Source organism: Streptomyces sp. NPDC003077 (genome assembly GCF_040611095.1).
Taxonomy (GTDB): Bacteria; Actinomycetota; Actinomycetes; order Streptomycetales; family Streptomycetaceae; genus Streptomyces.
This window is the reverse complement of the sequence record NZ_JBEXNM010000078.1, coordinates 1-40,603: the sequence shown is the minus strand read 5'-3', so window position 1 is coordinate 40,603 and position 40,603 is coordinate 1. Positions and strand designations below refer to the sequence as shown.

General features: G+C 72.2%; 35 protein-coding genes, 1 tRNA gene and 1 riboswitch. Of the genes, 20 read left to right on the top strand and 16 right to left on the bottom strand.

Annotated features, from left to right (window positions below):
- Positions 1-136: 136 nt before the first annotated feature.
- Entirely contained in the window at positions 137-868 is a 732-nt protein-coding gene (locus ABZX96_RS33070; protein WP_355551555.1) for a Tellurium resistance, read from the top strand.
- A gap of 132 nt (positions 869-1,000) precedes the next feature.
- Here ABZX96_RS33070 and ABZX96_RS33065 read toward each other — a convergent pair whose 3' ends face one another.
- A complete protein-coding gene (locus tag ABZX96_RS33065; protein ID WP_355551552.1) occupies positions 1,001-2,143 on the bottom strand; it encodes a TerD family protein in 1,143 nt (380 codons plus the stop codon).
- Positions 2,144-2,563: 420 nt separating this feature from the next.
- Between ABZX96_RS33065 and ABZX96_RS33060 the strand changes: the two genes are divergently transcribed.
- The 4 genes from ABZX96_RS33060 to ABZX96_RS33045 all read left to right on the top strand — a co-directional run bounded on the left by ABZX96_RS33060 (position 2,564) and on the right by ABZX96_RS33045 (position 8,400).
- On the top strand, positions 2,564-3,736 hold the full coding sequence (locus tag ABZX96_RS33060) for an HpcH/HpaI aldolase/citrate lyase family protein (RefSeq protein ID WP_355551549.1): 1,173 nt from the start codon (positions 2,564-2,566) through the stop codon (positions 3,734-3,736).
- Between the two features lie 122 nt (positions 3,737-3,858).
- Entirely contained in the window at positions 3,859-6,534 is a 2,676-nt protein-coding gene (locus ABZX96_RS33055; RefSeq protein WP_355551570.1) for a phosphoribosyltransferase, read from the top strand.
- A gap of 116 nt (positions 6,535-6,650) precedes the next feature.
- Complete coding sequence (locus tag ABZX96_RS33050; protein ID WP_355551546.1) at positions 6,651-7,490, top strand: HAD family hydrolase; 840 nt, start codon at positions 6,651-6,653, stop codon at positions 7,488-7,490.
- 250 nt (positions 7,491-7,740) lie between these two features.
- The gene (locus tag ABZX96_RS33045; RefSeq protein ID WP_355551567.1) at positions 7,741-8,400 is read left to right on the top strand and encodes an O-methyltransferase; all 660 of its coding nucleotides are present in this window, start codon (positions 7,741-7,743) and stop codon (positions 8,398-8,400) included.
- Positions 8,401-8,491: 91 nt separating this feature from the next.
- Here the strand turns inward: ABZX96_RS33045 and ABZX96_RS33040 are convergent, their stop codons facing one another.
- Together ABZX96_RS33040 and ABZX96_RS33035 are read right to left on the bottom strand one after the other, a co-directional pair.
- Positions 8,492-8,707: a zinc ribbon domain-containing protein gene (locus ABZX96_RS33040; protein WP_355551542.1), complete on the bottom strand. Its 216-nt coding sequence runs from the start codon at positions 8,705-8,707 to the stop codon at positions 8,492-8,494.
- Positions 8,708-8,823: 116 nt separating this feature from the next.
- Positions 8,824-9,444: a bifunctional 4-hydroxy-2-oxoglutarate aldolase/2-dehydro-3-deoxy-phosphogluconate aldolase gene (locus ABZX96_RS33035; RefSeq protein WP_355551539.1), complete on the bottom strand. Its 621-nt coding sequence runs from the start codon at positions 9,442-9,444 to the stop codon at positions 8,824-8,826.
- 397 nt (positions 9,445-9,841) lie between these two features.
- Here ABZX96_RS33035 and ABZX96_RS33030 point away from each other — a divergent pair, with 397 nt between their 5' ends.
- The 3 genes from ABZX96_RS33030 to ABZX96_RS33020 all read left to right on the top strand — a co-directional run bounded on the left by ABZX96_RS33030 (position 9,842) and on the right by ABZX96_RS33020 (position 13,022).
- Positions 9,842-10,444, top strand: coding sequence for a sigma-70 family RNA polymerase sigma factor (locus ABZX96_RS33030; RefSeq protein ID WP_355551536.1), 603 nt, complete (start codon positions 9,842-9,844; stop codon positions 10,442-10,444).
- Positions 10,417-11,601 (top strand): CU044_5270 family protein, encoded by a 1,185-nt coding sequence (locus ABZX96_RS33025; protein ID WP_355551533.1) that lies wholly within the window; start codon positions 10,417-10,419, stop codon positions 11,599-11,601. The genes ABZX96_RS33030 and ABZX96_RS33025 overlap by 28 nt, the downstream gene beginning before the upstream one ends.
- A gap of 173 nt (positions 11,602-11,774) precedes the next feature.
- Entirely contained in the window at positions 11,775-13,022 is a 1,248-nt protein-coding gene (locus ABZX96_RS33020) for a hypothetical protein (protein ID WP_355551530.1), read from the top strand.
- A 163-nt stretch (positions 13,023-13,185) separates the two neighbouring features.
- On the opposite strand, the gene dgoD is transcribed toward ABZX96_RS33020, so the two are convergent.
- Positions 13,186-14,334, bottom strand: a complete 1,149-nt coding sequence (gene dgoD, locus ABZX96_RS33015; RefSeq protein ID WP_355551527.1) for a galactonate dehydratase — start codon at positions 14,332-14,334, stop codon at positions 13,186-13,188.
- Between the two features lie 177 nt (positions 14,335-14,511).
- Here dgoD and ABZX96_RS33010 point away from each other — a divergent pair, with 177 nt between their 5' ends.
- Positions 14,512-14,997 (top strand): FxLYD domain-containing protein, encoded by a 486-nt coding sequence (locus tag ABZX96_RS33010; protein WP_355551524.1) that lies wholly within the window; start codon positions 14,512-14,514, stop codon positions 14,995-14,997.
- 407 nt (positions 14,998-15,404) lie between these two features.
- Here ABZX96_RS33010 and ABZX96_RS33005 read toward each other — a convergent pair whose 3' ends face one another.
- Complete coding sequence (locus ABZX96_RS33005; protein WP_355551564.1) at positions 15,405-16,709, bottom strand: hypothetical protein; 1,305 nt, start codon at positions 16,707-16,709, stop codon at positions 15,405-15,407.
- Positions 16,710-17,154: 445 nt separating this feature from the next.
- Between ABZX96_RS33005 and ABZX96_RS33000 the strand changes: the two genes are divergently transcribed.
- A tRNA-Val gene (locus ABZX96_RS33000) sits at positions 17,155-17,226 on the top strand.
- 704 nt (positions 17,227-17,930) lie between these two features.
- Positions 17,931-18,761, top strand: a complete 831-nt coding sequence (locus ABZX96_RS32995) for a DUF4365 domain-containing protein (RefSeq protein WP_355551522.1) — start codon at positions 17,931-17,933, stop codon at positions 18,759-18,761.
- A 609-nt stretch (positions 18,762-19,370) separates the two neighbouring features.
- On the opposite strand, the gene ABZX96_RS32990 is transcribed toward ABZX96_RS32995, so the two are convergent.
- The 3 genes from ABZX96_RS32990 to ABZX96_RS32980 all read right to left on the bottom strand — a co-directional run bounded on the left by ABZX96_RS32990 (position 19,371) and on the right by ABZX96_RS32980 (position 20,800).
- Complete coding sequence (locus ABZX96_RS32990) at positions 19,371-19,928, bottom strand: plasmid pRiA4b ORF-3 family protein (RefSeq protein ID WP_355551561.1); 558 nt, start codon at positions 19,926-19,928, stop codon at positions 19,371-19,373.
- A gap of 144 nt (positions 19,929-20,072) precedes the next feature.
- Positions 20,073-20,303, bottom strand: a complete 231-nt coding sequence (locus tag ABZX96_RS32985) for a helix-turn-helix transcriptional regulator (RefSeq protein WP_355551519.1) — start codon at positions 20,301-20,303, stop codon at positions 20,073-20,075.
- The gene (locus ABZX96_RS32980) at positions 20,303-20,800 is read right to left on the bottom strand and encodes a DUF2975 domain-containing protein (RefSeq protein ID WP_355551517.1); all 498 of its coding nucleotides are present in this window, start codon (positions 20,798-20,800) and stop codon (positions 20,303-20,305) included. Before ABZX96_RS32980 ends, ABZX96_RS32985 begins: the two co-directional genes overlap by 1 nt.
- Before the next feature lie 381 nt (positions 20,801-21,181).
- Here ABZX96_RS32980 and ABZX96_RS32975 point away from each other — a divergent pair, with 381 nt between their 5' ends.
- From ABZX96_RS32975 to ABZX96_RS32965, 3 genes are all read left to right on the top strand, one after another.
- Positions 21,182-22,321: an MFS transporter gene (locus tag ABZX96_RS32975; protein ID WP_355551558.1), complete on the top strand. Its 1,140-nt coding sequence runs from the start codon at positions 21,182-21,184 to the stop codon at positions 22,319-22,321.
- Between the two features lie 216 nt (positions 22,322-22,537).
- On the top strand, positions 22,538-23,428 hold the full coding sequence (locus ABZX96_RS32970; RefSeq protein WP_355551514.1) for an NAD(P)-binding domain-containing protein: 891 nt from the start codon (positions 22,538-22,540) through the stop codon (positions 23,426-23,428).
- A gap of 182 nt (positions 23,429-23,610) precedes the next feature.
- Entirely contained in the window at positions 23,611-24,234 is a 624-nt protein-coding gene (locus tag ABZX96_RS32965; RefSeq protein WP_355551511.1) for a class I SAM-dependent methyltransferase, read from the top strand.
- Positions 24,235-24,250: 16 nt separating this feature from the next.
- Here the strand turns inward: ABZX96_RS32965 and ABZX96_RS32960 are convergent, their stop codons facing one another.
- Positions 24,251-24,706 (bottom strand): helix-turn-helix domain-containing protein, encoded by a 456-nt coding sequence (locus ABZX96_RS32960; RefSeq protein WP_355551508.1) that lies wholly within the window; start codon positions 24,704-24,706, stop codon positions 24,251-24,253.
- A 158-nt stretch (positions 24,707-24,864) separates the two neighbouring features.
- Between ABZX96_RS32960 and ABZX96_RS32955 the strand changes: the two genes are divergently transcribed.
- Positions 24,865-26,448 carry an MFS transporter gene (locus tag ABZX96_RS32955; protein ID WP_355551505.1) on the top strand — a complete coding sequence of 528 codons (1,584 nt, stop codon included), beginning with the start codon at positions 24,865-24,867 and terminating at the stop codon, positions 26,446-26,448.
- Between the two features lie 176 nt (positions 26,449-26,624).
- Positions 26,625-27,344: a LysE family transporter gene (locus tag ABZX96_RS32950; protein ID WP_355551502.1), complete on the top strand. Its 720-nt coding sequence runs from the start codon at positions 26,625-26,627 to the stop codon at positions 27,342-27,344.
- Positions 27,345-27,548: 204 nt separating this feature from the next.
- Here the strand turns inward: ABZX96_RS32950 and ABZX96_RS32945 are convergent, their stop codons facing one another.
- A complete protein-coding gene (locus ABZX96_RS32945; RefSeq protein WP_355551500.1) occupies positions 27,549-28,670 on the bottom strand; it encodes a HoxN/HupN/NixA family nickel/cobalt transporter in 1,122 nt (373 codons plus the stop codon).
- A gap of 54 nt (positions 28,671-28,724) precedes the next feature.
- A riboswitch (cobalamin riboswitch) is annotated at positions 28,725-28,983 on the bottom strand.
- A gap of 154 nt (positions 28,984-29,137) precedes the next feature.
- Between ABZX96_RS32945 and ABZX96_RS32940 the strand changes: the two genes are divergently transcribed.
- Entirely contained in the window at positions 29,138-29,548 is a 411-nt protein-coding gene (locus tag ABZX96_RS32940) for a hypothetical protein (protein ID WP_355551498.1), read from the top strand.
- A gap of 94 nt (positions 29,549-29,642) precedes the next feature.
- Here ABZX96_RS32940 and ABZX96_RS32935 read toward each other — a convergent pair whose 3' ends face one another.
- Positions 29,643-30,740, bottom strand: coding sequence for an alpha/beta hydrolase (locus tag ABZX96_RS32935; protein WP_355551495.1), 1,098 nt, complete (start codon positions 30,738-30,740; stop codon positions 29,643-29,645).
- 257 nt (positions 30,741-30,997) lie between these two features.
- Complete coding sequence (locus ABZX96_RS32930; RefSeq protein WP_355551493.1) at positions 30,998-32,332, bottom strand: glycosyltransferase family 87 protein; 1,335 nt, start codon at positions 32,330-32,332, stop codon at positions 30,998-31,000.
- Between the two features lie 532 nt (positions 32,333-32,864).
- On the opposite strand from ABZX96_RS32930, the gene ABZX96_RS32925 reads away from it, so the two are divergent.
- A complete protein-coding gene (locus tag ABZX96_RS32925; protein WP_355551491.1) occupies positions 32,865-34,499 on the top strand; it encodes a glycosyltransferase family 39 protein in 1,635 nt (544 codons plus the stop codon).
- Between the two features lie 210 nt (positions 34,500-34,709).
- Here the strand turns inward: ABZX96_RS32925 and ABZX96_RS32920 are convergent, their stop codons facing one another.
- Both ABZX96_RS32920 and ABZX96_RS32915 read right to left on the bottom strand, forming a co-directional pair.
- Positions 34,710-35,396: a nucleoside/nucleotide kinase family protein gene (locus ABZX96_RS32920; RefSeq protein WP_355551489.1), complete on the bottom strand. Its 687-nt coding sequence runs from the start codon at positions 35,394-35,396 to the stop codon at positions 34,710-34,712.
- A gap of 5 nt (positions 35,397-35,401) precedes the next feature.
- The gene (locus tag ABZX96_RS32915; protein WP_355551486.1) at positions 35,402-36,787 is read right to left on the bottom strand and encodes a class I SAM-dependent methyltransferase; all 1,386 of its coding nucleotides are present in this window, start codon (positions 36,785-36,787) and stop codon (positions 35,402-35,404) included.
- A 302-nt stretch (positions 36,788-37,089) separates the two neighbouring features.
- Here ABZX96_RS32915 and ABZX96_RS32910 point away from each other — a divergent pair, with 302 nt between their 5' ends.
- Entirely contained in the window at positions 37,090-38,166 is a 1,077-nt protein-coding gene (locus ABZX96_RS32910) for a universal stress protein (RefSeq protein ID WP_355551483.1), read from the top strand.
- A 263-nt stretch (positions 38,167-38,429) separates the two neighbouring features.
- On the opposite strand, the gene ABZX96_RS32905 is transcribed toward ABZX96_RS32910, so the two are convergent.
- Positions 38,430-39,086 (bottom strand): VTT domain-containing protein, encoded by a 657-nt coding sequence (locus ABZX96_RS32905; protein WP_355551481.1) that lies wholly within the window; start codon positions 39,084-39,086, stop codon positions 38,430-38,432.
- A 601-nt stretch (positions 39,087-39,687) separates the two neighbouring features.
- On the bottom strand, positions 39,688-39,864 hold the full coding sequence (locus tag ABZX96_RS32900; protein ID WP_355551479.1) for a hypothetical protein: 177 nt from the start codon (positions 39,862-39,864) through the stop codon (positions 39,688-39,690).
- Between ABZX96_RS32900 and ABZX96_RS32895 the strand changes: the two genes are divergently transcribed.
- On the top strand, positions 39,857-40,345 hold the full coding sequence (locus tag ABZX96_RS32895) for a superoxide dismutase family protein (RefSeq protein WP_355551476.1): 489 nt from the start codon (positions 39,857-39,859) through the stop codon (positions 40,343-40,345). The genes ABZX96_RS32900 and ABZX96_RS32895 overlap by 8 nt on opposite strands.
- Positions 40,346-40,603: the final 258 nt, after the last annotated feature.

Sequence of the window (40,603 nt, the reverse complement as noted above, 5' to 3'; positions counted from 1 at the left end):
TCTCCTTCCCGCGCTGTTCCCCTCCGGGGGTGGGGCGGGCGGTCGCTTGTTCTTACTTCGTGGGGGGGGGGCTTGGGTGTTCACCCCCCCCGGCCCCCCCCCGCTGTACAGGGGCCGAACCAAAGGGGTGGGGCAAGTGTCGTTCCTGGGGAACTGGTGGCGAGGCGGCGCGCCGAAGTACGACAGCGGTGGCACCTCGCACGTCGTCGAGCTGACCAAGCGGAACCCGGTCGTGTCGCTGACCAAGCAGGGCGCGGCCACCGGGCACCTGCGGGTCAACCTCCACTGGCGGATGCGGACGCCCGACATCCCGGGCTCCCCGCAGCGCGGCGGCCTGCTGCGCAATCCCGGCAAGCTCTTCAAGCCCGAGCTGGTGCAGGCACAGGGCCCGGCGGTGGTCCAGATCGACCTGGACCTGGCGTGCCTGTACGAGCTCAAGGACGGCACCAAGGGCGTGGTGCAGCCGCTCGGCAACTTCCTCGGCAACATCAACGCCGCCCCGTACGTGAAACTGAGCGGTGACGACCGTTTCGGCTCACCCTCGGGCGAGACGCTCTACATCAACATGGACCACCGCGACGAGATCAAGCGTCTGCTGATCTTCGTCTACATCTACGACGGCACTCCCGCCTTCGACCGGACGCACGCCATCGTCTCGCTCCACCCGACCACCGGCCCGCGCGTGGAGATCAGCCTGGACGAACGGGCGCCGGAAGCCCGCTCCTGCGCGGTGTTCATGCTGGAGAACAACAAGGGCGACCTGACCGTGCGCCGTGAGGTCAAGTACGTCTACGGCTTCCAGGCGGAGCTGGACCGGCTGTACGGGTGGGGGCTGCAGTGGGGGCGGGGGACGAAGTCGAAGGCGTGAGGGGGACACGCGCGTGTTTTTCGGGCGCGCCCGGTCGTCTGGGGCGCGCCCGGTCATTTGGGCATGCCTGATCGGCGGTTGATCAGCGCCAGGGGTTGACCAGCGACGGGGACGGCCGGCGCCGGCGGTCGGTCAGCGGCGTTGGAACTGCGGGCCCTGGGGCGGTAGGACGAAGTTCGGGTCCGGGACGACCGGGGGTTGCGGGTAGCCCTGGGGCGGCGCGGGATAGCCCGTCTGGGGCGGCGCGTACGTCGGGTGCGCCTGCTGCGGGTAGCCGTACGACGGCTGCGGCGGCGGGCCCGGGTAGCCGTAGGCGGGCTGGTGGGCGGCCGGGGGCTGGGATGGCGGCGGGGGGACGTTCGCCGGGTAGCCGTAGCCGCCCGTGGGCTGCTGCGCGGGGGGAGCGGGCGGGGCCAGCGGGAAGGAGCCCGTGGCGGAGGCGTCCGGGCCCGGTCCGGGCGTCTGCTGGGTGGCCGGCTCGGGCTGCCGGGGCGCGGGCGCGGCGGGCGCGGCGCCCGTGGTGGCCCCGGCCGCGACCATGGGTTCGGTGGTGGGCAGGTGCTCGGTCGACACGTGCGGGGCGGGGGGCGTGCCGGTGACGGGGGCGCTGGTGCCGGGCGTGCCGGTGGTCGCGGGGGCCGGGGAAGCGGCCGGTGCGGCGGGCTGCGGGGTGGCCGGTTGCGGGGCGTTGGGCGCCGGGGTGGCATCGGGTGCCGGGGTGGCCTCCGCGGGGGCTTCCTCCTCCACCGAGACGCCGAACTCGGTGGCCAGGCCCACCAGACCGCTGCTGTAGCCCTGCCCCAGTGCGCGGAACTTCCAGCTCTCCCCGCGCCGGTACAGCTCGCCGCAGATCAGCGCCGTCTCCTCGCCGGTGTCCGGCACCACCTGGAAGAGGGCCAGCGGCTCGCCCTCCCGCGTGGCGTCGTACAGCAGCACCCGCAGGTCCGGGACCTGCCCGAACGTGCCGCGGTCCGCCGAGGCGGTGATCAGCACCCGGTCCACGGACGGGTCCAGCGCGGACAGGTCCGCCTCGACGGTGTCGGCCAGACCGTCCGTCAGCCGGGTCTTGGCCAGGTGCCGGATCAGGCCGCTGGGGTGCCGGGGCTGGTTGTAGAAAACGAAGTCGTCGTCGGAGCGCACGCGTCCGTCGGGGCCCAGGACGAGGGCCGAGGCATCGACGTCGGGCACGTCGGCACCGGGCGACCAGCGCAGAACGGCCCGAACCGCCGTGGCGTCGAGGGGTACGTTCGACCCTTTCAGCATCGCGTGCGTCATATCGCCATCCTGCCTCGCCGGGGGCGGCAGGGACAACGCGGGGTCCGGCGTGGCGGAGCCGCAGGACGGCGGGGCGGCGGTGAGCGGGTGACGGGCCGGTGGCGTGGGATCGAGGGGTGACGGCGAGGAGTGACGACTCGTCGGCGAGGGCTCGGCGGGACGGCGGCGAGGGCTGAATGCGACGCGGCGAGGGCTGCATACGACGGCTGAATGCGACGCGGCGGGGGCTGGGCGGGACGGCGGAGGGCTGGGGCGCGGGCGCGCGGGAGTCGTTGCCGTCCGGTCGTGAATTCGTTCGGGTGGGAACTTTTGGGCGGGGTCCGCGCGTACGATTACCGGCCGGATCCGGATACCGGCCGGTTCCAGAAGCGAGACGCGGCAGGCGGACACCCCGGTCCCCGGCCGCGCACGGGGAGTTTTATGCGGCACTTTGGGCATCTTGCGCCCGACATCCGGAAGACGCTGTTCCACCAGGAGCCCATCGAGTTCACCGCTGATTCCCCGGCCCGCACGCTGTCGGTGGCCCTCGGTGCCACCCTCTACAGCCCCGCCACCCGCCCGCGCCTGGCCGCCGACGTGCTCAAGCAGGCCGCCCGCGGGGTGGTGTCCATGGTGCTGTGCCTGGAGGACTCCATCGCGGACGCGGACGTGGTGGCCGGCGAGCACAACCTCGTCCGGCAGCTCACCGAACTCGCCGAGGCGGCCGACGGCGGGGCGGTCCTGCCGCTGCTGTTCGTCCGGGTCCGGGAGCCCGCGCAGATACCGGACCTGGTGCGCCGGCTGGGCCCGGCGGCGCGGCTGCTGTCCGGGTTCGTGCTGCCGAAGTTCACCGAGGAACGCGGGATGCCGTTCCTGGAAGCGCTGGCCGGCGCGGAGTCGGAGTGCGGGCGGCGGCTGTTCGCGATGCCGGTGCTCGAATCGCCCGAGCTGCTGCACCTGGAGAGCCGTACGGAGACGCTGCACGGCATCGCGCGGGCCGTCGAGAAGTACCGGGAACGGGTGCTCGCGCTGCGGCTCGGCGTCACCGACTTCTGTTCCGCCTACGGGCTGCGCCGCGCCCCGGACATGACGGCGTACGACGTCGGGATCGTGGCCTCCGTCATCGCCGACGTGGTGAACGTCCTGGGCCGCGCGGACGGCACCGGCTTCACCGTCACCGGCCCGGTCTGGGAGTACTTCCGCGTCCAGGAGCGGATGTTCAAGCCGCAGCTGAGGCGCAGCCCCTTCCTGGGCCGCGCCGAGGAACTGCGGACCTCGCTCATCGAGCACGCCATGGACGGCCTCCTCCGGGAAATCGCCCTGGACCGGGCCAACGGCCTCCAGGGCAAGACCTGCATCCACCCCTCGCACGTCGTGCCGGTGCACGCGCTGTCCGTCGTCAGCCACGAGGAGTTCAGCGACGCCGTGGACATCCTGCGGCCGGAGCGGAACGACGGCGGCGTACTGCGTTCCGCGTACACGAACAAGATGAACGAGGTGAAACCCCACCGCGCCTGGGCCGAACGCACCCTGCTGCGGGCCGAGGTCTTCGGCGTGGCGCGGGAAGGCGTCGGGTTCGTGGAGTTGCTGACGGCTGGGGTGCCGCCGGTGTGACCGGGGCGCGGGGCACCGGGATGACGCGCGAGGGCTGAGGACCGGCCGTGGGTGCCGCAGTGAGGGACGAGGCGAGTGGCGCCGCGTAGTTGTAAGGAACAGGGAGAAGAGGAAAACCAGTGGTGTGGACCGGAGAGTGGGTCGCCCGGCGGCTCGGAGTCTCGCTGAGCGGCTCGGACCGGCTGCCCGACCTGCTCGGACTGGCGCTGCGCCGTAACCCCAAGCGCGCTCACCTGCTGGTGTCGAACGTGCTCGGCAAGCACGTCCCGCAGCGCCCGCACGTGGTCCACGAGGCGGGCCTCGACCTGGGCCGCCGGGTCCGCGCGCTGCTGGGCGAGGCGGAGGCGGCCCGCGCGGTGGTCCTCGGCTACGCCGAGACCGCGACCGGCCTGGGCCACAGCGTGGCCGACGGCCTGGCCACGGCCCCGTACCTGCACTCCACCCGGCGGCCGGTCCCCGGCGTCGAACGCGCCGGCGGCTTCGAGGAGGAGCACAGCCACGCGACCTCGCACCTGCTGCTGCCGGAGGACCCGGCCCTGCTGACCGGTGACGGGCCGCTGGTGCTGGTGGACGACGAGTTCTCCACCGGTCGCACGGTCCGGAACACCATCGCGGCGCTGCACGCCCGCCGCCCCCGCGAACGGTACGTCGTCGTCGCGCTCGTCGACATGCGCTCGGAGGACGACCGCCGCGAGCTGGAGAAGTTCGCGGCGGATCTGGGCGCACGGGTGGACCTGGTGTCTTTGGCGGCGGGTGGCGTGCGGCTGCCTGCGGATGTGCTGGAGCGGGGGAGGGAGCTGGTCGCGGAGTATGAGGGGGGCGGGGTCGGTCCCGAGGCGGGCGGGGCCGGTCTCGGGGTCGCCTCGTCCGGTCCCGAGGGGGGCGGGGCCGGTGCCGGGGTCGCCTCGTCCGGTCTCCCTTCCTCGCCGACGGCCCCCTCCGCCGTCGTTCGCGTCCCCCTGAACTGGCCCGAAGGCGTACCGGACGGCGGGCGGCACGGCTTCACGCCGGCCCACCGCGAGCGGTTGACGGCCGCGCTGCCCGGGATGGCGGCGCGGATCGCCGAGGCGCTGGGGTACGCCGAGGGATCGAGCGACGCCAAGGGATCGAGCGACGCAGAGGGGCCGGGAGGTGTGGAGCTGCCGAACGGGCGCGCGCGCCGGGTGCTCGTCCTGGGCAACGAGGAGCTGATGTACGCGCCGCTGCGGATCGCCGAGGCGCTGGACGGGGCCGTGCCCGCCGACGTCTTCTTCTCCACCACGACCCGCTCGCCCGTGCTCCCCGTGGACGACCCCGGCTACGCCATCCGCACCCGGCTGGCCTTCCCCGCCCACGACCGTCCGGCGGACGGCCCGGGCGAGCGGTACGCGTACAACGTCGCGGCCGGCGCCGATCCCGCCCGCCGGTTCGACGCGATCGTCGCCGTCGTGGACGCGCACGGTGACACGCCCCAACTCCACGCTCAAGACGGCCTGTTGGCCCGGCTGTCCGAGCACACCGACCGGCTGTTGCTGGCCGTCGTCCCCTCGTACACGCCGCGTCCGGAGGGGACCCCCTCCGCCTCCGACCGCGATCCGTCCCCCACCCCCCACCGACAGGCCCGCACCATGCCCCGTCCCCGTCCCCGCCTGCCCGAGCCGCTGCGTGGCCCCGACTTCTCGTCCTACGCGCCCGACGACGTCGGCTGGCTGCTCCAGGACCTGTCGGCGGTCGCGCTCGAAGCGCCGACCGAGGAGCGGGAGGAGGCGATCCAGCAGGGCGGCGCGCACTACGCGGAGTCGCTGCCCCTCGAGTACCAGCCGAGCGAGGAGTACCAGCAGCTCTTCCGCAGCGCGCTGGACACCTCGGCGACCCGCATCGCCCGCGCCGTCGGCACCGTCACCGAGACCGTGCTCGCCGAACTCCCCGCCCGCCTCGGCCGGACCGGCGGCCCCGCGCCGCGCCCCGTCCTGGTCTCGCTGGCCCGCGCCGGCACCCCCGTCGGCGTCCTGATGCGCCGCTGGGCCCGGCACGCGCACGGGCTGGACCTGCCGCACTACGCGGTGTCCATCGTCCGAGGCCGGGGCATCGACACCACCGCGCTGCGCTGGCTGGCCGCCCACCACGACCCGGCGCACGTCGTCTTCGTGGACGGCTGGACGGGCAAGGGCGCCATCACCCGCGAACTCGCCGCCGCGCTCCGGGACATGCCGGGCTTCGACCCGCGCATCGCCGTCCTCGCCGATCCCGGCCGCTGCGTGGAGACCTACGGCACCCGCGACGACTTCCTCGTCCCGTCCGCCTGCCTCAACTCCACGGTCTCCGGGCTGATCTCGCGGACCGTCCTGCGGGACGACCTGGTGGGGCCGGACGACTTCCACGGCGCCAAGTTCTATCGCGAGCTGGCAGAAGTCGATCAGTCGCGGACGTTCGTGGACACCATCGCCGCCCGGTTCACCGAGGTCGCGGACGGAGTGGCCGCGGACGTACGGGAACTGGCCACCACCGACCGGACGCCGACCTGGGAAGGCTGGGCGGCCGTCGAGCGGATCAGCGAGGCGTACGGCATCCACGACGTCAACCTCGTCAAACCGGGCGTCGGCGAGACCACGCGGGTGCTGCTGCGCCGCGTCCCCTGGAAGATCCTCGCCCGCAAGGGCGCCGGCCCCGACCTCGACCACGTACGACTGCTGGCGCAACAGCGCGGCGTCCCCGTCGAGGAGATCGACGACCTGCCGTACAGCTGCGTGGGCCTGATCCACCCCCGCTACACGCGCGGCGCGACCGGGGCCGACGGCAAGGCGGTGACGGCGGCGTGACGCTCCCGTCTGCTCCCGGTGCGTCCGGGGTCGCGACCGGTCCGGAAGGTGGCACGCGTGCTGAGGACGATGGCACTCCCGGTGGGACGCGTGCTGCGGATGGTGGCACACCTGCTGTGAACGCTGGCACACGTGCTGAGGGCCGCCGTGGCGTCCTCGTCGCCAGCGACCTCGACCGGACGCTCATCTACTCGGCCGCGGCCCTGCACCTGACCATGCCGGACGCCGAGGCGCCGCGCCTGCTGTGCGTCGAGGTGTACGAGCACCGACCGCTGTCCTATATGACGGAGACGGCCGCCGCGCTCCTGGGCACCCTGGCGGCCGGGGCGACGTTCGTCCCCGCCACCACCCGCACCCGCGAGCAGTACCGGCGCGTCCGGCTGCCCGTCCCCGAGCCGGAGTTCGCCATCTGCGCGAACGGCGGCCACCTCCTCGTACGGGGTGAGACCGACCGCGACTGGCAGCGCACGGTCGCCGCCCGGCTGCACGCCGAGTGCGCCTCCCTGGAGGAGGTGCGGGAGCACCTGCTGCGCACCGCGGACCCCTCCTGGCTGCTCAAGGAACGGACCGCCGAAGACCTCTTCGCGTACCTCGTCGTGGACCGCGAGCGGCTGCCAGCGACGTGGGTCAAGGAGCTCGCGGCCTGGGCGGACCCGCGCGGCTGGACCGTGTCCCTCCAGGGCCGCAAGATCTACGCCGTGCCCAAGCCGCTCACCAAGAGCGCCGCGCTGGCCGAGGTCGCCCGCCGCACGGACGCCACGCGGACCCTGACGGCCGGCGACTCGCTCCTGGACGCGGACCTGCTGCTGGCGGCGGACCACGGCTGGCGCCCCGGACACGGCGAACTCGCGGAGACGGGATGGACGGCTCCGCACGTCACGGCGCTGTCCGAACGCGGGGTGGCGGCGGGGGAGAGCATCGTGCGGGCGTTCTTGGAGGAGAGCGCTGTGGGGTGAGGGCGGGTCCCGAGTACGGAGCCACAGCGCCGCCGGGCGTGGGATTCCCGCTGCTGGTGACGAGGATGTATCGGCCCGCTGATGGTGACGAGGACGTATCGGCCCGCTGATGGTGACGAGAACCTGTCGGCTCGCTGATGGTGACGTGGGACCTGTCGGCTCGCTTGGCCCTCACGCCCCGTCGGTTGCTCGGCTACCCTCCGGCACGGGCCGTACCGTGCCCCCGGAGACCGAGGAGATCGCCGTGACCGTGACCGCGAAGAAGAGCACTCCGATCACCCCCGAGCTGTACGACTACGTCCTCGCGCACCATCCCCCGCTGGACGCCGTACAGCTCGATCTCGTGGAGACCACGCAGCGGCGGTTTCCGGAGACGGCCCACATGCAGTCGGCGCGCGAACAGGCGCCGCTGCTGGCGTTCCTGGCGCGGCTGATCGGCGCCCGGCACGTCGTCGAGGTCGGGACGTTCACCGGTTTCTCCGCGCTGGCCCTGGCCCAGGCGCTGCCCGAGGATGGGAAGCTGATCGCCTGCGACGTCTCGGAGGAATGGACCACATACGGCCGCGCGGCCTGGGAGAAAGCGGGCGTCGCGGACCGTATCGACCTGCGGATCGCCCCCGCGCTGGACACCCTGCGCGCGATGCCCGCCGAGCCGCACATCGACCTCGCCTACCTGGACGCGGACAAGGTCAACTACATCGCGTACTGGGAGGAACTGGTGCCCAGGATGCGGGCCGGGGGACTGATCGTCGCGGACAACGTGCTGTTCCAGGGGGAGGTCGTGGATCCCACGGCGACCGGTTCGGCGGCGGCGATCAGGGAGTTCAACGACCACGTCCTGGTGGACGACCGGGTGGAGACGGTCATGCTCACGGTCGCGGACGGGGTGACGGTGGCGCGTAAGCGGTAGGGAACAAGAGGGGAGCGGTCGGGGCGGCGGTGGTTCGTGCGGGGCGGTCTTCCGTGCGTTCAGCCGCCGCCCCCGCCTTGAGCTCCGGCGCTCAGCCGCAGCAGCCGCCCCCGCAGCAGCCGCCGCCCCCACCGCCCGGGCTCCGGACCGGCGCCGACGCCGTTCCGCCCACGGCCACCGTGGACAGCAGCTTGACCGTGTCCTGGTGGCCGTCGGGGCAGGTGGCCGGGTCGGACGACTGGGCCATCGGCCGGTTCAGCTCGAAGGTGGAGCCGCAGGAGCGGCACCGGTATTCGTAACGAGGCATGGCCACAGATTAGCCGCGGTGTTCGGGGAGGGACGAGTGCGTTCGTCCGCGTTCCGACGGCCCGCAGCGGCCCCGCCCGCCCCAGCCATGCTCACCACCAGCTCACCCCACCCCGCTCACGCGTCGCACGCCGCCTGGAACTCCGCCGTCCGCTTGCGGAGCCCGTCCAGCTCACCGCCGTCCGCCGCGTCCCCGATCAGTGGCGCGCCGACGCCCACCGCCACCGCACCCGCCGCCAGATAGGCGCGGGCGGCCTCCGCGTCCACGCCACCGACCGGTACGAAGGGCAGCTCGGGGAACGGTCCCAGGAGCGACTGGAGGTACGCGCAGCCGCCGACCGACGCCGGGAAGAGCTTCAGCGCCGCCGCCCCGGCCGCGTCCGCCGCGATCACCTCCGACGGCGTGAGCACCCCGGCCAGCACCGGCAGCCCCTGCCGCACGGACTCCTCCAGCGCCGATCCCAGCCCCGGCGTGACGATCAGGTTGGCCCCGGCCTCGGCGGCCCGCCGGGCGTCGTCGGCGGACAGGACGGTGCCGGCGCCCAGCCACGCCGCGTCCCCCAGTTCCTCCCGGGCCCGGCCGATGACGCGGAGCGCGTCGGCGCCGCTCAGCGAAACCTCGATCAGCGAGACGCCCTCTTCCGCCAGAGCCATGACGGTCCGGAACGATGCCTCGGGGTCCCTGCCGCGCACGATGGCCAACAACCGCTCCGCCCGGAGTGCCGCGCTGAAGTCCATGAGTCTTCCTTTCGCCGTTGCTGGCTCCACGGTACGGGCGATTCCGGATCACGGACCGTCTCCGTCGGCCCCGGATTTCCCTTCCGCTCCCCACCGCCCGCGGGCCGCGTTCAGCCTCGCCCGGAAACCCCAGCGTCCACCGGCCACGTTCAGCCTCGCCCGGAAACCCCAGCGCCCACCGGCCACGTTCAGCCTCGCCCGGAAACCCCAGCGCCCACCGGCCACGTTCAGCCTCGCCCGGAAACCCCACCGCCCGCTGACCACGTTCCCCCTCGTCCGGAAACCCCACCACCCGCCGGCCACATCCCCCTCGTCCGAAAACCCCCGGCCCTCCGGTGTAAGAAAGCCCGGCTCCCGACCACTGCATGGTGAGAGAGCCAAGACGAGGAGACGGCGCGTGACCGACGCCCAACGCTTCCGGGACCTGTACGAGGAGTGCCGGCCCCGGGTGCTCGCCTACGCCACCAGCCTGGTGGGACGGCAGATCGGTGAGGACATCACCAGTGAGACCTTCACCGTCGCCTGGCGGCGGATGCGGGACATTCCCACGCCCGCGCTGCCGTGGCTGCTCGGCGTGGCCCGCAACCTGATCCGGGAGCTGCGGCGCCGCGACGGCAGGCAGTACGCCCTGGCCGCCGAGGAGGCGCGGCGCGTCATCACCTCGGGAGGCGCCCAGGTCGACGACGTGGCCGCCGGGGTGACCGAGCGCGCGGCGGCGCTGCAGGCACTGGCCCGGCTGTCCGCGCCCGATCGCGAGCTGCTGACGCTGATCGCCTGGCACGGGCTCGGCCCGAAACAGGCCGCGCGCGTCCTCGGCTGCTCCACCGCCACGGTCTCGGTCCGGCTGCACCGGGCCAGACGGCGGCTGGAGCGGGCCGTGGACGCGGTCGGGTCCTCTCGCGACACCCGTTCGCAAGCGACCCCCGTTCGCAAGCGACAGCCATCCGAAAGTGACAGTGGAGGAGTACGGACATGGCACGCAAGCGGCCCGATGTCATGAAGGCGCTGGCGGACGCGCGTCCCCCGGAACTGGACCCGGAGCGCCTGGCCGGTTCGGCGCGCGCCCGGCACGATCTGCTCGCCATCCTGGCCGACGGCCCGGAGGCACAGGCACCGGAAGCCACCCCGTCACCCCGGACATTCGGCTGGCGCTGGACGCTGCCCGTCGCGGCGACGGCGGTCGCGGCTGCCGTGTTCGTCGGCACTCTGCCACGGGACGCGCCGAATTCCCCCGACACCCGGGCGACCGCCGGACCCACGGCGGGCGGCCCCCGGCCCACCCCCGAGAACGGCCGCCTCGCGCTGCTGAACGTGGCCGCCCGGCTGGACCGCTCGGCGGACGAGGGCACGTACTGGCAGGTGACCACGCGGTCGGGCTGGATCGGGCTGGTCGCGGCGGCCGGTTCGCCCTTCGCGGTCGTCTCCTCCTCGGAGCAGCGGCAGTCCTTCGGGGTGCGGCCCGGCACGCAGAGCCTGATGGTGACGGGCATCGACGCCACCACCGCACCGCGCACCGAGCGTGACGAGAAGCGCTGGCGGGCCGCCGGATCGCCCCGGGACCTGACGCTCGCCGACTCCGGGGCGGGCGGCAGGCTCGGCCTGCGGATGGAGACGAGCCCCGGGAAGCCGCCGACGGTGGACCGGATCAACCTCGGCGACCGGATCGCCGCCCTCGGCGCGCGCAACGTCACCTACCAGGAACTGCGCGAACTCCCCGGCGACAGCGCGAAGCTGCGCGAACTGCTGGAGCGGTTGCACAAGGAGGACACCGGGAGCGAGATCTCCGACCGCACCGAGTGGATGTGGCGGCAGGCGGCCAACCTGATCAACCTGCCGGTCACCCCCGAGGTCCGGGCCGCCGCGTACCGCGTCATCGCGGACCTCCCGGGCATCCGCTCGCTCGGCGAGGTGACCGACCCGCTGGGCCGCAAGGGCATCGGCTTCGCCCTGCCGGCGACCGATCGGCCCGGTTACGGGGCCGCACGGTCGGAACTGATCGTGAACCCGGCGACCGGGGCCCTGCTGTCCGACCAGGAGACGCTGACCAAGCCGTCCGCCCAGGCCGCCGAGGCGGGCCTCACGGCGGGCACGCCGGTGAACTACACCGCCACCGTCAGGTCCCAGTGGTCCGACGAGCAGGTGGAGGCCCCTAAGTAGACGCCCGCCAGGTGACGAGCCTCGCCGATCCGCGTCACAACTTCCCTGTAAGAACCGCCACTCGACGGCCATTTCCTTCTGAGAACCACGAGAACCGAGAGAAACACAAGCACCACGAGAACGGCGAGCACCACAAGCACCACCCGAACTCGACTCCGACCAGAAGGAGCACCATGGCCAGGAACGCAAGACACAGGAACGCAAGACAACGGCCCGGAACGCGCAGGACGCGGCTGTGCACCACGGTCGCGCTGTGCGCGGTCGCACTCGGCTCGTTCAGCGCCCAGGCGACCGCCGCACCCGGCACCAGGACCGGCACCGCCTCCCACTCGGCAGCCCGCGCCGCCACCCCCTGGAAGCTGCGGTTGCCGATGACCGAGACCGTCTCGACGGAGTTCTGGGACGTCGCCTCGACCGGCGCCAAGGACGTGTGGGCGGTGGGCCGCAAGACGGACGGCGCGGACGGCCCCATACCCGCGGTCAAGCACTGGAACGGCACCCGGTGGACGGACACGGCCCCCGTCACCGGCACCGCACCCGCGCAGCTGGACAAGATCTCCGCCGCCGCGCCCGACGACGTCTGGGCGGCCGGCACGATCTCGGGCGACACGTCCACCGGGCTCCTGCTGCAGCACTGGGACGGCAAGAAGTGGACGAAGATCGACCGCCCGGCCCCGCCGGAGGGATGGATGAGCTTCGTCGGCGACATCGCCGCGTTCGGACCGAAGTCGGCATGGCTGACCAGCTTCGACTGGGACCAGGCGAGCAACTCCTACGACTACCGCCTGGAGCGCTGGACCGGCTCCATGTGGCGCAGGGTCTCCCTCCCGGCCGCCCCCGGCGGCGGGCAGGTGCAGCCCTGGGACATCACCGGCACCGGCCCGGACGACGTCTGGGTCACCGCCGAGGCCGTGACCGGTGAGGTGTCCGTGCCGCTGCTCTACCACTGGGACGGCAGCCGCTGGACGACCCACAAGGTGCCGACCCCCACCGCGCACCCGACCGGCTGGGTGGCCAACCACGCCGTGACCGCCGGACGGAACTCGGTCTACGTCCTGGGGAAGACCAACGACGCGCAGGCACCCGAGGCCACCATGGCCGCCCGCTGGACCGGCAGCCGCTGGCAGACGCTCCCCGCACCCCCCGTCGACGAGGTGAACGCCGCGAACGTGGACGGCGCCGGCCGCCTGTGGGTCGCCGGCTGGTCCGCGGGCGACCGCCACTCCGTGCTGTCCCGCTGGACCGGTACGACGTGGACGACCGAGGCCCTGCCCGCCGAGGTCACCGAGCACAGCGAGATGTCCACGGTGCTCGGCATCGCCGGCGTCCCCGGGACGAGTGGCGTGCTCGCCGCCGGAACGGCCGGCTGCCAGAGCGACCCCGTCATGTGCGGCGTACTCGTCTCCCGCGACCTGCGCTGACGCCTCGTCCTTCGCACGACCTACGGAGTTCCTACGGGCCATGGACTTCGTACGGGCCACGGACTCCGTACGGACCACAGGTGCCTGGACGCCGACCGCTCCCGTCGTCCAGGCACCACCCCGTCACCCGCCGCAGCCTACGGGTCGACGATCAAGACTCAGCTCACCACTCCGCGAACGACCCGTCCGCGTAACGCCAGACGGGGCTGCGCCAGGCGTGCCCCCGCGCGTCCGCGGACCGGACCGCCGCCTCGTCCACCTCCACCCCGAGCCCCGGCCGCTCGGTCCGCGACAGAAACCCGGCATGGAACCGGAAAGGTTCCGTATCCACCACATAATCCAAAGGCTCAGCGGACCCCGTGTTGTAGTGCATTCCGATGGACTGTTCCTGAATGAGGAAATTCGGTGTGGTGAAGGCGACTTGCAAACTGGCCGCGAGGGCGATCGGCCCCAGCGGGCAGTGCGGCGCGAGGTGGGCCCCGTACGTCTCCGCCAGTGCGGCGATGCGGCGCAACTCCGAAATCCCGCCCGCGTGCGAGACATCGGGCTGGACGACGGCCACGCCGGCCTGCAAAGGCGCCAGGAATTCCCGCCGCCCGTAAAGGCGTTCGCCGAGTGCGAGGGGAATGGGGGAGGCGCGGACGAGTTCCGGGAGGGCGTCCGCGTATTCACCCAGCACCGGTTCCTCCACGAACATCGGTGCGCTCTCCGCCAGCAGCGGCAGAATGCGGCGTGCGTTGGCGGGGGAGACCCGGCCGTGGAAATCCAGGGCGAAATCCCGTTCTTCACCCAGGACCTCCCGCGCGGTCTGGGCGCGGAGCACACAGGCGCGCACCTCCGCGCGCGTCGCCAGCGGCGTCATCGGCCCGCAGCCGTTCATCTTCACCGCCGTGAAACCGGCTTCCACCTGCGCGGTCACCGCATCCCGGATTTCACACGGCTCGTCCCCGCCGACCCACGCGTATGCCCGCACCTTGTCCCGCACGGGCCCGCCGAGCAATTGGTGGACGGGAACGCCGTACCGCTTCCCCTTGATGTCCCACAACGCCTGATCGATCCCCGCGACGGCGGAGGACAGCACCGGCCCGCCGCGATAGAAACCGCCCTTGGTCATCACCTGCCACAGGTCCTCGATCCGCGACGGGTCCCGCCCGATCACGTACTCGCCGAGCACCCCCACCGCCGCCCGCACCACCTCCGCCCGCCCCTCCACGACAGGCTCCCCCCACCCCACGTACCCGTCATCGGTCTCCACCCGCACGAACAGCCACCGCGGCGGCACCATGAACGTCTCAATACGGCTGATCTCCACCGATCACCCTCGTCTCTCGCGGGCCTGCTTTGTCCTTCCCCCGTCTCCCTGTCTGCCCCGTCGGCCGGATCGCCCTCCCCGAACGCGGCGGCAGGGTCACAACTCGGGTGCTGGGATTCCCTCGCGCCCCACACGACTCGTACGGTTCACCCGTCACCAACGTCCCGTGGGGGGATCATGCGCACACGGCCCATCATCGTCGGCGCGGCCATCGCCGTCATCACGCTCACCGGCTGCATGCCCGGCACGGCCGGGGACGGGGACGCCAGACCGGTGAAGAAAGTGCAAGGCGACGGCAGCGGAGAAGTACCGATCAAGGAGGAGCCACCGGCCGCGAAGCCCTCGGCGCCGACCTCCACGACAACGGCCGAGAAGGACACCGATCCCAAGGCGGACGTACGGGTCGACTCGTGCGGCACGGACGACTTCACGGGCTGGCCGGCGGCGCAGTTGTCGATCACCAACCGGAGCGACCGGGAGTCGAACTACATCATCACCATCGAGTTCGTCGACGCGTCCGGGACGCGCCTCGGATCGGCGCTGGCAGCCGAGAACAACGTCCGGCCGGGCCAGAGGGCACAGACGACGGCACAAGGCTTGAAGAAGGTGTCGGCCAAGGCATCGTGCCGGGTGGCGTCGGTGACGCGGTACGCGTCCCCGTGACCTGAACTCGTCACATCGCCGTGCCGCCTCCACCGTCAACACCGACGGTCGGCACCCGGCACCGGCACTCGGCACCGGCATCCGGGACCGATCCGGCCCGACCGGATCGGCAGTCCGCCCCGACCGCCCCGACCGGCCAGTCCGCCCGGCCCGGCCGGGTTCGGCCAGATCCGACCGCCTCGGGGTCGACCAGGCCCGACCGGATCGGTTGTCCGCCCAGGTCCGTCCCGACCCGTCAGGCCGCCCAGGTCCGCACAGACCCCGACCGGCCAGATCCGACCAGTCCGCCCGGGATTGGCTACATCCGACCGCCTCGGAGCCGATCAGGCCCGACCAGTCCGCCCAGCCCGGCCGGGTTTGACCACATCCGACCGCCCCAGAGCCGCCCCAGAATCGCCCCACCCAGGTCAGCCGCCGCTGCCCGCCCCGCCCCGTTCCTCGCGGATCGCCTTCACCACCCGGCTGACGGTCTCCCGTACCGCCTCCGTCTCGGTGAGGAAGTGCCACCAGTCGGGGTGCCGGCCGACCAGCCCGTCGACCGCCCGGTCCAGCCGCGCCACCGCGTCGTCCAGGGGACGGGCGTGGCGAGGATCGGGCGTGCTGCGTCCGGCCATCGCCAGCCGCTGCGCGTCCCGGATCGCGAACCGCGTCCGGTCGATCTCCTTCTGCTGGTCGAAGGACACCTCGTCCAGCCGCCGCAACCGGTCCCCGGCCGCCGAGACCGCCTCGTCGATCGTGTTCAGCAGGGCGCGTACGGTCGCCAGCAGCGCGGTCGCGTCCGCCCACCGCTGCTCGTCCCGGGCCTGCTGGGCCTCCCGCAGCTTGGCCTCGGCCTGCTGGACGGTGCGCGCGGCCTCGTCCGGCACGTGTTGCAGGTCCTGCCAGCACGCCACGCTGTACCGGCGGCGCAGCTCGCTCAGCACCGGGTCGACCTGGCCCGCGCGGGTCGTGATCGCCTGCGCGCGGGTGCGCAGCGAGACCAGCCGCTTGTCGATCTCCGCGGCCTTCTCCGGCAGCCGCTCGGCCTCGGCCCGTACCGACTCGGCCTTGCGCAGGACGTCGTCCGCGCGCCGCAGCGTCTCCTGGACGCCGTGCTGCCCGGCGCCCTGGTTGAGCTTGGTCAGCTCGGGGCCGAGCGCCGCTAGCCGCGCGGCCAGGTCGTCGGCCTTCAGACCCCGGGCGCGTACGGCGTCCAGCGCCTCGCTCGCCGCCAGCAGCGTCTGCCGGGCCCGCTCCACCGCCGGCGCCAGCCGCTCCAGCTCCGTCTCCGCGGCCCGCAGCAACCGCCCGAGCCCCTGCCCGAACCGGTCCAGCTCCGCCTTGACGCGCTCCAGCTCCTCCTTGGCCTTCACCAGGTCCGCCCGCGCGCGAGCGGCGGCACCGGCCTCCAGGTCGTCCCGGTCCAGGTCGTGGGCGTCCACGGCGGCGATGTACCGCTGGCTGACCTCGTCGATCCGGTGCCCGAAGGCCTCGTAGTCCGCCGCGGCCTTCCGGGCGGCCGGCGAGCGGTCCACGGCGACGATCGTCTCGATGGAGATCCGCAGGTCCCGCTGCGCCGTGTCGAGCTCGTAGAACGCCGCCGCCGCCGCGTCCTTCGCCGCCTGCGCGTCCGCCCGCTGACTCTCCCCCCGCCCGAACCACCGCCGCGTCCCCCCGCCCGCGAACGCGGCGGGCGCGGCGAGGACCAGCAGAGGAAGCGGAAGCAGAACCAGGCCAAGGACATCCCGAAGAGCCTGACCTGCACTTTTACGAGAAACGACCCGCTTACGAGAAACAACCCGCTTACGAGGAACAACCCGCTCACGAGAAACGACCCGCAAGCCGGCCGTACGCGCGCGTCCGCCCTCCCGGGTCCCGCCGGCTGGGCCGGCGACATACCGCGCGAGGCCGTCGCCCGACCCCGGGCCGCCGTCTATGTGCCCCTCACCGGGCTGACGGCCTGCTCGCTGCTCGTGCGGCCGCGCGTGTGTCGCCGTCACATCCCTCTCCCGATCGGATCGCCCCAGGTCCGAATGCCATTGTCCCACCTGCTGGGAACGAACACAGCGGCCGGAGAGTTCGCGGAGCGGGACGGCCCCCGCACACGGGTTTGCAGTTCAGCCCCTACGGCAAGGTAGTCTGTCCGCTCGACGAGGGCGCATGGCCCGGCGTCGACGAGGGCGCATAGCTCAGCGGTAGAGCGCTGCTCTTACAAAGCAGATGTCGCTGGTTCGATCCCAGCTGTGCCCACAGCTCCTACCTCGTAGGACTCCACGGAAAAGCCCAGGTCAGCGCAATGCTAAGCCTGGGCTTTCGGCTTCCCCGCCTGCGCTGAACACGGTCTCGAACGTCCTGAGTACGAACTCGGTGTGGGGGCCCATCTCTCGAGTACCTCCCAAACGATCCGTCAGCCTGCGCAGGCCCGACCACACAAGAAGGGCAAGGCCCCTCCCGAGGGAGCCCGCAAGCGCCGAGGCAGCGACGAAGTGCCGCCAACGAAACTGCCCGGCGCCGTTTAGGGTGCGATTGGATCGGCAGGGGAACGCAAATTCGATTTAATGTGCAATCGCTTTATGCCTGAGGTAAATCCTGATCAAGGGATGTGCCTGAAAGGTGCAGACTTCTGAGCGAGGTCCAACCAGCGTGGACAGGTGCTCCACGCCGCGCCGCCCGGCCGCATCGTCGCAAGCGGGAGGGTGGTGTACGAAAGAGAGCGCTATCAGCGGGTAGCGGGAGCGGAACCCCTGCCCCGTCAACGGTCCCGTCAGCGATGCGGGTGGGCATGGGCGAGGTGTAAGGCCCTCTCTGCTGGCCGGCGGCGACATCCCGCGTAAACGATCAGCGATGTTCAAGCTGTGGCCTGCCTTCGGACCCTGCAGCCACCCGTCACGACAGCTCAATGTCAGACCCCAATGGCAGGGTGGGCGGACGATCACATGAGCAGGGAGAAAGACATGACGACGATTCCTAGCGGACGGCGCATGGAGCTGGCCGCCGTGAACGCCTTACGCACCCTCCTGCAGAGCCGTGACCACGTGGTGGAGGAGATTTCGGGGCAGAATGACTACGGCGAGGATCTGTTCGTCACCTTCGCTGATGCTGGCCGCGTGACCAACGACGTCATAAAGGTGCAGGTCAAGGGTGGTTCCTCTTGGCGGCGGTCATACGGTTACGCCGTGCCGGTGCGTCAGCACTACGAGACCTGGGCGAACGGAAACGTGCCAGTGTTCTGCGTTGTGTTCGACCCGGACACGGAGCGGCTGTACTGGGCGAATGCCACGGAACAGCTGCGCCGTGAAAGGCACAAGGGTCGTCGGCTGCGCACCATCAGGCTGCCCGCCGCCGCAATATTGGACCCCAGTACCCTGGCGAGCTTTGTGGACAAGGCTCGTGCGTACGTGGGTGGGTACAGGGGGCGGAATGCTGTCTTGGCCCATCTCGGTGAAATGGCAGGAGTCACTTTCGACCGCTCGGATCATGTTCTGCACTGGATCAACGAGTTCGACGAACAGCTCATCTTCTGGCAGCGACCAGGGGAATTGCACGCCACTCTTCTCCACAGTGACCTTCAATGGGTCCCGCAACCGATCACCCCCGGCGGCCTACTCATACCGGGCGGCTCGCCCCAGGGACTCGATTTCGGCGGAGACTTCCCAGAAGACCTTCGGCGCAACCTGCCTTTCCCGGTCATTGGCAGGGTGATCCTCAACATGCCCGAGGCCCTGTGGCTCGCTTCCTGCTTCTCCGCGACAGAGTGGGCTCGGCGAGGTGCAGCGGTGGGATAGCTACCCGTGAGCATTAGGTATTGGACCCGCATGACATCCGCAGCACACATCAAGAGCGGTGGACGGCGGTAAAAGTAAGTGGGCCAGGGCGACCCCGAAGCGGTACGGCACACCGGCCCCGCAGGCGGCTGGGTGAACTTGCAAAGCAGATGTCGCTGGTTCGATCCCAGCTGTGCCCACCATAGAAAAACGCAGGTCACGCCCCTTCATCTGGGTCTCAGGTGGAGGGGCGTGGTGCGTCCGGAGTCCACATAAAGTCCACATGGATGCCACATCCCCATGAAGAGATCCGATTCCGGAGCCGACCACGAGGCGATTTTCGCGGGATGCGATTCACGGGAGTGGCAGGCAGGCATTGCTCTCCATGCCCCCACACACCCACCTGACGCACGCCCCTCGAATTCCGTGGTGCCCGGCGAGGAACCGGCGCATCACATTCGGCTCGACCGGAAAATGATCCACCGAGTCGGCCCCCGGCCATCGTCGCCCCGTCCCGGCCGGCTGATCGCCATCGTCGAGGGGGCGCCGTCCGGAGCGGGAACGGTCACCGCGGGCACACACGCGCCCCCAGGTGCGGCAACGCGAGGGCGGCTCATGGGCACCGCCGCGTCAGTCCTTGACCTTGACGAGCACGGCCGCACGGGCGGACAGCGCGGAGTTGACCTGCGCAACATCGAAGGCCGCCGGGTCGAACCGGTCGGCGGAGTCGAGGCCCAGCCACTCCAGGCGTTCTTCGTGTTCTTCGTGGTGGCGGTCGGCGAGGATCTCGATGAGGTGGTCGTAACCCCAGATGCCGCCGCAGTCCTCGGGCGGGGCGGCGCGGCGGCCGGTGAGGCAGTGGGGGTAGGCGGTGCCCGGTTCGGGGGCGGTGATGTTCTCGACGAGGATGTCGTGTTCCCAGTTGTCGCCGAAGTCGTAGGTGTACAGGAGCCGGTCGCCGGAGCGGGTGGCTATCTGGCCGAGTTGCTTGGAGGTGGCGCTGCGGAGGCCCAAGCCTTGGTCGGCGATGCCGTATCGGGCCGATCCGCTGTCGAAGGACCACATGTGGTAGTCCTCCCAGCCGAAGGCCGCCTGGATGACGTCGTGCAGTTCGCGCAGGGTGATGCCTGATGGCACCTCCAGGCGGCGCCAGATCGGAGGCCGGGAGTCCCGCAAGGTGACCTTGATCTTGTGGATGGTCTTGCTCGGCCTGTCCGGGAAGACGGTTTCGCACTCCTGCTGTTCGCCATGGCGGCCATCCTGCCAGCCACGTTGGCCGTGTTCCGGCGGAAGGCCTGCTCCCGATGGGCCGGGACACCGCGCGGCGCCGCACTAGCCGTCGTCGGTACCTGTGTCCTCGTCCGGCACCCAGCGCAGTACGTCGCCGGGCTGGCAGTCGAGGGTGCGGCAGATGGCGTCCAGTGTCGTGAAGCGCACCGCTTTCGCGCGGCCGTTCTTCAGGACGGCGATGTTGGCGGGTGTGATGCCGACGGCAGCGGCGAACTCGCCGACCGACATGCGGCGTTTGGCGAGCTGGACGTCGAGGTCGACGATGATCGCCATCAGACGACGCCGGCCATCTCGGTCTGCAGGTCCGTCGCCTTGCGCAGCAGGCCGCGCATGATGACGACGAGCATCGCGAAGGCCGAGCCCACGCCGACGCACGCGATTGCGGCGGCCAGGGCGCTGACGACGTCCATGCCGTCGTCGGGAGAGGGGATTTCGGCCAGGGCGAGGTGTCCGGTGACCCCGATCGCCAGCAGGGTGGCCAGGACCGAGGAGCCGATGATGGTGTCGACCCACCGGAAGGCGCTCGGCGTGAAGACCGCTCCGTGCCGGACCATGGCGAGCAGCCGCCACACGGCGATGAGCGCGACCTGGACGCAGGCGACACCGATGATCGCCACCGTCACGTACGGCGCGGCGAACGGGGCGTAAGGAGGGAAGCGGTCGACCTCGTTGGCTGCCGTGCCCGGAATCACCACGAACTGGCCGAAGAGGCCGAGCAGGACAGCCGCGACGATGCCGGCCCGGAGTGCTGCGATGAGTAAGCGATGCATGTATCGATTATCGATAGGTTTCGATCGAATGGCAATCGATTCCTGGATGGTGTGGGTGCTGTTTTGTCGTCCACCGATAAGTCGTCCACCGATAACTCGCATGGCGAGTCCGGTCGGTCGTTGGGGGTTCCGCTGTCCTGCCGAGAACCGGCAGGAACGCGACGTCAACCGTGGCGCGTGAGGGTGCTGTCGTAGACCTGCCAGCCGAGCGGGGCGACTCCTGTTGAGCTGTTCGCCAAGCGCACCCCTCACAGGACCAGGACGGCATTCATGTCCCCAACCACCACCCACCCGGTTGACGGCACAGCCGATGACGCAGCCGATGGCACAGCCCCGGCGACGCGCTCTGCGCTCGTCGGCTGGTTGGCCGTGGTCGCGGTGATGCTGGGCATCTTCGTCATCGTCACCACGGAGATCCTGCCCATCGGCCTGCTGACCTCGATCGGCGCCGATTTCGCCGTCTCGGACGGCGTGGCCGGGCTGACGATGACCATGCCGGGGTTCCTGGCGGCCGTCGCCGCCCCGTTGGTCACCGTCGCCACGGCGCGCGTCGACCGCCGCCTGATGCTGTGCGTCTTCATGTTCCTGCTGGCCATGGCGAACTTCCTCGCCGCCGCGGCGCCCGGTTACTGGCTCGTGCTGGTCTCCAGGGTCATGGTGGGGATCACGATCGGCGGATTCTGGTCGATAGGGGCCGGGCTGGCCGAACGGCTGGTGCCGTCGGCCTCGGTGGGCAGGGCGACCGCCGTGATCTTCTCCGCCGTTCCGTTGGGGTCCGTCCTCGGGGTGCCGGCCGGCACTCTCCTCGGGGATGTCGCGGGGTGGCGTACGGCGTTCGTGGTCATGGGCGCGCTGACGGTGGGGGTGCTGGTGATGCTGGTTCTGGTCGTGCCCCCGCTGCGGCCCGTGGGGGCCGTTCGGCTGCGCGTTCTCGGGGCCGCGCTCGGCGGCGTTCGCACCCGCTTCGCGCTCCTGCTGACGTTCCTGATCGTGCTGGCGCACTTCGGCGCCTACACCTACGTGGCGCCGTTCCTGGAACGGGTGACGCGTACCGGCGACGGGGTGATCACCACGTTCCTGCTGGTCTACGGCGCCGCGGGCATCGTCGGCAACTTCGTCGGGGGCGCGCGGGTGGCACGGTGTCCCCGGGCCGTCTTCGGGCTCGCGGCCGGGCTGATCGCGGTGGCGACGCTTCTGCTGCCGGTGCTGGGGCGTTGGGAGGCCGGCGCGGTCGCCTTGCTGGTCGTGTGGGGCATCGGTTACGGCGCGGTGCCGGTCGCCTCGCAGACCTGGTTCGCCAAGGCGGTGCCGTCCGCTCCCGAGGCGGCGTCCGTGCTGTTCACCGCCTCGTTCCAGGCCACGATCTCGCTCGGTGCGCTGGTGGGGGGATGCGTTGTGGACCGCGCTTCTCCCTCCGCGGTCATGGTGCTCGGTGGCTGCACCGCGGCGTTGATGGCCCTGACCGTGGGAGCCCACGCCGTCGGAGCCCGCCAAGACGCCGACCGGCTCACCAAAGGGTAAGTACCCCACAAAAATGTAGGTACTTGAGGAAAAGGGCGCCCCGGCACAGCATGGGGCTGCGGCGTACCGAGATCACCCCACGAACGGGGCCGACACGAACCGCCCCGCCGCCTCGCACCGACGAAGCACACGGTCGCGACGGCTCGGCGCCACGGACGCCGACCGGGTCTCGAACGCCTCACGGCGCACCCCAGTCCCTTCACCACTGGAGCGAACATGTCCGGCAACACCCCCACCCCCGTCACCATCATCGGACTCGGCGCGATGGGCGCGGCGATGGCCCAGGCGTACCTGGACGCCGGGCACCCGACGACCGTATGGAACCGCACCGCCGAGAAGGCCGCGCCCCTCGTGGCCCGGGGCGCGTCGCACGTCTCGGCGGTCGAGGCCGCCGTCGCCGCGAGCCCGCTGGTGATCGCCTGCCTGTCGACGTACGAGGCCACGCTCGCAGCGCTGGAGCCCGCCAACGGCGCGCTGGCCGGACGCACCCTGATCACGCTGAACACCGGCACGCCGGTCGGAGCCCGCACCATGGCCGACTGGGCGACCGGCCACGGTGCGCGCTTCCTGGACGGAGCGATCAAGGACGTACCCACCGCGGTCGGCAAGCCGCAGACGCTGCTGTACTTCGGCGGTGACAAGGCCATATTCGACGAGTACGAGGCCACGTTGCAGGTGCTCGGCGGGCACACCGTCCACCTCGGGGACGACGTGGACCTGGCCGCCCTGTACGAGATAGCGGTGGGCGGCACCCTGCTGCCCGCGCTGCTGGGGTTCTTCCAAGGGGCGGCCCTCGTCACGGCACGCGGACTGAGCGCGGAGTCGCTGGTGCCGTACACCGTCAAATGGCTCCAGATGGTGTGCTCCGTGCTGCCGGTCATCGCGGAGGAGATCGACACGGCCGATTACACGAAGCTCGGCTCGTCCGTCTCCGTCTTCCACGACGGGATCGCGAACGATCACGAGATCGGCGAGGAGGGGATCGTGGACGTTTCCTGGCACGCGCCGATGCACGAGCTGCTGCGCCGGGCCGTTGCCGAGGGGCATCGTGACCACAGCATTTCGTCCCTGATCGAGGTGCTGAGGAAGCCGCAGCAGAGCGCTTAGGGGTCTGGTCGGTCCCCGGCGGGCCTTGTCTTTTGGCGCCCGGTGCTTGGCGGCCGGGGGCTTCGTCGTGTCGGGGGTGTCCCGGGGTTGTGTCGGGGTCGTGCCGGGGAAATCCGTTCGCCGGGGCTGTGCCGGGGAAATCCGTTCGCCGGGGTTCGGGGCCGCTGGCTAGCGTCTCGCGGATGGACATCGAAGACCCCAAAGACGTGGTCCGGCGCGGGTACGACGCCGTGTCCGTGCGCTACGACGAGGCGTACGGGGCCGAGACGAAGTACCGGGCGCTGCTCGCCGACCTGTGCCGGCGGATCCCGGCCGGTGGCAGGGTGCTGGACCTGGGCTGCGGGAGCGGCGTGCCGGTCGCGCGTACGCTCGCCGCCGCCGGGTACCGCGTCACCGGCGTCGACATCAGTGAGGTGCAGATCCGCCGGGCCCGGGAACGGGTGCCCCAGGCGGAGTTCGTGCACGCCGACGCCACGGCCGCGACGTTCGAGGCCGCGTCCTTCGACGCGGTCGTCTCCTTCTTCGCTCTGATCCACATACCGCTGGCCGAGCAGCCGCCCCTGCTGCGCAGGATCGCCGGGTGGCTGCGCCCGGGAGGCTGGTTCGTGGCCACCACCGGACACGGCGCATGGACCGGGACCGAGGAGAACTGGCTCGGTGGCGGCGCCCCGATGTGGTGGAGCCACGCGGACGCCGCCACCAATCGGGAGTGGATCGAGCGGGCGGGCCTGGTGGTCGAGCGGGAGGAGTTCGTCCCGGAGGGGGATGGCGGGCATGCCCTGTTCTGGGCGTGCCGTCGTTCTTGAGGGGCCGAGTGCGGCCTCAGCTCCTGCCGCTCGGTCCTGCCGGTTCGGCCTGGTCTGCCGCTTTGGCTGCTTCGGCCGGTTCGGCCGTCTCGGGTGCTCCTGCCGTTCCGGTCTCTTCGCCCGTTTCCGTGGTCCTGGCGGCGTGTGTCGCGCGGTACCACTTGCCCCAGGCGTCGAGTTGGGCGGCGATGGCGTCGAGGCTGCGTCCCGCTTCGGTGAGGGAGTACTCGACGCGCGGTGGGACCTCGCGGTACACGACGCGGGTGACGAGGCCGTCCGCCTCCAGTTCGCGGAGTTGGCGGGTCAGCATGCGCTGGGTGATGCGGGGCATCGCGCGTTTCAGGGCGCCGAACCGGTGGGTGCCGGTGAGGAGTTGCTTGAGGATGGCCAGTTTCCAGCGTCCGCCGAGCACTTCCATGGCGGTTTCGATCGCGCAGTATTCAGGGCCGTTGCCGGTGCTGCCGTCCCGCATGGGGCCGCCTCCCACGTACTCGTTTCCCGCTCGGCCGTCGTCCGTGCGTCGTCGTCCATCGTCGTACACCGTCACGCGCCATGGGTATACAGAGTGGTACTACGGCACATGAATGACCGTACTTGTAAGGCGTGCAGGTAGCGGCTCATAGTGCGCGTATGTCGAACTGCGAGGCACCGGCGCACGCGCCGTCATCCGGGACACCGCCGCAGAAAGAGGAGGCCGGGAGCCGGAGTGAGAGTGCGGCGGCCGGGCGGCGGTGGGTGGTTCTGGCGGTGCTCGCCGTCAGTCTGCTGCTGTGCGGCATCGATCTGACGGTGCTGCACGTCGCCGTGCCGAGCATGAGCAGGGAACTGCGTCCCAGTGGCGTCGAACTGCTGTGGATCGTCGACGTCTACTCCCTGACCCTGGCCTGTCTGCTGGTGACCTGCGGCACGCTGGGGGATCGGATCGGGCGCAAGCGCATGGTGCTCGGCGGGTTCGCGCTGTTCGGGATGGCGTCGGCCGCCGCCGCGTTCGCCGCGTCCACGCCTCAGCTGATCGCGGCCCGGATCGCGCTCGGGGCCGGCGCCGCCATGATCATGGCGTCCACGGTGTCCATCATCCGCGTCGTGTTCGCCGACGACCGTGAACGGGCCGTCGCGCTCGGCATCTGGACCGCCGCCCACAGCGTGGGGGCCGCGATCGGGCCGCTGGTCGGCGGGCTGGTGACGGAACGCTGGGGCTGGGGCGCCGTCTTCCTGATCAACGTGCCGATCGCGCTGGTCATCCTGGCCGTCGGCGTCCGCGTCATCCCGGAGTCGCGCAATCCCACGCCCCGCCGCTGGGACCTGGCCAGCGTGGCGCTGTCCGTCGCCGGGCTCGCGGGAGTGGTGTACGCGCTCAAGCAGGCCGGCGAGCACCTCAGTGTGAGCGCCCCCATCGTCGTCGCGGCGCTCGGCGGGGCCGTTCTCCTCTTCGTGTTCGTACGGAGGCAGCGGCGACTGGCCGAGCCACTGCTGGACTTCGCCCTCTTCGCCGATCGCCGGTTCGCCACCGCCACCGTGTGCGTCGTCAGTTGCTTCGGCAGCTATGTGGCCCTGCTGTTCTTCCTCACCCAGTGGTTGCAGCAGGTCGGGCAGTATCCGCCGCTGTGGGCCGGGCTCGCCCTGGTGCCGCTGGCGGGGGCCAACGCGGTCGGCGCGACCACCGCGCCCTGGCTGTCGGCCCGCTGGGGCAACCGGTGGTCCCTCACCGGCGCGCTCGCCGTCTTCGCCCTCGCGTCGGGCGTGCTGGCCCTGGTCGGTGACACGGCGCGGTACGGGGCGCTGGTGGCGCCGCTGCTGGTGGCCGGGTACGGGGCCGGCGTGGTCATGACCCTGGGGGCCGACTCCATCATGGGCGCCGCCGATCCTGAACGCTCCGGCGAGGCCGCCGCCATTCAGGAGACCTCCTTCGAACTCGGCGCTGGGCTGGGCGTGGCCGCCCTGGGCACGGCGCTGGCCGCGACGTACCGGGCGGCCCTGCCCGCCGTCCCGGGCCTCTCGCCGGGGGAACGGGGAGCGGCGGAGCAGTCGTTCGCCAGTGCCGAGGAGGTGGCGGACGGGACCGGCGGATCGGTGGGCCGGGCGGTGATGGACGCTGCTCGGGCCGCCTACGACCAGGGCTTCACGGCGGTCACGGCGATCGCCGCGGGCGGGCTGGCGCTGACCGCGGCGCTGGTGGCGGTGGTGTTGCGGTCGCGGGGGGAGGTTGGGGGGTGAGGGGGCCGTCTGTTTCGCTTTTTGCTGCTTGCTCGTTTTCCGTGCTGGTGCTCTTTGCGTGTCCTTGCGTGTCCTTGTTCGTCCTTGTTCGTTCGTTCCTTTGTGGCTTTTTCCGGCTCTTTTCCGTCGGTGAATAATGCCGGGCGGCAGGTGGCGGGGGCTGGCACCGTGAGGGCATGGGGGATGCCTTGCTGTCCGGCCTGTTGGCCGGGTACGGGATCGCGATGCCGGTGGGCGCCGTCTCCGTGTTGATCGTGGGACTGGCGGCCCGTACGTCGTTGCTGCGGGGACTGGCCGCGGGCCTCGGCACCGCCACGGCTGACGGCCTGTACGCGCTGGTCGCGGTGGTGGGCGGGGTGGCCTTGGGGCAGTACGTGGAGCCGGTGGCCGGGCCGCTGCAATGGGCGGCGGCGGGGGTACTGCTGACGGTCGCGACCGTGGGCGTCGTCACGGCCGTACGGGAACGGGGACGGGGACAGGAACGGGGACGAGGACAGGAACGGGAACGGGGACACGCACGGGAACGGGGACACGCACGGGAACGGGGACACGCACGGGAACGTGGCCCGGCGAGGGAGAGGGGCGGCGGGCCGGATCGTGGGTGGGGCCGTACCTACGCCGGGTTCGTCGGGCTGACGCTGCTCAATCCGGTGACCGTCGCCTACTTCGCCGCCATGGTGGTGGGGCAGCGGAACGCGTCGTGGGACGCGGGTGCGGGAGCGGCGTTCGTGCTGGCGGCGGCCGTCGCGTCGGCCAGTTGGCAGGGTGTGCTGGCGCTGGGCGGGGCGGCGGTGGGGCGGGTGCTGACGGGGGAGCGGGGGCGCCTGATCACCGCACTCGTCGGCAATGCGGTGATCGCGGTGTTGGCGGTGCGGCTCGCGTGGACGGCGCGTTGAGGACGGGGGCGGGGCGGGCTCGGGGGAAGGTCGGGGCGGTGCCCGTGCGGCGCCCGTTCGCCCGTCGTCCGGCCTTCGTCCGTCCTTCATGGCTTTCGGCCGGTCTCCGTCGCCCGACCGGCCTCCGTGGCGCCCGTCCGGTGTTGCCGTCTCCTGTCCGTGCCCCGCCCCTCGTAATTCGTAATCCCCGGCTCCGTGGGGTCGTCAGCTCTCCGGGGCCGCCGTGCGGGCCGCCCACCGCCGTTCGACGCCGGCCAGGCGCCAGTACGCGAGGGCCGCCGCCCACACCACCACGAACAGGCCGACGATGATGAAGCCGACGTTGTCCAGGTCCAGGCCGGAGATCCAGCCGGTGACCGCGTCCGTGAGGGCGAGCTTGTCGTGCAGCACCGTGACCAGCTCGATGGTGCCGATGAAGAAGGCCACCGCGATCGACAGGCCGGTGATGGTGAGGTTGTAGTAGACCTTGCGGACCGGGTTGGAGAACGCCCATTGGTACGCGAAGTTCATGAAGGTGCCGTCGAGGGTGTCGAAGAGGCTCATGCCGGCCGCGAACAGCAGGGGCAGGCACAGGACCGCGTACCAGGGCAGCCCGGCCGCGGCGCCGCTGCCCGCCATGACCATCAGCGTCACCTCGGTCGCGGTGTCGAAGCCGAGGCCGAAGAGGAAGCCCAGCGGGAACATCTGGCCGGGGCGGTTGATGGAGCGGGTGAAGCGGCCGAGGAAGCGGTTCATGAAGCCGCGGGAGTTGAGGTGCTGTTCCAGTTCCGTCTCGTCGTAGCGGCCCTCGCGCATCGCGCGGAAGACCCGCCGGATGCCGGCGAGCGCGATCAGGTTGAGGGCGGCGATCAGGTAGAGGAAGGTGCCGGAGACGGTCGTGCCGATGGTGCCGAGCACCTGGTGCGCGCGGGACTCGTCGTCCAGGAGCGTCCCGGCGAGCTGAGCGCCGCCCGCCACCAGGGCGGCCATGGCGACAACGACGCTGGAGTGCCCGAGGGCGAACCAGAATCCGACGGAGACCGGACGCTTGCCGTCCGCCATGAGTTTGCGGGTGGTGTTGTCGATGGCGGCGATGTGGTCGGCGTCGAAGGCGTGCCGCATGCCGAGCGTGTACGCGGTGATGCCGAGTCCCACGCCGAAGACCTGCTTGCCGACGGTGTAGTGGTTCGGCACCACCAGGAGCAGCAGGACGCCGAAGGCGACGACGTGCAGCCCGGCGATCACGGCCATGAGGCCGATGGTGCGTACGGTGTCCTGCCGCCGCCAGCGGAAGCCGGGGGGTGCCGGAGTCTGCGGAAGGCCGCCAGAAGGAGAAGAAGGGGACATGGGGGGACGGGTGGACCCGGGCATCCGGTGATCACGCTCCAGCACCTCGTGGATGATTTCGTGAGATGCCGTGGCCGGTCTCCTGGCTCACGGGTACGCGCGCCCGGCCCGGCCTTCCCGGCCGCGGCTGCGGTCAGTGGCCCCGTACGCGCCGGTGGCACGTGCGGAAAGGGTCGGGAACTACCCGATCACAGTGGCGAGGGCCGCGCCGGTCTGGGACCCCGAGGGGTCCGTCACCGGTCTTCCCGATCACCACGGCCCGGTTACCTTAGCCCGCGAAGTTATGGGGCGGACCAAGGATTCACCAAGGATCGTCCCTGGTGGCAAGGGGGAGGTTGTGGTGCCAGGGCGGGGCCGGGCGGCATCCGTTCGGCCGGAACCGTGCGCGGTGTCGTCAGGGACGGGCTCGCGGAGTAGCTTCCGCAGTGGGCCAGGGGCGGAAGCGGGCCCGGCCCTCGGGAGAGATCATGAACCTCCACAACCCCCTTCTCCTCGATCTCGCCGTCAAGGCCCGGCTGAGTCCCGCCGCCCTTGACGACTCCGTCACCGCGCTCAGGGAATGCGAGGCGGCGGTCACGGTCTGCGCGGCGGCGATGCTCTCCGAAGGAGAGCCGGAGCGGATGCGGGAGGCCGTTTCCCGCGACATGGACTGCTCCGACGTCGTCACCGCCACCTGCCGGGTGCTGGACCGGGCGGGTGGCGGCGACGCCGCGTTGCTCGCGTCCTTGCTGGACGCCTGCGCGATGGCCTGCGAACGGAGCCACGAACTGTGCGCGCAGCACGCCGGGCACCTCCCCCACTGCCGGGTGTGCGCCGACGCCACCCGCAAGGCCGCCGGCGCCTGCCGGCAACTGCGGGCGGGTCTGACGTCGGCGTGAACGGGTGAGCGGGTGAGTGGGTGAGCGGTTGGGCGGGCCGGATGGGTGCCGGATGACGTCCTTGCGGTCCGCCAGAGCGGCACCGGCAGACCTGTCAGTGCGGCACCGATGAAAGGAACCCGTGCAGCGCCTCGTCGAAGCAGGCGGTGTTCTCCAGGTTGACCATGTGGCCGGCGCCGGGGACGCGGACGCGGTGGGCGCCGGGGACGGAGACGGCGATGGCGTGCGCGTTGGCGGAGATGTCGGTGCTGTCCAGGTCGCCGTCCAGGACCAGGGTCGGCACCCGGATCTCCGACAGCCGGGCGGCGGCGCCGACCTCGATCGGCAGCCCGGCCCCCATCCCGTCCGCGTGCGCCATGACGTTGGCTTCGGCGGAGGCGCGCATCCGTTCCCGCAGTTCCGGGTCCACCATCGACGGCTGACGGTGCGGACCGTCCACCCACATGCGCAGGAAGTGCTCCACGAACCGGGCCGCGCCGTCCTCCTCCCCGATGGCGGCCACCTGTTCCTTGATGTGCTCCAGGATGAACGGGTCGGTGAAGGTGCGACCGCTCACGCCCGGCGCGGCGAGCGCCAGGGCCGTGACGCGCGCGGGGTGGGCCAGCACCATGTCCAGCGCGACGCGCGCCCCGTGCGAGAGGCCGACGAGCGTGGCGCGCGGGATGCCGAGGTGATCGAGCAGGGTCCGTAGGTCCTCGTGGTTGGCGTAGTCGCCGTCGACGCTGGAGGACAGGCCGTGACCGCGCGCGTCGTAGCGGACCACCCGCAGGCCCGAGCGGACGAGCCAGCCGAACTGCTCGTCCCACATGCGCTGGTCCAGCATGCCGCCGTGCAGCAGCACCACGGCGGGGCCGGTGCCGGCCGACTCGTAGAACAGCTCGCCGTTCTCGACGGGGACGAGTCCGCTGTCGATGTCGTCGGGGGCGAGGCCGTGCGCGGGGGCGGGGACGCTCATCATGTCGATCCCGGCACCGTTGTCTATCGGCTCGGCGCCGTCGTCGGCTTCGGTGCCGGTCCGGGGGGCGGGGATCGGCGCGGTGCCGGGGTACGCGTCCGCGTCGGTGCTCGGGTACGCGTCGGTGCCGGGGTACGCGTGGGCGTACGGGGACGAGTCCGCGTCGGAGCCCTGGTTCATGCCCCCCTCGGTGGCCAAGGGGTTCCCGTTGCCGAGTTGCTCGTGAGGCGTTCGCATGGCGGCATCATCCCAGCCGGGTGATCGCCGCCGACGGAGCGCCCGCGTGGAGTCGGTCACGTGGGGGTGGGCGCGTGGGGGCGGGCGTCGGGAGTCGGCGTGGGTGGGGGCGGGCGGATCGGCCGGGGCGGTGACAAGGACGAGGCGGGCGGACCGGCCGGGGCGGTGACGAAGGCGGGCCCGGAGAAACGGTCCGGGTATGGCAACGGGCCGGGCCCGGGCCGACCACCCGTCAGGCGGGGAGGGCCGACCACCCGTCAGGCGGGGAGGAGCGTTTCGTCCCGTCGGGCCGTCACCGTCCCCCGCCACAGTCGGCGGGCCGACAGCGCCGCCGCCGTGAGGAGCAGCAGGTTGCGTACATAGAGATTGCCTATGGACAGCCAGGACGCGTGATCGCGCAGGCCCCGGTACAGGAGCGGGAAGTCCAGGGTGGTGAACACGCAGGCCGCCAGGACGAGCCAGACGACCGGGCGCTGAGTGGTGTCACCGCGCAGCAGGCAGACGGCCGCCAGGCCGAGGAGCCAGACCACGTACTGCGGGCTGATCACCCGGCTGGTGACGACGAACAGCAGCGTGGCGGTCAGGGCCGCGTCGGGGAGCGCCCAGGGGGCCGTGCGGTCGGAGCGGTGCCGCCACCACAGGAGCCAGGCGAAGGCGAGGACGGTCAGCACCTTCATCGTGACGTTGACGGCCTCCACGCCCGGGCCGACGAACTCGTGCGAACCGTCCTTCGCCGCCCACGTCCCGCTCCACCCCATATGGCGCGCCAGATGGAAGGGCAGGGAGCCGACGGACTCTATCTGTATGCCGCGGGACGACTGGCCGACGAGGAAGGAGAACGCGTTCGGCATGGCCAGCGCCAGCGTCCCGACGACGACCGCGCCCGCCAGGGCGGCGGCGGTCCACGCCGCACGGGTGTGCCGCCCACGGGCGGTGCCGGCGAGGAGGAGCGCGGGCCAGACCTTGATCGTGGCCCCGAGCGCGGTCAGCGCCCCGAACGCGCGGGTGGCCCAGGCCCGGCGGGACCCGGCGACCAGCAGCGCGGCCATCGCCACCCCGGTGACGTGCAGGTCGAAGCGGTTCAGCGGCATGGTGCTGAGCACCGCCAGCCCCACCGTCCACAGCCACGGCGCGGCCAGCGAACGGCCGCGGCGGCGGGCCACGTACAGCAGCATCCCGAAGATCACGGCGTCGCAGAGCGCGGCCAGGGTGACGAACGCGTGGCCGTAGTCCAGGCCCGGTATCAGGCCGGGCGCGAGCAGCGGCAGCGCGGCGCCGGGCGGGTACTGCCAGCTCACGTCGTGGAGCGGGAAGGCGCCGCCGCTCAGGATCGGGTACCAGCCGGTGTAGACCTTGGAGACGGACGGGTCCAGGGGGCCGCCGCCGACGATCGGGTTGATCCGCAGCGCGGCCGGAACGAGCCACAGGCGGCTCAGGACCCAGACGGTGACGAGCACCGGCCAGGCGTCCCGTACGCGAGCGAGCGGACCCCGCACGCGGGCGAGCGGTTCGCGGACGCGGACGAGCGTGGCCCGTGATCCGGTGCTGGGCTCGGCGGGTGCGGCGGTGCGCGCGGCGGCTCGGTCCAGCACGTCTCCAGGGCTCCGTTCTTTCCGCATGGGCTTTCGGTGTGGGTTTTCGGTGGGGGTTTTCGGTGGGGGTTTTCGGTGTGGGCTTTCCGTACGGGCGCTATCCGTCTGGGCTTTCCGTACGGGCTTTTCCGTATGGGTCGGTCGGGCGTTCCGCAGGCCGCGGGGCCATGGGGCCGTGGATCGCGGCCGTCATCCGCGGATCGCGGGGCGCCCCACAGCAGGCCGGACGCACCCGAAGGAGCCCATGGGCACGGTGGACGCCTTGTCACTCTATGTATCGGATGTATACGTGGAGTGTAGAGTGCACCGTATGCCCGTCGAACCGCCCTCCGGCGCTGCCCCGCGCCCTTCGCACACCGTAGCCGTGCGTCCCACCTCTCCAACAGGTGCGTCCGCTTCGGTCGCGAGTGTCCCCGGGCCGCGGTCCGGGGACACTCCGTCGCAGGTCGCCGGTCCGGGGCGAGGCGACGGGCTCGCTCCGGAGGCGGGACGCCCGCGAGGTGACGGGCGGTGGACGGCCGCGGCGGTACCGGTGCTGCCCGCGCTCCTGGCCCTCGCCCTCGGACTGTGGGGGATCACCCGCGAACACAGCCTCTGGCGGGACGAGGCCGCGACCTGGCAGATCGCGCAGCGGTCGGTGGCCCAGATCTGGCACATGGTGGACGAGGTCGACATCGTCCACGGCCTGTACTACCTGCTCATGCACGGCGTCTTCGAGGTCTTCGGGGTGGGGCTGACGGCCCTGCGGATGCCGTCGGTGCTGGCCGTCGCGCTCGCCGCCGCGGCCACCGCCGCCGCCGGACGCCGGCTCGCGGGCCCCTGGGCCGGGCTCGGCGCCGGGCTGGCCCTCGCCCTGATCCCCAACATCCAGCACTACGCGCAGGAAGGCCGTTCGTACGCCCTGGTCACCGGGGCGGTGGCGGTGGCCACGCTGCTGCTGGTGGGCGCGGCGGACGACACCGGCGTGCGGGGAGGGCCGCGCGCCTGGGGACGGTGGACGGGCTACACCCTGGCCGTACTGGTCGCCGCGCTCCTGAACTGGTTCTCGCTGTTCGTCCTGGGCGCGCACGCGGTGACGGTGTTCCTCGCCCGTCGGCGGGGCGGACGGCCGCTGCTCGTCCGGTGGACGGTCGCCGCGGCGGTGGCGGTCGCGGGCGCGCTGCCGCTCGTCCTCGCCAGCCGCGCGCAGGCCGACCAGGTGTCGTGGATCAAGCCGGTGGCCGTGTCCACCCTGCTGGGCGTGGCCGCGATGGTGCTGGTGTCGGCGGTGTGCGCGAGGGTGCCGGTGTGGGTGCCGCGGCAACCGGGTACGAACGGGGCTCGCCGAGCCGCCGAGGCCGATCGGATATCCGGGACCGGGACGTCCGCCGCGAATCGCGGATCTCAGGTGTCCTCCGAGAACCGGGCGACCGCCACGGACCAAGCACCCGAGGCGACGACCGCCAAGGAGGACCGAATAGCCGAGACGGCGTCCGGCGCCGCTCCGGTACCTCCGGCGGCTACGCCCTCGTCCCGCCCGCCCCTCATGACCCCGGCCTCCGTGGGCCTCCCCCTGCTCGTCGTGCCGCAGCTCGGGCTGCTGCTCGCGTCGCTGCTGCAACCCATCTACCTGGACCGGTACGTCCTCTACACCAACGTCGGCTTCGCCCTCCTCCTCGGCCTCGCGATCGGCGCCGCCGTCCGGGCCCTCCCCGGCCGCGACGCGGTCCTGCTCGCCGGCGTCGTCGCGATCGCCTTCGCCGCGCTGCTCCCCGTCGAACTGGGCCTGCGGCGGCACACCAGCCGCGTGGACGACGTGCTGCGGGCCGCCCAGGAGGTCGCGGACCGCGGCCGTCCCGGCGACGGCGTGGTCTTCATCCCCGCCGCCCGGCGCGACACCGCCCTGGTCAGCCCCTCCGCCTTCGCCGGTATCGACGATCTCGCGCTGGCCGAGGACCCGGCTTCGTCCGGCACCGTGAAGGGCGTCGAGACCACCGCCGAACGCATCCGGACGGCCATGCTCGCCAAGTCCCGCATCCTGCTCGTCACCGACGCCGGACGGGTCCCGCCCCGCACGGCACCCGCGCGGGAGAAGCTGAAGCTGCGCGTCCTCGCCGACCACTTCCGGCAGGTCGGTGTCGTGGAGACGGGCGGACGCCGGGTCGAGGTCTTCGAGAAGAAGCGCTGACGAGCGGAAGCGCTGACGAGCGGAAGCCGATGGGCGGGGGCGAAGGTCGGCTCCCGCCCGGAACCGAGGCCGACTCCCGCCCGGGGGAAGGCCAGCTCCTGCTTGCGGGGAAGGTCGGCTCCCTGCCAAGGGGGAAGGCCGCTCCCGCCCGGGGGTAAAGGCTGGCTCCTGCCCGGGGGCGCAGGTCGGCTCCCGCCCGGGTCGGGTGCCTCACGCCGCCGGTGGCGCCTCCCCGGGAGGGAAGCGGACGACGAGGTCGGCGCGGTCCCGGCTCGCCTCCACCACCCGCGCGTTGGCCTCGTCCGACGCGTGCACGAACCGCTCGGCCCGCTCGCGCGGCTTGCCGAACCGTTCGTGACGGTCGATCAACCGGCGCACCCGTTCGGGCCCGTCCAGTTCCACGTACCAGACCTCGTCGAGCAGCGGACGGACCCGGGACCAGGGGCCGCTGTCCAGGAGCAGGTAATTGCCCTCCGTCACCACGAGCGGCACCTCCGGCGGCACGGGGACGCTCCCCGCGACGGGTTCCTCGATCCGCCGGTCGAAGGCCGGGGCGTAGACCACGGTCTCCGGTTCCGGACGGCGCAACCGGGCCAGCAGAGCCGCGTAACCGGCGGCGTCGAACGTGTCCGGAGCCCCCTTGCGGTCCGTGCGCCCCAGGCGGCGCAACTCGGCCTCGGCGAGGTGGAAGCCGTCCATCGGGACGAGCACCGCCGCCCCGGCCAGCTCCGCCACGAGGTGCGCGGCCAGCGACGACTTCCCCGCACCCGGCGGCCCGGCGATGCCGAGCAGCCTCCTGCGGGCCGGTGTCGCCTCGGCGGCGAGGCGGGCGGCCCGGGCGAGGAGACGGTCGAGCGAGTGGCCGGGAGGAGGGGCGGACGCGTCGTCGTGGCGCATGGCCGTCACCCCCGCCCGTCCGGCGCGTTCGTGCTCCCGTCCCCGGACGAGTCCGACGTGCTCGCGACCCCGTCTCCGGACGAGTCCGGCGTGCTCGCGATCCCGCCCCCGGACGGAGCCGTGCCCAGCCGCCACAAGGACGTGACCTCGGCCGCCCGTGCCGCGTGGAGGGGGTCGGTGGTGTCCCGGGCGCGGGGGTGCCGGGGGGCGATGTCCAGCCGGTCCAGGACGGTGAGCCCGGCCGACGCGAACGCGGAGAGCAGTTCCGCACGGGTCCGCAGGCCCAGGTGCTCGGCGAGGTCGGAGAGGATCAGCCAGCCCTCGCCGCCCGGCTCCAGGTGGTCCGCCAGGCCGTCGAGGAACCCGCGGAGCATGCGGCTCCCCGGGTCGTACACCGCGTACTCGACGGGGGAGGTGGGCTTGGCCGGGACCCAGGGCGGGTTGCAGACGACGAGGGGAGCGCGGCCGGCCGGGAACAGGTCGGCCGCGACGACCTCCACCTGTCCGCCGACGCCGAGCCGGCCGGTGTTCTCGCGGGCGCAGGCCAGCGCGCGGGGGTCCTGGTCGGTGGCCACCACGCGCCGCACGCCGCGGCGGGCCAGCACCGAGGCCAGCACGCCCGTGCCGGTGCCGATGTCGAAGGCCAGGGAGGTGCCGTCGGGCAGCGGGGCACCGGCCACCAGGTCGACGTACTCACCGCGGGCGGGGGAGAAGACGCCGTAGTGCGGGTGGATACGGTCCCCGCCGAGCGCCGGGATGGCGACGCCCTTCTTCCGCCATTCGTACGCGCCGATCAGCCCCAGCAACTCGCGCAACGACACGACAGCGGACACCGGCCCGAACGCGTCCGGCTTGTCAGGCGCGGACGCCCCCGACCCGTCCGGCGTGCCCAGGTGTGCGTCCGACTCGTCCGGCGTTCCCACGCGCGTTCGCGGCCCGTCCGGCTCGGATACGGGCACCCCCGACTCGTCCGCCCCGTACGCCTGCGCGCACGCCTCCCGCACGTCAGGGGCGCGGCGCAGGGGGACGACGTGGCCGGGGGCCAGGGGGACGAGCAGCATGCCCAGGATGCGGGCGCGCTGGTTCTGGGCGGCGCGGTGGCGGTGGAACGCCTGCGCGGCGTCGGCGGGGGTGCGCGGGTCGGGCGTGGGCTTGCGGGGGCGGCGGTCGACGCGGCGGGCCATGGCCGTCAGGAGCTGCCGGGCGTTGTGGAAGTCGCCGCGCCACAGCAGGGCGGTGCCCTCGCAGGCCAGCTTGTAGGCGGCGTCGGCCTTCATGTCGTCGTCCGCCACGACGACCCGGCGGGGCGGTGGGGCGCCGCTCTCGGAACGCCACAGGGCGGACCGGGCCGCGTCGGCCTCGGTCCATTCGACGACCGACGGAGAGTTCACCGAGGTGTGCCTTGCGCTAGTAGGGCGGGCCTCGCGGGTCCGGTGCGGGTGGTGCGGCCGGGGAACGGGGGCCGAGGGTTGATTCGGCGCGCCTCGGTAAGGCGTCCCGTGTGCGGTGGACGAGGCCAGGAGTGTCGTCCGACTTTACTCCGTGCGCGGGGCACGGCCTCGTCGTGACGCCGGGCCTCGCGCGGTATCGGTAGCGGCATAAACGAACACACGGTATGTATCGGGCATGTCGCCCGATCCCTGGCTCAGGTACGGTCCGGCACCTTTCGATGCGGGCCCCTCACCTTCGACGCGTGGAGGCGTACATGGAGGCGTACGTGGACACCTTGCCGGTCATCGTGGCGGTGGACGGTTCCCCGGACAGTGAGCGGGCGCTGCGGTGGGCCGTCCAGGAGGCCCGGCTGCGCTCGGCGGCGCTGCACGTCGTCCATGTCCGGCCGTACGGGAACGCGGCGCGCGCCACGGTGGCGGAGGAGGGCGGATCCCCGGAACCGCCGGGCACCCCCAGTACCGGCGATCAGGTGCTGGACGATCTGCGGCGGAGGTTCGGCACGGTGGCGGGTGCGGAGGACCTTCCGGAGACGGAGTTCCGGTCGCTGAACGGGACGGCCGACGCCGCGCTCCCCGCCCTCGGTGACGAGGCCCAGCTGCTCGTCCTCGGCTCGCGGGGGCGCGGCGGATTCGCCAGCCTGCTGCTCGGCAGCAACGGCCTGGCCTGCGCCGCCCACTCCGCGTCCCCGGTGGTCGTCGTGCCGCGCCCGGACCGCGCCCGCGTCGACCGCGCGGCGGGCGGGCCCGCGAGTGCCGACCTCGACGACCGGCCGGGGGGCCGGGCCGACGCGACGGGCGAGCGGGGGGCAGCGGGGGAGGCCCGCGCATCCGCGGCAGGGCGTGGGGCGCGGGTGGAGGGCGCCCCTTGCGAGGTCGCGCTCGGGGTGGACGCCATGTCCGACGAGCCCGCGGCGATCGGCTTCGCCTTCGAGGAGGCGAGCCGCCGCGGCGCCCGCCTCAAGGTCGTCTCCGGCTACACCTGGCCGCTGCTGGCGCCCCCCGCCTTCGAGTTCTCCGCGGTGTACGAGGGCACCCAGCAGGAATACGAGAACGCGCTGTCCGCCCAGCTCGACGAGGCGCTCGCCCCGCACCGCGCCCGGCACCCCGAGGTGCGGGTGGACGTCACGCTGAACGACACCGACGCCGCCGGCCAGCTCGTCGAGGCGTCCGGCGGCTGCGACCTGGTCGTGGTCGCCCGGCACCGACGCCGTCTGCCGCTCGGCCGCCGGCTCGGCTCGGTGGCGCACGCGGTGCTGCTGCACGCCCTCTGCCCGATCGCGGTGGTGCCCGAAGGGGGGCGGGGACGGAGCGGGGAGTGAGGCCGACGGGCGGGAAGCCGCGCGTTCAGGACATCGGCGGGCTCGCCAGCGACGGGAGAAGCCGCCACCGCCTCCAAAGGTCCAGCGAGCGTCGGCCGTGACCCTGCGAGCTCTCCCGGCGCCGAAAGCACCCGGCCAACGGCCCGTGGGTGCCACTGCCCCGCCCCTCAGTCCGCCGAGGGCCCGCCGAACGCCGCCCGGCGTGACGGCCGCCGTCTTCAGTGAGCGTCGGCCAACGGCCCGAGGGCCCGTTCCCCCGCCCCTCAGTCCCCCGAAGGACCACCGAACGCCGCCCGGCGCGAAGGCCGGCGCATCAGGAAGGCCGCGGCCGAGCCCGCAGCGAACAGGGCGAGGACCGAGACCGCCGTGCTCACCCAGCCGGCGCCGAGCCACTGCCCGCCGACATAGCCCAGGCACACGCTGTACGCCGCCCAGACCAGCCCGGCCAGCGCCGACCACGGCAGGAACTCGCGGACCGTGCGGTGTGCCACCCCCGCCCCCAGGCTGACCACCGACCGCCCGGCCGGGGCGAACCGGGCCAGGACGACGAGACCGCCACCGCCCCGGGTCAGCGCGGCGCCGAGACGTTCCTGCGCGGCGGTCAGCCGACGGGAACGGGAGATCGCCCGGTCGAACCGGTCGCCGCCACGCCAGGCGAGGCGGTAGGCGACCATGTCGCCGAGCACGGAGGCGGTGGCGGCGCACAGGACGAGGGCCAGCATCTCGGGGAGGTCGGCCCCGCCGGGCACGGAGTGGGTGACGGCGCCCGCGGTGGCGGGCGCGCCCGTGGCCGTGGTGGCCGCGGCGATCACCAGGACACCGCTGGGCAGGATCGGCACGAAGACGTCCAGGAGCACCGAGAGCCCGATGATCGCGAAGACCCAAGGGCTACCGCTGAACGGCCCCAGGTTTTCCAACAACGTCCTACTCCCGGTCCGGACCCCTGCCGCGACGTCGCGTGGGCGGCTGGGGCGGCTCTACAGCCATACAGCGTACGCCTGATCGAATGACCGAAAAGTACCGGGGTGGAAATGTGTTGTAAGGGTCACGAATCCTCGCGCACCCGCCGCTCGGGCCGCTGCTCTCCCGCGCCGCTCCCCCTGTTCTCCCGCGCCGCTCCCACTCCATTTCGGCCGCCTCCCGACCCGTACGCCTCATGGCCCCCGTCCCGGAAGGGCGGGAGTCGCGCTCTCCTCATCACCCAACCGTGCGCATCCCGCGCGTGGTGACCACGGACGGGAGCCGTTGTGTGCCGTAATGCATCAAGGCGGTAAAGCGCCCTATATGCCCTATACGACGAAATGTGTGCCGTGTGAAGCGTGCGCCGCGCCAGATGTACGTCATGCCCCGCCTCCGCCGCCGCGTGCTCGCGGCCCGCGCGGGCGGTGCCGGACGCCGTCCGCGCGGACGCACGGACCAGGCGGGAAGACGAGGCGAGATGACAGGGCCGAACCCAGACACGATGGCAGGGCCGGACCGAGGCGAGACGGCGGGGCCAGACCGGCAGGGAACTCAGAGGAGTCAGAGCGCGGAGAGACGCCGTCGGCGGGCCGTCCGGCTGGCGGGGATGGTCGGCGCGGTCGGCGCGCTGACGGTGGCGCCGGGCCTGGCGCCCGGATCGGCCGCGGAGCCCGGCCCCGCGGTGCCGGGCGTACCGGCCGCGGCGATCAGCGGCAGCGCGCAGTACAGCGTGAGCACGTCCACGTGGTTCGCACGGCCGGGGACGAACCCCGGTCACCGCGCGGTGACGTACGACGAGCGACTCGTACCGGCGGGCTCCCGCGTCACCGTCACCCAGCGGGGGACGTCGGAGACCACGGAGGTCGAGCTCAAGGTGGTGGGCCTCCTTCCCAATCGGGCCTACGGCACCCACGTACACACCCAGCCCTGCGGCCTCCGGCCGGGTTCCACCGGCGTGCACTACCAGAATCGCGTCGACCCGCATCAGCCCTCCGTCGACCCGGCCTACGCCAACAAGGAGAACGAGGTGTGGCTCGGGTTCACCACGGACAAGGAGGGCCAGGGACTCGGCAAGTCCACGCACAGCTGGCGGTTCCGTCAGGGCGAGGCGCGCAGCGTCGTGCTCCACGAGCACGCGACCCGCACCGGTCAGGGCGTAGCCGGCACCGCGGGGAAGGCCGTGGCCTGCTTCAGCGTGCCCTTCCGCCAGGGGCTGTGAGGCTCAGGGCCTGTGAGGCTGCGGGGCCCGTGAGGCCGGTGACGGGGATGTGAGCCGGGTCCCGGGCGAGTGAGAGCCGGGGGCCCGGGGTGGCCGGGGCGCACCGTTCGCGAGGGGCGGGGCGCTCCGGCCACCCGCGCGTGCGCGGAGCCCACCTGTGTCCCCGACCGGCACTGTCCGGCCAGGACCTGCACCCGCGTGTGCGGGGAGCCCACTCCCTGGAACGCCGTGTGGCCCCCGGGTCGACCCGGGGGCGCC

Coding starts and splice junctions, on each gene's coding strand:
- ABZX96_RS33040 (WP_355551542.1), bottom strand. CDS start 8,707: ATGCCTCGTTACGAATACCGGTGCCGCTCCTGCGGCTCCACCTTCGAG.
- ABZX96_RS33065 (WP_355551552.1), bottom strand. CDS start 2,143: ATGACGCACGCGATGCTGAAAGGGTCGAACGTACCCCTCGACGCCACG.
- ABZX96_RS33010 (WP_355551524.1), top strand. CDS start 14,512: ATGCGCACACGGCCCATCATCGTCGGCGCGGCCATCGCCGTCATCACG.
- ABZX96_RS32985 (WP_355551519.1), bottom strand. CDS start 20,303: ATGGCGATCATCGTCGACCTCGACGTCCAGCTCGCCAAACGCCGCATG.
- ABZX96_RS32995 (WP_355551522.1), top strand. CDS start 17,931: ATGACGACGATTCCTAGCGGACGGCGCATGGAGCTGGCCGCCGTGAAC.
- ABZX96_RS33035 (WP_355551539.1), bottom strand. CDS start 9,444: ATGGACTTCAGCGCGGCACTCCGGGCGGAGCGGTTGTTGGCCATCGTG.
- ABZX96_RS33060 (WP_355551549.1), top strand. CDS start 2,564: ATGCGGCACTTTGGGCATCTTGCGCCCGACATCCGGAAGACGCTGTTC.
- ABZX96_RS32920 (WP_355551489.1), bottom strand. CDS start 35,396: ATGCGCCACGACGACGCGTCCGCCCCTCCTCCCGGCCACTCGCTCGAC.
- ABZX96_RS32955 (WP_355551505.1), top strand. CDS start 24,865: ATGTCGAACTGCGAGGCACCGGCGCACGCGCCGTCATCCGGGACACCG.
- ABZX96_RS32965 (WP_355551511.1), top strand. CDS start 23,611: ATGGACATCGAAGACCCCAAAGACGTGGTCCGGCGCGGGTACGACGCC.
- ABZX96_RS32940 (WP_355551498.1), top strand. CDS start 29,138: ATGAACCTCCACAACCCCCTTCTCCTCGATCTCGCCGTCAAGGCCCGG.
- ABZX96_RS32935 (WP_355551495.1), bottom strand. CDS start 30,740: ATGCGAACGCCTCACGAGCAACTCGGCAACGGGAACCCCTTGGCCACC.
- ABZX96_RS32960 (WP_355551508.1), bottom strand. CDS start 24,706: ATGCGGGACGGCAGCACCGGCAACGGCCCTGAATACTGCGCGATCGAA.
- ABZX96_RS33025 (WP_355551533.1), top strand. CDS start 10,417: ATGGCACGCAAGCGGCCCGATGTCATGAAGGCGCTGGCGGACGCGCGT.
- ABZX96_RS32945 (WP_355551500.1), bottom strand. CDS start 28,670: ATGTCCCCTTCTTCTCCTTCTGGCGGCCTTCCGCAGACTCCGGCACCC.
- ABZX96_RS32970 (WP_355551514.1), top strand. CDS start 22,538: ATGTCCGGCAACACCCCCACCCCCGTCACCATCATCGGACTCGGCGCG.
- ABZX96_RS32980 (WP_355551517.1), bottom strand. CDS start 20,800: ATGCATCGCTTACTCATCGCAGCACTCCGGGCCGGCATCGTCGCGGCT.
- ABZX96_RS32975 (WP_355551558.1), top strand. CDS start 21,182: ATGCTGGGCATCTTCGTCATCGTCACCACGGAGATCCTGCCCATCGGC.
- ABZX96_RS33020 (WP_355551530.1), top strand. CDS start 11,775: ATGGCCAGGAACGCAAGACACAGGAACGCAAGACAACGGCCCGGAACG.
- ABZX96_RS32950 (WP_355551502.1), top strand. CDS start 26,625: ATGGGGGATGCCTTGCTGTCCGGCCTGTTGGCCGGGTACGGGATCGCG.